62 protein-coding genes (1 of these 62 running past the window's edge) are annotated in these 54251 nt (G+C 69.8%); 31 read left to right on the top strand and 31 right to left on the bottom strand.

The genetic code is table 11. From position 1 onward, the window contains the following. Positions 1 to 143: 143 nt before the first annotated feature. Positions 144 to 1301 carry a DUF5925 domain-containing protein gene (locus ACZ60M_RS16550; RefSeq protein WP_465418920.1) on the bottom strand — a complete coding sequence of 386 codons (1158 nt, stop codon included), beginning with the start codon at positions 1299 to 1301 and terminating at the stop codon, positions 144 to 146. A gap of 228 nt (positions 1302 to 1529) precedes the next feature. On the opposite strand from ACZ60M_RS16550, the gene ACZ60M_RS16555 reads away from it, so the two are divergent. Beyond that, a complete protein-coding gene (locus ACZ60M_RS16555; RefSeq protein WP_465418922.1) occupies positions 1530 to 3581 on the top strand; it encodes a bifunctional copper resistance protein CopD/cytochrome c oxidase assembly protein in 2052 nt (683 codons plus the stop codon). Between the two features lie 77 nt (positions 3582 to 3658). Beyond that, on the top strand, positions 3659 to 4819 hold the full coding sequence (locus ACZ60M_RS16560; protein ID WP_465418924.1) for a trans-sulfuration enzyme family protein: 1161 nt from the start codon (positions 3659 to 3661) through the stop codon (positions 4817 to 4819). A gap of 412 nt (positions 4820 to 5231) precedes the next feature. On the opposite strand, the gene ACZ60M_RS16565 is transcribed toward ACZ60M_RS16560, so the two are convergent. Genes ACZ60M_RS16565 through ACZ60M_RS16575 form a run of 3 tightly spaced genes read right to left on the bottom strand, consistent with a single transcriptional unit; the run spans position 5232 to position 7503 of the window. Then, entirely contained in the window at positions 5232 to 6119 is an 888-nt protein-coding gene (locus ACZ60M_RS16565; RefSeq protein ID WP_465418926.1) for a 5-oxoprolinase subunit C family protein, read from the bottom strand. After that, complete coding sequence (locus tag ACZ60M_RS16570) at positions 6116 to 6763, bottom strand: 5-oxoprolinase subunit B family protein (RefSeq protein WP_465418928.1); 648 nt, start codon at positions 6761 to 6763, stop codon at positions 6116 to 6118. The genes ACZ60M_RS16565 and ACZ60M_RS16570 overlap by 4 nt, the downstream gene beginning before the upstream one ends. Then, positions 6760 to 7503, bottom strand: a complete 744-nt coding sequence (locus ACZ60M_RS16575) for a LamB/YcsF family protein (protein ID WP_465418929.1) — start codon at positions 7501 to 7503, stop codon at positions 6760 to 6762. Before ACZ60M_RS16575 ends, ACZ60M_RS16570 begins: the two co-directional genes overlap by 4 nt. Before the next feature lie 186 nt (positions 7504 to 7689). Here ACZ60M_RS16575 and ACZ60M_RS16580 point away from each other — a divergent pair, with 186 nt between their 5' ends. The 8 genes from ACZ60M_RS16580 to ACZ60M_RS16615 all read left to right on the top strand — a co-directional run bounded on the left by ACZ60M_RS16580 (position 7690) and on the right by ACZ60M_RS16615 (position 12840). Next, complete coding sequence (locus ACZ60M_RS16580) at positions 7690 to 8640, top strand: glycosyl hydrolase (protein ID WP_465418931.1); 951 nt, start codon at positions 7690 to 7692, stop codon at positions 8638 to 8640. A 226-nt stretch (positions 8641 to 8866) separates the two neighbouring features. Further along, positions 8867 to 9271 carry a YbaB/EbfC family nucleoid-associated protein gene (locus tag ACZ60M_RS16585; protein WP_465418933.1) on the top strand — a complete coding sequence of 135 codons (405 nt, stop codon included), beginning with the start codon at positions 8867 to 8869 and terminating at the stop codon, positions 9269 to 9271. Between the two features lie 2 nt (positions 9272 to 9273). Then, the gene (locus tag ACZ60M_RS16590) at positions 9274 to 9597 is read left to right on the top strand and encodes a WXG100 family type VII secretion target (protein WP_465418935.1); all 324 of its coding nucleotides are present in this window, start codon (positions 9274 to 9276) and stop codon (positions 9595 to 9597) included. Between the two features lie 86 nt (positions 9598 to 9683). Further along, positions 9684 to 10172, top strand: a complete 489-nt coding sequence (locus ACZ60M_RS16595) for a WXG100-like domain-containing protein (protein WP_465418937.1) — start codon at positions 9684 to 9686, stop codon at positions 10170 to 10172. Further along, complete coding sequence (locus ACZ60M_RS16600) at positions 10165 to 10710, top strand: hypothetical protein (RefSeq protein WP_465418938.1); 546 nt, start codon at positions 10165 to 10167, stop codon at positions 10708 to 10710. Before ACZ60M_RS16595 ends, ACZ60M_RS16600 begins: the two co-directional genes overlap by 8 nt. A 14-nt stretch (positions 10711 to 10724) precedes the next feature. Continuing rightward, positions 10725 to 11252: a hypothetical protein gene (locus ACZ60M_RS16605; protein ID WP_465418940.1), complete on the top strand. Its 528-nt coding sequence runs from the start codon at positions 10725 to 10727 to the stop codon at positions 11250 to 11252. Between the two features lie 62 nt (positions 11253 to 11314). After that, positions 11315 to 11836 carry an SUKH-4 family immunity protein gene (locus ACZ60M_RS16610; protein ID WP_465418942.1) on the top strand — a complete coding sequence of 174 codons (522 nt, stop codon included), beginning with the start codon at positions 11315 to 11317 and terminating at the stop codon, positions 11834 to 11836. A gap of 125 nt (positions 11837 to 11961) precedes the next feature. Beyond that, a complete protein-coding gene (locus ACZ60M_RS16615; protein WP_465418943.1) occupies positions 11962 to 12840 on the top strand; it encodes a hypothetical protein in 879 nt (292 codons plus the stop codon). Positions 12841 to 12873: 33 nt separating this feature from the next. Here ACZ60M_RS16615 and ACZ60M_RS16620 read toward each other — a convergent pair whose 3' ends face one another. The 4 genes from ACZ60M_RS16620 to ACZ60M_RS16635 form a co-directional block, all read right to left on the bottom strand. Beyond that, complete coding sequence (locus ACZ60M_RS16620) at positions 12874 to 13236, bottom strand: hypothetical protein (RefSeq protein WP_465418945.1); 363 nt, start codon at positions 13234 to 13236, stop codon at positions 12874 to 12876. A 120-nt stretch (positions 13237 to 13356) separates the two neighbouring features. Next, positions 13357 to 13890, bottom strand: a complete 534-nt coding sequence (locus ACZ60M_RS16625; RefSeq protein ID WP_465418947.1) for an SUKH-4 family immunity protein — start codon at positions 13888 to 13890, stop codon at positions 13357 to 13359. Between the two features lie 9 nt (positions 13891 to 13899). Beyond that, positions 13900 to 14481 carry a hypothetical protein gene (locus ACZ60M_RS16630; RefSeq protein WP_465418949.1) on the bottom strand — a complete coding sequence of 194 codons (582 nt, stop codon included), beginning with the start codon at positions 14479 to 14481 and terminating at the stop codon, positions 13900 to 13902. Further along, positions 14482 to 14922, bottom strand: a complete 441-nt coding sequence (locus ACZ60M_RS16635; RefSeq protein WP_465418951.1) for a DUF1707 SHOCT-like domain-containing protein — start codon at positions 14920 to 14922, stop codon at positions 14482 to 14484. Between the two features lie 189 nt (positions 14923 to 15111). Here ACZ60M_RS16635 and ACZ60M_RS16640 point away from each other — a divergent pair, with 189 nt between their 5' ends. Further along, positions 15112 to 16197: an NADH-quinone oxidoreductase subunit D gene (locus tag ACZ60M_RS16640; protein WP_465419077.1), complete on the top strand. Its 1086-nt coding sequence runs from the start codon at positions 15112 to 15114 to the stop codon at positions 16195 to 16197. A 7-nt stretch (positions 16198 to 16204) separates the two neighbouring features. On the opposite strand, the gene ACZ60M_RS16645 is transcribed toward ACZ60M_RS16640, so the two are convergent. After that, positions 16205 to 16501, bottom strand: a complete 297-nt coding sequence (locus ACZ60M_RS16645; protein ID WP_465418953.1) for a hypothetical protein — start codon at positions 16499 to 16501, stop codon at positions 16205 to 16207. 66 nt (positions 16502 to 16567) lie between these two features. Then, positions 16568 to 17215, bottom strand: coding sequence for a hypothetical protein (locus tag ACZ60M_RS16650; RefSeq protein WP_465418955.1), 648 nt, complete (start codon positions 17213 to 17215; stop codon positions 16568 to 16570). 90 nt (positions 17216 to 17305) lie between these two features. Between ACZ60M_RS16650 and sigJ the strand changes: the two genes are divergently transcribed. Together sigJ and ACZ60M_RS16660 are read left to right on the top strand one after the other, a co-directional pair. Then, on the top strand, positions 17306 to 18229 hold the full coding sequence (gene sigJ / locus ACZ60M_RS16655; protein WP_465418956.1) for an RNA polymerase sigma factor SigJ: 924 nt from the start codon (positions 17306 to 17308) through the stop codon (positions 18227 to 18229). 69 nt (positions 18230 to 18298) lie between these two features. After that, complete coding sequence (locus ACZ60M_RS16660) at positions 18299 to 18742, top strand: carboxymuconolactone decarboxylase family protein (RefSeq protein WP_465419078.1); 444 nt, start codon at positions 18299 to 18301, stop codon at positions 18740 to 18742. 21 nt (positions 18743 to 18763) lie between these two features. Here ACZ60M_RS16660 and ACZ60M_RS16665 read toward each other — a convergent pair whose 3' ends face one another. Continuing rightward, entirely contained in the window at positions 18764 to 19513 is a 750-nt protein-coding gene (locus ACZ60M_RS16665; protein ID WP_465418958.1) for an AfsR/SARP family transcriptional regulator, read from the bottom strand. Positions 19514 to 19638: 125 nt separating this feature from the next. On the opposite strand from ACZ60M_RS16665, the gene ACZ60M_RS16670 reads away from it, so the two are divergent. Beyond that, complete coding sequence (locus ACZ60M_RS16670; protein WP_465418960.1) at positions 19639 to 20178, top strand: hypothetical protein; 540 nt, start codon at positions 19639 to 19641, stop codon at positions 20176 to 20178. Positions 20179 to 20333: 155 nt separating this feature from the next. Here the strand turns inward: ACZ60M_RS16670 and ACZ60M_RS16675 are convergent, their stop codons facing one another. The 4 genes from ACZ60M_RS16675 to ACZ60M_RS16690 all read right to left on the bottom strand — a co-directional run bounded on the left by ACZ60M_RS16675 (position 20334) and on the right by ACZ60M_RS16690 (position 23870). Continuing rightward, entirely contained in the window at positions 20334 to 20645 is a 312-nt protein-coding gene (locus tag ACZ60M_RS16675) for a DUF1416 domain-containing protein (protein WP_465418962.1), read from the bottom strand. Between the two features lie 29 nt (positions 20646 to 20674). After that, complete coding sequence (locus tag ACZ60M_RS16680; RefSeq protein ID WP_465418964.1) at positions 20675 to 21526, bottom strand: sulfurtransferase; 852 nt, start codon at positions 21524 to 21526, stop codon at positions 20675 to 20677. 508 nt (positions 21527 to 22034) lie between these two features. After that, positions 22035 to 22757, bottom strand: coding sequence for an LmeA family phospholipid-binding protein (locus ACZ60M_RS16685; RefSeq protein ID WP_465418966.1), 723 nt, complete (start codon positions 22755 to 22757; stop codon positions 22035 to 22037). A 57-nt stretch (positions 22758 to 22814) separates the two neighbouring features. Further along, positions 22815 to 23870: a hypothetical protein gene (locus ACZ60M_RS16690; protein WP_465418968.1), complete on the bottom strand. Its 1056-nt coding sequence runs from the start codon at positions 23868 to 23870 to the stop codon at positions 22815 to 22817. A gap of 452 nt (positions 23871 to 24322) precedes the next feature. Between ACZ60M_RS16690 and ACZ60M_RS16695 the strand changes: the two genes are divergently transcribed. The 3 genes from ACZ60M_RS16695 (at position 24323) to ACZ60M_RS16705 (ending at position 27537) form a co-directional block, all read left to right on the top strand. After that, positions 24323 to 25045, top strand: a complete 723-nt coding sequence (locus ACZ60M_RS16695) for a winged helix-turn-helix transcriptional regulator (protein WP_392969143.1) — start codon at positions 24323 to 24325, stop codon at positions 25043 to 25045. 297 nt (positions 25046 to 25342) lie between these two features. Continuing rightward, positions 25343 to 25660, top strand: coding sequence for a hypothetical protein (locus ACZ60M_RS16700; protein WP_465418969.1), 318 nt, complete (start codon positions 25343 to 25345; stop codon positions 25658 to 25660). Between the two features lie 5 nt (positions 25661 to 25665). After that, on the top strand, positions 25666 to 27537 hold the full coding sequence (locus ACZ60M_RS16705; RefSeq protein WP_465418971.1) for a hypothetical protein: 1872 nt from the start codon (positions 25666 to 25668) through the stop codon (positions 27535 to 27537). A gap of 287 nt (positions 27538 to 27824) precedes the next feature. Here the strand turns inward: ACZ60M_RS16705 and ACZ60M_RS16710 are convergent, their stop codons facing one another. From ACZ60M_RS16710 to ACZ60M_RS16735, 6 genes are all read right to left on the bottom strand, one after another. Continuing rightward, a complete protein-coding gene (locus tag ACZ60M_RS16710) occupies positions 27825 to 28895 on the bottom strand; it encodes an arabinan endo-1,5-alpha-L-arabinosidase (protein ID WP_465418973.1) in 1071 nt (356 codons plus the stop codon). 284 nt (positions 28896 to 29179) lie between these two features. Next, a complete protein-coding gene (locus ACZ60M_RS16715; protein WP_465418975.1) occupies positions 29180 to 32224 on the bottom strand; it encodes a S8 family serine peptidase in 3045 nt (1014 codons plus the stop codon). Between the two features lie 229 nt (positions 32225 to 32453). Further along, positions 32454 to 33044, bottom strand: coding sequence for a DUF1707 SHOCT-like domain-containing protein (locus tag ACZ60M_RS16720; protein WP_465418977.1), 591 nt, complete (start codon positions 33042 to 33044; stop codon positions 32454 to 32456). 33 nt (positions 33045 to 33077) lie between these two features. Beyond that, a complete protein-coding gene (locus ACZ60M_RS16725) occupies positions 33078 to 33515 on the bottom strand; it encodes a hypothetical protein (RefSeq protein ID WP_465418979.1) in 438 nt (145 codons plus the stop codon). A 265-nt stretch (positions 33516 to 33780) separates the two neighbouring features. Next, positions 33781 to 34647: a hypothetical protein gene (locus ACZ60M_RS16730; protein WP_465418981.1), complete on the bottom strand. Its 867-nt coding sequence runs from the start codon at positions 34645 to 34647 to the stop codon at positions 33781 to 33783. A gap of 212 nt (positions 34648 to 34859) precedes the next feature. Beyond that, positions 34860 to 35717 carry a hypothetical protein gene (locus ACZ60M_RS16735; RefSeq protein ID WP_465418983.1) on the bottom strand — a complete coding sequence of 286 codons (858 nt, stop codon included), beginning with the start codon at positions 35715 to 35717 and terminating at the stop codon, positions 34860 to 34862. A 377-nt stretch (positions 35718 to 36094) separates the two neighbouring features. Here ACZ60M_RS16735 and ACZ60M_RS16740 point away from each other — a divergent pair, with 377 nt between their 5' ends. Next, positions 36095 to 37324: a HEAT repeat domain-containing protein gene (locus tag ACZ60M_RS16740; RefSeq protein WP_465418984.1), complete on the top strand. Its 1230-nt coding sequence runs from the start codon at positions 36095 to 36097 to the stop codon at positions 37322 to 37324. Between the two features lie 22 nt (positions 37325 to 37346). On the opposite strand, the gene ACZ60M_RS16745 is transcribed toward ACZ60M_RS16740, so the two are convergent. After that, complete coding sequence (locus ACZ60M_RS16745) at positions 37347 to 38219, bottom strand: class I SAM-dependent methyltransferase (protein ID WP_465418986.1); 873 nt, start codon at positions 38217 to 38219, stop codon at positions 37347 to 37349. Positions 38220 to 38305: 86 nt separating this feature from the next. Beyond that, positions 38306 to 39013, bottom strand: a complete 708-nt coding sequence (locus tag ACZ60M_RS16750; RefSeq protein WP_465418988.1) for a sensor domain-containing protein — start codon at positions 39011 to 39013, stop codon at positions 38306 to 38308. Between the two features lie 161 nt (positions 39014 to 39174). Here ACZ60M_RS16750 and ACZ60M_RS16755 point away from each other — a divergent pair, with 161 nt between their 5' ends. Beyond that, positions 39175 to 39669, top strand: coding sequence for a hypothetical protein (locus ACZ60M_RS16755; protein ID WP_465418990.1), 495 nt, complete (start codon positions 39175 to 39177; stop codon positions 39667 to 39669). 112 nt (positions 39670 to 39781) lie between these two features. Here ACZ60M_RS16755 and ACZ60M_RS16760 read toward each other — a convergent pair whose 3' ends face one another. The 3 genes from ACZ60M_RS16760 to ACZ60M_RS16770 form a co-directional block, all read right to left on the bottom strand. Beyond that, entirely contained in the window at positions 39782 to 40192 is a 411-nt protein-coding gene (locus ACZ60M_RS16760) for a hypothetical protein (protein WP_465418991.1), read from the bottom strand. A 450-nt stretch (positions 40193 to 40642) separates the two neighbouring features. Then, entirely contained in the window at positions 40643 to 41377 is a 735-nt protein-coding gene (locus ACZ60M_RS16765; RefSeq protein ID WP_465418993.1) for a DUF7873 family protein, read from the bottom strand. 103 nt (positions 41378 to 41480) lie between these two features. Further along, complete coding sequence (locus ACZ60M_RS16770) at positions 41481 to 41993, bottom strand: hypothetical protein (RefSeq protein ID WP_465418995.1); 513 nt, start codon at positions 41991 to 41993, stop codon at positions 41481 to 41483. 286 nt (positions 41994 to 42279) lie between these two features. On the opposite strand from ACZ60M_RS16770, the gene ACZ60M_RS16775 reads away from it, so the two are divergent. Next, positions 42280 to 43017 (top strand): hypothetical protein, encoded by a 738-nt coding sequence (locus ACZ60M_RS16775; RefSeq protein ID WP_465418997.1) that lies wholly within the window; start codon positions 42280 to 42282, stop codon positions 43015 to 43017. Between the two features lie 7 nt (positions 43018 to 43024). Here the strand turns inward: ACZ60M_RS16775 and ACZ60M_RS16780 are convergent, their stop codons facing one another. Together ACZ60M_RS16780 and ACZ60M_RS16785 are read right to left on the bottom strand one after the other, a co-directional pair. Beyond that, positions 43025 to 43579 (bottom strand): hypothetical protein, encoded by a 555-nt coding sequence (locus tag ACZ60M_RS16780; protein WP_465418999.1) that lies wholly within the window; start codon positions 43577 to 43579, stop codon positions 43025 to 43027. A 187-nt stretch (positions 43580 to 43766) separates the two neighbouring features. Beyond that, complete coding sequence (locus ACZ60M_RS16785) at positions 43767 to 44462, bottom strand: GNAT family N-acetyltransferase (protein WP_465419001.1); 696 nt, start codon at positions 44460 to 44462, stop codon at positions 43767 to 43769. Between the two features lie 227 nt (positions 44463 to 44689). On the opposite strand from ACZ60M_RS16785, the gene ACZ60M_RS16790 reads away from it, so the two are divergent. The 6 genes from ACZ60M_RS16790 to ACZ60M_RS16815 are packed head-to-tail and all read left to right on the top strand — an operon-like array spanning position 44690 to position 47080. After that, complete coding sequence (locus tag ACZ60M_RS16790; RefSeq protein WP_465419003.1) at positions 44690 to 45022, top strand: hypothetical protein; 333 nt, start codon at positions 44690 to 44692, stop codon at positions 45020 to 45022. Then, positions 45015 to 45947 carry a hypothetical protein gene (locus tag ACZ60M_RS16795; RefSeq protein ID WP_465419005.1) on the top strand — a complete coding sequence of 311 codons (933 nt, stop codon included), beginning with the start codon at positions 45015 to 45017 and terminating at the stop codon, positions 45945 to 45947. Before ACZ60M_RS16790 ends, ACZ60M_RS16795 begins: the two co-directional genes overlap by 8 nt. A gap of 8 nt (positions 45948 to 45955) precedes the next feature. After that, positions 45956 to 46246 (top strand): YbaB/EbfC family nucleoid-associated protein, encoded by a 291-nt coding sequence (locus ACZ60M_RS16800; RefSeq protein WP_465419007.1) that lies wholly within the window; start codon positions 45956 to 45958, stop codon positions 46244 to 46246. Continuing rightward, positions 46243 to 46572 (top strand): YbaB/EbfC family nucleoid-associated protein, encoded by a 330-nt coding sequence (locus tag ACZ60M_RS16805; RefSeq protein ID WP_465419009.1) that lies wholly within the window; start codon positions 46243 to 46245, stop codon positions 46570 to 46572. The genes ACZ60M_RS16800 and ACZ60M_RS16805 overlap by 4 nt, the downstream gene beginning before the upstream one ends. 8 nt (positions 46573 to 46580) lie before the next feature. Further along, positions 46581 to 46760, top strand: coding sequence for a hypothetical protein (locus ACZ60M_RS16810; protein WP_465419011.1), 180 nt, complete (start codon positions 46581 to 46583; stop codon positions 46758 to 46760). Beyond that, on the top strand, positions 46757 to 47080 hold the full coding sequence (locus tag ACZ60M_RS16815; protein WP_465419013.1) for a hypothetical protein: 324 nt from the start codon (positions 46757 to 46759) through the stop codon (positions 47078 to 47080). The genes ACZ60M_RS16810 and ACZ60M_RS16815 overlap by 4 nt, the downstream gene beginning before the upstream one ends. A gap of 3 nt (positions 47081 to 47083) precedes the next feature. On the opposite strand, the gene ACZ60M_RS16820 is transcribed toward ACZ60M_RS16815, so the two are convergent. Further along, a complete protein-coding gene (locus ACZ60M_RS16820) occupies positions 47084 to 49393 on the bottom strand; it encodes a hypothetical protein (RefSeq protein WP_465419015.1) in 2310 nt (769 codons plus the stop codon). 187 nt (positions 49394 to 49580) lie between these two features. Between ACZ60M_RS16820 and ACZ60M_RS16825 the strand changes: the two genes are divergently transcribed. From ACZ60M_RS16825 to ACZ60M_RS16845, 5 genes are all read left to right on the top strand, one after another. Beyond that, complete coding sequence (locus tag ACZ60M_RS16825) at positions 49581 to 49961, top strand: hypothetical protein (protein ID WP_465419017.1); 381 nt, start codon at positions 49581 to 49583, stop codon at positions 49959 to 49961. A 200-nt stretch (positions 49962 to 50161) separates the two neighbouring features. Further along, on the top strand, positions 50162 to 50614 hold the full coding sequence (locus ACZ60M_RS16830) for a hypothetical protein (protein ID WP_465419019.1): 453 nt from the start codon (positions 50162 to 50164) through the stop codon (positions 50612 to 50614). A 97-nt stretch (positions 50615 to 50711) separates the two neighbouring features. After that, positions 50712 to 51683, top strand: a complete 972-nt coding sequence (locus tag ACZ60M_RS16835) for a hypothetical protein (RefSeq protein WP_465419020.1) — start codon at positions 50712 to 50714, stop codon at positions 51681 to 51683. A gap of 334 nt (positions 51684 to 52017) precedes the next feature. After that, positions 52018 to 52821 (top strand): hypothetical protein, encoded by an 804-nt coding sequence (locus ACZ60M_RS16840; RefSeq protein WP_465419022.1) that lies wholly within the window; start codon positions 52018 to 52020, stop codon positions 52819 to 52821. Next, positions 52818 to 53138 carry a hypothetical protein gene (locus ACZ60M_RS16845; RefSeq protein ID WP_465419023.1) on the top strand — a complete coding sequence of 107 codons (321 nt, stop codon included), beginning with the start codon at positions 52818 to 52820 and terminating at the stop codon, positions 53136 to 53138. The genes ACZ60M_RS16840 and ACZ60M_RS16845 overlap by 4 nt, the downstream gene beginning before the upstream one ends. A gap of 120 nt (positions 53139 to 53258) precedes the next feature. Here ACZ60M_RS16845 and ACZ60M_RS16850 read toward each other — a convergent pair whose 3' ends face one another. Further along, complete coding sequence (locus ACZ60M_RS16850; protein ID WP_465419025.1) at positions 53259 to 53870, bottom strand: hypothetical protein; 612 nt, start codon at positions 53868 to 53870, stop codon at positions 53259 to 53261. Further along, positions 53867 to 54251 carry the 3' portion of an RNA polymerase sigma factor gene (locus tag ACZ60M_RS16855; RefSeq protein WP_465419026.1) on the bottom strand. Its footprint extends 149 nt past the window's final position, so only the last 385 of its 534 coding nucleotides appear in the window; the start codon falls outside the window, past its right edge; the stop codon is at positions 53867 to 53869. Before ACZ60M_RS16855 ends, ACZ60M_RS16850 begins: the two co-directional genes overlap by 4 nt.

Below are 54251 nucleotides of genomic sequence, written 5' to 3' on the forward strand. Positions count from 1 at the left end.
GGAGGGAGTTGGCCGTAGATACGACAGAACGGGTGGAGACCTATACACACGCCCCCCCCCCCCCCCCCCCCCCCCCCACCCCCCACCCCCCCCCCCCCCCCCCCCCCCCCCCCCCCCCCCCCCCCCCCCACCGGCATGATGCCCTACAGGTACTGCCCGATCTGCTGCTGCGGGATCGCCGGCTCCGTCGTCGTCGGGTCCGTGCCGCTGCGCCGCGCGTACAGCTCGGCGAGGGTCATCGGCTCGCGCACCGAGCCGCCGCCGAGCCAGTCGCCCGACTCCAGCGCCGAGAGCGCCCCGACCTCGATCTGCGCCAGGCACCGCCCGGGCCGGACGACGGCCGGGTGCAGCCGGTCGAGCCGTTCGTTCGTGGTGATCGCGACCATGATCTCGCGGCCCTGCCCGAGCAGGCCGTCCGTCAGGTTCAGCAGCCGCGCCAGCGACTGGCCCGACGCCTCCTTCGCCTCGCCGCGGATGAGCTCGTCGCAGTCCTCCAGGACCATGAGCCGCCAGTGGCCGCGCCGCGGCTCGTCCGGGTTGAGGTCGGCGTCGAGCACCAGGTCCATCTCCGACCCGATGATGACCTCCATGAGATAGGAGGGGTCCGCGAAGAACGCCTCCGGGTCGAGCACCGTGTCGACCTGGCACCACGGCGCCCATTCGCGCGCGAGCGCCCGCAGCGCCGTCGTCTTGCCCGTCCCCGGCGGGCCGTGGAACAGCACGAGCCGCCCGGTCACGTCGGAGGCCTGCGTCGCCATGAGCTTGCCCAGCGCCGACCCGGCGTTCGAGGAGTAGTTCCGCTCGATCTCGGGCCAGCGCGGCGCGCTGATCGACCGGGTCGACCGGAAGGGCCCGCGCGCCGACCGGTACCAGAACCCCATGTCGACCTTGTCCTCGCCGACTTCCTCGACCGAGCCGGTGCGGTCGGTGAGGTACGCGGCGATCTCCTCGGCGCGCTCGCGGGTCTCGGCGGTCACGACTGCCTGCCCGGAGCCGTCGCGCCAGCGCTGCGTCCGCAGCGTCCAGCCGTCGCCGGTCACCAGTTGCAGAAAAGAGGCCCCGGAAATCGACCGGACGAGTGAACCGCCCTCGGGTATGAGGTCCACGTCGTCGGCGACCATGTCGAGCGCCCGCACCACCGCGTGGGGCTGCGCGCCGGAGACGTAGGCGTCCAGGGCCATCAGGTTGAGCACGTTCGACGGGTCGTCCGAGCCGTCGAGCGTGAAGTGCATGTTGCCGAGCACACCACCGCTGCCGTGAAGCAGGTTCATGATCTCACCGCGTCTTTCGATGATTCCCATCGCGATCCACCATAGAAAACTACGGCGACGCTGCCGCCGCCGTGACTGGCATCGCACGGCTCCGCGAACCGCGCCCTGTGACTATGTCCTGTGACCGTGCCTTATGACTGTGCCTTACACCCCCGACACGGCTGACACGCGCCCGCAGGATTCACCCTGGAGTTGCCGGAGATAACTGGACCCCACCCGGTGGGGCGTGAGCTGGAACAATCAGCCATGCTGGGTTACGTGACCGCATCGACCGAGACCAGCCAAAACACCGCCGCTACCATACCTGGCGGCGGTGCGGGGTCCCGAAGCGGGCCGCACGCGCCCCGGCGCGGTCTGCGTGCTCTGGCCGTCGCTGCCGCGGTGCTCGCGGGGCTCGCGGTCGCGGTGATCGCGCTCGACCTCGGCGGGGCCGTCGACGTCGCGGAACTGCCGGGGCTGTCGACCGCCGACCCCGCCGTCACGTGGGCCGCGGGTCTCCTCAAATACGGGTACGACCTGGCGATGCTCGCCGCCATCGGCTGCACGATCGCGGCCGCGTGCTTCCTCCCCGGACGCCAGGGCGATCGGGCCCGGCTCACCGGCCAGTCGTGGCGGTGGCTGCGCGTCGGCGCGGCCGCCTCCGGGATCTGGGCTCTCATCGCGCTCGTCAGCCTCCCGGTCGATTTCGCGAACACGTTCGCGCGCCCGCTCGGCGGCGTGACCGCCCTCGGCCTGTGGTCCTATGTGGGCCAGTACGAGCAGGGGCAGGCGCTCGGCCTGACCGCGCTGCTCGCGGCCGCCGCCGCCGTGGTCGCGGCGCGGGCGTTCACGATCCCCGGCGCGGTGTGCGCGGCCGCGCTCGCCGTCGCGGCGGCCGTCCCGCCGGTGTTCACCGGGCACTCGGCGTCGAACGGGAACCACCAGATCGCCGTCGACGGCCTCCTCATCCACGTCATCGCCGCCGCGTTCTGGGCGGGCGGCCTGTTCGCGCTGTTCATCGCCCGCCGCGACCCGCTCGTCGCGGCCCGCCGCTACTCGGACACCGCAGTGTTCGCGTACGCCGCGATCGGGGCTTCGGGCCTGATCGTGTTCTGCGCCAACGTGAACTTCACCGATCTGTGGACGTCCTCATACGGCCTCATCGCCCTCGCGAAGCTCGCGGTGCTGGCGCTCGGCGGCGTCTTCGGCTGGGCCCACCGCCGCGCCACCCTGCCTCGCGTCGCCGAAGGGGACCGGGGCGCGTTCACGCGGCTCGCCGCGGTCGAGCTGGGGCTCATGGCGATCGCGTTCGGCCTCGCCTCGTCCCTGTCGGTGACGCCCCCGCCGTCCGAGGAGCTGCCCGACCCGAACACGGCCCTCCTCGGCTTCCCCACGCCCGGCCCGATGACGTTCTCCTCGATCGCCCTCGACTGGTACCCCTCAGTCCTGTTCTGCACGGCCGCAATCGCACTCGTCGGCGCGTACGTCGCGGGCGTGGTGCGCCTGCGCCGCCGCGGCGACGCCTGGCCCTGGTACCGGACGGCCCTGTGGATCGCCGGATGGGCCGTCGTCGTCATCACCACGTCCTCCGGGCTCAGCAAGTACGGGATGGTCCTGTTCAGCGCGCACATGGTGCAGCACATGGCGTTGAACATGCTCGCGCCGATCCTCCTCGTCCTCGCCGCGCCGGTCACGCTCGCGCTGCGCGCCCTCAAGCCCGACCGCGCGGGCGGCCCGCGCGAATGGCTGCTCGCGGCGATCCACAGCCGCTGGTCGCAGCTCGTCTCGCGCCCGCTCGTCGCGCTGTTCATCTACCTCACGAGCCTGTACCTCATGTACTTCACGGGCATGTTCGAGTGGGCGATGCGCTCGCACTTCGGGCACCTGTTCATGACCGCGCACTTCCTCGCCGCCGGGAGCCTCTTCTTCTGGGTCGTGATCGGCCCCGACCCGAAGCCGCGCCCGCTCTCCTACCCGGCGAAGGTCCTCTTGTACTTCGTGTCGATCGTCTTCCACGCGATCTTCGGGCTCACGCTCATGATGGGCACCAACATCATCGCCGCCGACTTCTACACCCAGATCGCCGTTCCCTGGGCGGGCGACCTCCTCGCCGACCAGCGCGCGGGGGGCGGCATCGCGTGGGCGTTCGGCGAGATCCCGAGCCTCATCATCATCGTCGTCCTCATCGCCCAGTGGACGCGCTCGGAGGAGCGCGAGGGCCGCCGCCTCGACCGCATGGCCGAGCGCGCCGCCGCCTCGGGCCGCCCCGAGGACGACCCGCACGAGGTCTACAACGCCTACCTCGCCAGCCTCGACCAGGAGCGCCGCTGAACCCCTGACTTTCGTCAGGGGTCAAACCGGTCGTTCGACAGATGCGGGCCCTACCCGCCCGGCCGTACCGTAGTGCCATGAGCGAACGTTTCGAGACACTCGCAGTCCACGCCGGAGAACCCCGGCCCGCCCGCGACCGGTCCGTCGTCTTCCCGATCTACCAGGGCACGGTCTACGAGATCGAACCCGGCGGCGGCGTCGACTACATCCGGTACTCCAACACGCCGACCCAGACCTACCTGCAGGACAAGCTCGCCGCCCTCGAAGGCGCCGAGGCCGCGGTCGTCACCGCTTCGGGCATGGCCGCGATCAGCACCGCGCTCACCAGCGTCCTCGCCGCGGGCGACCGCATCATCGTCGCCGGGAACATCTACGGCGGCACCCACGCGCTCCTCGCCGAGGAGGCCCGCCGCATCGGCTGGGGCGTCGACATCGTCGACGCGGACGACCCCGCCGCCTGGGCCGCCGCGCTCACCCCCGCGACCAAAGCGGTCTACGTCGAGTCGATCACCAACCCGCTCACCAGGGTCGGCGACCTCGCCGGGCTCGCACGCTTCAGTCGCGAGCACGGCCTCACCTCGATCATCGACAACACCTTCCCCACCCCGATGCTGTTCCGGCCGCACAGCCTCGGCTACGACCTGGTGTGCCACTCGGCGACCAAGGGCCTCAACGGCCACTCGGACCTCGTCGCCGGGGTCGTCACCGGCTCGGTCGAACGCGTCGAGCGGGTCCGCCACCACCTGATGCTCTCGGGCGGCGTCCTCGACCCGCACACCGCGTTCCTGCTCTCGCGGGGCCTCAAGACCCTCGCGATCCGCGTGAAGGCCCAGGGGGAGAACGCGCTCGCGCTCGCCCGGTTCCTCGAAACGCACGAGGCGATCGCCGAGGTGCACTACCCGGGCCTGGAGTCGCACCCTGACCACGCGAGGGCGGCGGCGCTGTTCAACGGGTTCGGCTCGATGCTGGCGTTCCGCCCCACCGGCGGCCTGGACGCGGCCGAGCGGCTGCTGAAGGCGCTCCAGATCCCTTACGCGGCAGCCAGTCTCGGCGGCGTGGAGTCGCTGGTGACACGCCCGGCAATCAGCAGCCACGCCAAGATGACCGCCGAGGAGCGGGCTGCCGCGGGCATCGGCGACGACCTGATCAGGTTCTCCACCGGCATCGAGGCGGCGGAAGACCTCATCGCCGACTTCGCCCAGGCCCTCGCGGGCGAGGAGGCGCCTATGCAGCGATAACGGAGGCGAAGAGGCCGAAGCCGACGGCCCGCGCCGCGAGGGTTCGCCCGCCGCAGCGGCGAACCGGCGGCCGCGAGGCGGACGCGCGGCGCGGCGGCGAACCGGCGGCCGCGAGGCGGACGCGCGGCGCGGCGACCGACGGTCGCGTGTTGCCGCAGCCTTGGGAGGCCTTGCCGCGCACGGCATAGACGAGCGGCCGCAACGTGGCCGCGAGGTGGTCGCTCAGGTGGCCTGCTCCGACCGGCGCTCGCGGGGATGCCGCACTCGACGGCCCGCCCCCGCGCTGGCGGCGACGAGCTGGCCGCCGCAGGCGGTCCGCGCCGCGCGGGTTTGTCTGCCGCAGCGGCGAACCGGCTGCCGACGGAAGGAGATCCGCCGCGAACCGGCTCGCTCGACCGTGCTCGGTGCTTTCCTAGGCTCGTCTGCTCCAGTGGGGCATGGGGATCGGGGCGAACCTGATCTTGGTGCCGGGCCTGGCTTGGGCGGCGGCGGCCTGGGCTTCGGGGCCGACGACGCCGATGACGGGGTAGCCGCCGGTGGTGGGGTGGTCGGCGCCGAAGAGGATCGGCTGCCCGTTCGGCGGCACCTGGAGGGCGCCCGCGACGATGCCCTCGCTCGGGAGCTCGGCGGTGTCGATGCGGCGCAACGCGGGTCCGTCGAGGCGCAGCCCGATCCGGTTGGAGTGCTCCGAGACCGTCCATACGCCGCGCGCGAGCTCGGCGACCGCCTCGGGCCGGAACCACTCCAGGCGCGGCCCCAGGTGGAGCTTCATGACGAGCTCCTCGCTGACACCGGCCCACGGTGCGGGCCACTGCGTCGGCAGCGGCGGGTGCGCGGGGCTGGGCCCCAGCGGGATCGTGTCGCCGACGGTGAGCGGGGCCGGGCCGAGCCCGGAGAGCAGGCACGTCGAGTGCGAGCCGAGGCTCGATTTCGGGTGCAGCCCACCGGAGAACGCCAGGTACGAGCGCACGCCGACCTCGGCGGGCCCGGCGTCGAGCACCGACCCGGCCTTGAGCTTCACCGGCTGGCCCCACGCCTCCGGGCGCCCGTCGACGGTGACCGGGCAGGGCGCCCCGCCCACGACCACGGTGACGTTCCGGTGCGCCTTCACGGTGGCGCCGTTCAGGGTCGTCTCGAGTGCGCAGGCCCCGGTCGGGTTGCCCGCCAGCTGGTTCGCGAGCTTCCACGAGGGCCGGTCGGCCGCGCCCGAGGGCGGGACCGCGAGGTGGCCCCAACCGGGCCGCCCGGCGTCCTGGCAGGTGGTGAGGACGCCCGCGCGCAGGATCTCGATGTGGCTCATACCCGCACCGCCGCGAACCGGACCTTCGTGCCGGGCACCAGGAGCGCCGCGGGTTCGCGGTGCTCGTTCCACAGCCTGCCCGGGTTCGTCATCGTCGCGATGAGCTGCCACCCGCCGGGGCTCGAACGCGGGTACACGCCCGTGTAGGGCCCGGCGATCGCCACCGACCCGGCCGGGACCGAGGTCCGGGGGCTTTCGCGGCGCCCCACGTGGTACTCCTCGGGCAGCCCTTCGAGGTACGCGAACCCGGGGGAGAACCCGCAGAACGCCGCCTCGTACTCGAATCCGGAGTGGATGTCGGCTACCGCGTCGGTGCTCACACCCCACTGCTGCGCAACGGCTTCCAGGTCCGGCCCGTCGTAGCAGACGGGGATCTCGACGGCTTCGCCGACCGTTTCGGGTTCCTCGGTGAGCGGCCAGCCGGGGAGTTCGGCGGCGAGCAGCTCGGGTTCGTCGATGCCGTCGACGAGCACCGTGGTGGCGCCGGGGACCAGGTCGGAGGCTTCCAGGAGCCCGGACATGCGCCGGGCCTGGAGCGAGCGGTAGCAGGCGCGCGCGAGCGCGGTCGTGCCGCAGTCGATCAGGATGCCGCGCGGCCCGGCCGGGAGCGGCCGCAGTCGCTTTGCGGTGGGTAGGGTGCTCACGAGAAAGCCTCCACGTCGATGCCTCGTTCGTCCAGTGCGGACCTGATTGACGCGGCGACCGCCACCGCGTCGGGACCGTCGCCGTGCACGCAGATCGATTCGGCCGCAACATGAGTGATCGTGCCGTCGATGGCGGTCACGACCCCGTCGGCGGCGAGCGACACGGCCTGCGCGACCGCTTCGGCGGGGCCGAGGAGCGCCCCGGGGAGCCCGCGGGGCACGAGGTGCCCGTCGGGCAGGTACCCGCGGTCGGCGAAGGCCTCGCCTACGACCCTGAGCCCGGCCTCGGTCGCGTGCAGGTCGAGCGCGCTGCCGCGCTGGGTGAGCACCGCGTCCACGCCCGCGAGCCTGGCGCCCTCGACGACGGCCGCGGCCTGCACCGGGTCGCGCCCGGCCCGGTGGTACAGCGCCCCATGGGGTTTCACGTACACCACGTCGGCGCCAGCGGCCTGGGCGAAGACGCGGAGCGCGCCGATCTGGTAGGCCACCTCGGCGGCCAGTTCCTCCGGGGGGACGTCGATCTCGCGCCTGCCGAACCCGGCGAGGTCGCGGTAGGAGACCTGGGCGCCGATGCGCACGCCGCCCGCGGCGGCGAGGGCGGTGACGCGGCGCAGCGTCGGGGGGTCCCCGGCGTGGAAACCGCACGCGACATTCGCGCTCGTGACGATGCGCAGCAGCGCGTCATCGTCCGTGAGCTCCCAGCGACCGAAACCCTCCCCCAGGTCCGCGTTGAGGTCCATACATAAACGGTACCGGAGCGCGAGGGATTCGGGCGCTTCGGGAACAGGGGGAGAAACCCTACCCCGGGCGCACGGGCTGTGCTATCCGGTACGCCCGGGTCCGAACTTGCGGCAAGCGCTTTCTTCCGCTAGGTTTCTTACACACCTCGGGGCCGCCTCCCGGCCACCGGAAATCAAGGAGGAACCATGACGACCGGTCCTACCCCGCCTCCGCACGCCGCCCCCGCCCCGCTGTTCGCCGACCCGGTCTTCGAAGGCCCCACCGACCCCACCGTCGTCCACGACCCCGGCTCCGGCCTGTGGCACCTGCTCTACACCCAGCGCCGCGCCAACGCCGCCGACGCGGGCGTCGCCTGGGTGCACGGCACCGAGATCGGCCGCGCCACCAGCCCCGACGGTCGCGAATGGACGTACGCGGGCACCGCCGCGCTCCCCGGCGCCCAGCCCGGCGACACCTGGTGGGCCCCCGAGCTCCTGCGCGACGCCGATCAGTGGCACATGTACGTCACCTACCTCGAAGGCGTGCGCGAGGACTGGACCGGCCCCGCCGAGATCCGCCACTACACCTCCGCCGACCTCCAGGACTGGACCTACCGCTCCACCCTCGGCCTCGACTCGGAGCGCGCCATCGACGCCACCGTCCTCCAGCTCCCGGACGGCAAGTGGCGCATGTGGTTCAAGGACGAGACCCGCGAGAGCCGCATCTACACCGCCGACTCCGACGACCTCTTCAGCTGGACCCCGGCCGGTCCCGCCGTCACCGACCAGGCCCAGGAGGGCCCCACGGTCTTCTCCCTCGGCGGCGTCTACTGGATGGTCACCGACGGCTGGTCCGGCCTGCTCGTCCACCGCTCCACCGACCTCGAGCACTGGCACCGCCAGCCCGTGCCGCTCCTGGCCGGGCCCGGCCGCCGCGCGTTCGACGAGGCCCTCGGCCACCACGCCATGGCCCTCACCCAGGGCCCCGACGAGGGCTTCCTCTACTACTTCACCCACCCCGGCGGCGGGCGCCGCTCCACCGTCCAGGTCGCGCGCCTGTACGTCAAGGACGGCTGGCTGCGCTGCGACCGCGACGAGCCCTTCGACTACCGCCCCGACCCCGCCAAGGCCCCGGCCCTGCGCGGCGGCGCCTCCTGAGTCCGCCGCCCCGCGCAAGCCGGGGCGGCCCTTGTGCCTGGAGCGCGCTAGTGAGACCCGAGTGCATCGTCGAATGCGTACCAATATGGACAGAGTCGACATCGTGACGCACGGTAAACAGACTTGCCAAAACCCCTGGTAGACAGGGGAAAACGGGGGACCCGAAATTTGCACCCCGGGTCTATGCTGAGACTCACATTGAGTCCATTGAGCCCCCGGAGGCGGCATGTTCGGTGAGGACGCCATCGCCCAGCAGCTGGCGGAAGCCCGCTCGCAACTGGACGTCGTGAGGCAAACCCAGCAGGACCACCAGGTCCCGCCCGTCACCGCCGAAGCGGCCGACGGGCGCATCAAGATCACCCTCGGCGCGGACGGCCGCGTCGAGCGCTTCGAGTTCCTGGAGGTCCGAGTCCTCAAGGAGGGCACCGAGTTCCTCGAAGAGGAGCTCCGCAAGGTCGTCAACGCCGCCCTCGACGCCCGCGCCGAGACCCTGAACGCCGACATGGCCGCCCCCGACCTGGAGGCCATCGGCGAGGCCGTCGCCAAGATCCAGGACCAGGGCCTCGCCCAGATGCGCGCCATGACCACGCAGATCAGCGCGGTCATGAAGAAGCTCCAAGGAGGGTCCTGACCATGGTGGTGCAGCTCGACCTCGACTCCATCCGCGAAGGCGCCGACGCGCTCGACGCCGCCACGGACATGGTCCAGGGCATCTTCGACGAGTTCAAGTCAGCCGTCGAAGGCCTCTCGGACTCCTTCGGCGGCGACATGATCGGCTCCCTCCTCGACCTCGCGCACCAGGTGGTCATGGAGGCCCTCATGGAGTGCATCGAGTCGAACATCGAAGACCTCCTCGACTACTCGGTCAACCTCCGCGAGATGGCCGACAACCACGAGAACGCCGACGCCGAGGCCGCCCGCATCTTCCGCGAACTCCTCGCCGAACTCGGCCTCTAGACCCGCTCCCCGCCGCAGGCGCCCGCCCGCGCCCGCACCCGTCACCCTCCGCGTCCCTCCCCTTACGAAGGAGACTCCCAGTGGGTATGTCACTGCCCTCCGAGCTCACGAGCCTGCTCTCCATGCTCGGCTACGACTGGCCCGAATCGGACGAGACCAAACTCTTCGACCTCGGCAACAACTGGACGAACCTGTCCGACAAGATCTCCGGCGCGATCGACCAGCTCGAGGACGCCGCCCGCGGCGTCATCGACGGCAACGTCAGCAAGGACATCGACGCGTTCCGCTCCGAATGGGAGGACGGCGAGTCCGCGGTGCGCAACATCGCCGACATCAACGAGCCCTCCAATATCATCAGCATCGGCCTCATGATCGCCTCCGGCGTCGTGCTCGCCCTCAAGATGCAGATGATCGTCCAGCTCATCACCCTCGCCATCCAGATCGCGCAGGCCATCGCCACCGCCGTGGCCACGTTCGGCGCCTCGCTCCTGGAGATCCCCATCTTCAAGATGATCACCTCCATGCTCATCGAGCAGCTGCTCAACATGGCGATCGAGGCGGTGCTCAATGGCTAGGGCACGCACGCGGGCCGCCCGGTCGACCGTGGCCAAGGGCGCCAAGATCATCGCGGGCCTCATCGACAACCCGCGCTTCTTCCGCGCCGGCAAGGGCGCGCTGAAGGTCAAACCCAAGGTCGTCACCATCAAGTTCGACCCCAAGATGAGCAAGAAGGACTTCCGCACCAAAGCGGACTCCCTCGTGCGCCTCTCCCGCGAGGGCAAGCTCCGCAAGACACCCGTCAAACGCGACCCGCAGATCACCCGCAACTACCGCGGCGCGACCATCCGCAAACTCACCGGACGCCACCGCGGCAACCGGGCCGAGCAGCGGCGCATCGCCCAGAAGTTCTCGGGCCGCACCTCCGCCAACCGCGCCGGTGACGGACTCGACCCCGACCACGTGCACGAATTGCAGCTGGGCGGGCGCGACCACGCTGATAACCTCCGCTGGATGGACGCCTACACCAACCGCACCATCGGCTCGCAGATCGCGGGCCAGCTCAGAGGCGTCCCCGACGGCACGCCCGTCATCATCAGAGTCGTCGGATACTGAAAGGGCACACCGGGATGGAACTCGCCGCGAAGGTCGCACTCGTCCGCCCCCGCATGGGGGAGCTCGTACGCTACGGCTGGGACTACGACCTCGGCGAACCCGCCGAGACCGAGGGCCTGCCGCCCGCGCTCGCGGACCTGTACCGGATCTTCGACGGCCTGGCCACCCGCATGGGATTCGTCGACATCCTCGATGCCGAAGGCGCCCTTGCGGAACTGGCCAAGAAGGGCGCGGGGGACCTGCACGACCCCGTCCCGCACCTGCTCCAGTTCGGCACCGTCGGCTACGGCGACGCGGTGTGCACCGACACCGAATCCGGTGCGGTGCACCTGCTCAACGCCGACCTCTACATCGACGCCGTCAAGGCGGGCGGGGCGCTGGAGACCAAGGTCCTCGCGCCCAGCCCGACCGCGTTCGCCGACGAGTACCTGTTCGGCCCCCGCTACCGCGAGCTCATCGACCTCGTCGGCGGCTACCCGACCCCCGAGGACGAGGAGGAGGACGAATGGCGTCTCCTCCTCGACGACCTCGGCCTCTCCTGACCCCGTCTCCCGCAACCCGACAGCGCCTTTAAAACAGCACCCCCTGATCCGAGGAGGACCGCATGCCCGCCGCGGCGAAGTACCAAGCACTGTGGACCGAAGACGAACTGCTCCCGTACCCCCGCGAGGACTGGCTCGCCGAAGGCTTCCCGGCCGCCGCCCTCCCCGAGGGCGACGAGGTCCCCCTCGACGTCGAGGTCGTCTACACCGCCTACCTCCCTGGCAGCCCCGGCATCTACGACACGATCAGCCTCGGCACCGAGGACGGCAAGGTCGACCTGCGCCTCATCGTGGTCGGCGCGGTCGAGGACGACAAGAACCTCCTGTACGTGCTCGACCCCGACACCGGCGAGATCCTCCAGCTCGACCAGGCGAACCCGCGCGACGTCCAGGCCGTGAACTCCAACTACCGGCTCTTCATCGAGTTCCTCTACCACTTCGCGCAGTTCGTCAACGCCGACGAGGGCAAACAGGGCCGCGCCGCCCGCGCGACCTCCCTCCGCGAGATCCTGCTCCGCCTGGACCCCAACGCCTTCGCGTCCGGAGCCTGGTGGCCTCTGGTCTTCGACCAGCTCACCTCCTGACCGCGGGTGGCACCCGAAAGCTGTGATCGGTAGGGCATCGCGGCGCGCGACGCTTGCGATGCCCCGCGCACCACGGCCGGGGCCCCGAGCGCGCGCTGCGCTGACCGACTGTCAGGAGGCCGACAATGAGCACAATGGACCCCGAATCGGCAAGGCGGGCGAAGCGGCGGCAGCGCACGGGGGACGGGCGGTTCCTCGCCTGGGCGATCGTCGTCACGGCAGTCGTAGTCGCCTGCTCGGCCATGGGCGGCCTGGCCGTCGCGACGACCGCTGACATGCTGCGGCACTCCGTGATCGACAGCGTCTTCGACGATCGGGAGTCGATCCCGACGTTCTGGGGTGTCGGCACGATCGGCTTCCTCTGGAGCCTCGGCATGGTCGGGACGCTGATCGGGTCCATTGTGGCGTCGTGGCTGCTCGACTCGTATCTGGGCGGTGGTCCGCAGCCTCGGATTCTGGCATCCCTCGGGGCCTGCGCGGCAGCCGTCGCCATCGTGGCGGACGCGCCGACATGGCTCGACCCGCTCGCGGTCGGGATCCGACTGGATCCGGTATTCCACGAGGACACCTCCTGGAGCGTCTTCGGTTGGATCGCCTACTACGCCGACATCTGGCTGCCCGCCATCAGCGTTGCCATCGCCGGACTCGTTGTCGCCCACTCGATCCGCCACTACCGCCGTCTGCGACGCCAGCTCGCCGACCGGGACCGCATGCTCGCGGAGGGCCGCCGCACCAGGGGTGCGGTCACCGCCGTGACGCTGCGCATCACCACGAACGACCAGGGACAGCGCTCAATCGCCGGTTCCGAAGTCACGGTGAGGTTCACCGACGCCCAGGGCGTCGAACGGTGGGTGACCCGCTTCAGCCGAGGCCGGACCGCGATCCCGGCCGCGGGCACCGCCGAGGTCCTGTTCGATCCGCTGCGGCCGGACGACGAGGACCTGGTCTTCGTCGCCTTCCACTCCGACCCGACCCCGCCGGAGTGGATCGGGACCGAGCTCTGAACCCCTGCTCCCTCCGGCACGTAGGCGCTCGGTTCAGGAACGGGTACGGGCCAGGAGCATGGTCTCGGGCGGCGAACCGTGCCGCTCCCGGTAAGCCGAGACGATCTCTTTCGTCACGTCCTCCCCGGCCTGCAAGCGGACCAGGAACGGCACCAGCCAGTCCAGCTCCGCCGCATCGAACTCGGCCTTGTAGACCGGGTTCAGCTCGCCCCGCGTCTGATCGATCAACGCCGACAAGTGGACCAGCCCACCGGTATTCACCACATGCGGGCCGACCGAGAACAAGGCGATCGAGTTCGCCCCGTCCGGATACAACCCCACCTCGGCCCCGCCCTCCGTGCGCGCCAACACGAGGAAGCTCATGGTGTCGGGTCCGCGTTTCTTCTTCTTCGCCATCCACCCATCCAATCACGCACGGCCAAGGGCCGCCCCCGAACGGAGAGCGGCGGGCGCGGAGCTGCAATCGGAGCCAAGGGGAGGCATCCGTTTTGGCACGAGTTCAGGAACTCGGTGCGGCTAACCCTTCGAGCCCAGTTGGATGAGGGCGACGTTCCACCACGACTCGCGGTCCGCCAGCGCCTCCGGGTCGATCGCCTTCAGCTTGGCGCGCAACGCCTTGGCGCGCGCAGCCCGCCCGGCACCACCGGTGTCCGCGTCGATGAAGAGCGCGAAGTGGAACAGGAACTCGGTGAGCGCCTTGAACGTCGAGTTCACCAGCTCCAGCGTCCCGTCGCCCACGCCGAGCAGCAGCACCTGGCCGCTGTCGAGGTCGAGGCAGAACAGCATGTCGTCCTTGTCCTCGGGCACCGCGCCGACGACCGCCAGCCGCAGCTTCCCGTCCCGGCCCATGTCCAGGTCGATCCGCGAGTACAGGTCGAACCGGGCGTCCTCCAGGTAAGCGGTGAACACCACCGACATGTCGATGGGCAGGAAGTCGAACGCCGGGAACGCCGCAGCGGGCGCCTTGAAATCGGCGAGCCACTCGGCGCGCGGGTACGGGATCGTGTTGTCGGGTTCCCAGGCCTTGAGGTAGGCGTCGCTGTCGGTCACGGTGCTTCCTTACTGGGAGTCGGGGTGCTCGCCGGGGATGAGGCCGATTTCGCGCAGGTAAGCGTACCAAGGATCGCCCGCCCACCAGGGGTTGTCGCCCGTGGGACCGAGCAGCTCGCGGTGCCCCTCGCCGAGCGCGACCGTGTCGATGAACGCCGGGACGTCCGGCCTGCGCAGCATCACCGGAGACGCCCAGCGGTACTTGAAATACCGGTCGAAGTAGACGACGACCTCACCGGAATCGGCGTCCATGAGGACCGCGTCCTCAGCGCCGACATCGCCGATGCGCAGCCACGTCCGGTCGTCGATCGGCTCGCCGAGCGAGTCGACCGCCGACTGCGGCCGCACCTGCTCCTCCCGGCGCATCGCCACGAGCCCGAAACTCCCGGACGCGGCCGTACGGAACCAGTCGCCGAGGCCGCCCGGCCAGTCCCGTTCAGGCTCAGTGCCCGCGTCGAGCTCCACGACCTCGTAAGTGGCGTAAGGCGGGTCCTCGTCCGCGTCCTCCCACCGGCGCCGATGCTCCGCGACCGCGTCGAGCTCGCGCAGCAGCGCGACCTTGCGCCGCATCCCGGCGAGGTGGTCGGCCATCTAGAAGAGACCGGCGACGGCCGCGACCACGAACAGCACCAGGATCACCAGCACCCCGATCGCGATGTACAGGAAGATCTCCGGCGCGATCGCGAACATGACCAGCGCCAGCACGGCCGCGATCCCCACCGCGACACCCGCGATCTTCCACTTCCGCGAACCCTCGTTCGCGTTGTCGCGCAACTGCTGGTTCGCCTTCGACAACGACGCCGCCGGCATCACCGCCGTCGGCTCCACCGCCGCATCGAAACCGGGAGGCGGCAGCTGCTGGAGATCCGCGAGCAGGACGTCAAGTTCCGAGTACACCTTCGCCTGCATGGCCGCGTCGATGCGCTCCTGGTACTCGGGCACGTCCAGGCGCCCTTCCTCGACCGCCTGCCGCAGCCGCTCCATCACGACCTGGCGGTCGGACTCTGACGCACGCATCTGATCGCGGTCCATTCGGCGACACCTCCATCGTCGGGCCTCTCAAGGATGCCAGCACCCCGCCACCGACGCCATAGAAACCTACGGCCAGCGATCTTCGCCGTGGCGACCCTTCCCCGGACGCCCCGAAGCTGCGACGATGGGACCGTGAGCGAGCGGGAGCAAGTGATCGTCGGCGTCGGAGCGGGCACCGAAGCCGCCGACATGGTCCTCAACATCGGCCCGCAGCACCCGTCCACGCACGGCGTGCTGCGCCTCAGGCTGCGCGTCGACGGCGAACGCGTCACCGAATGCGAGCCGATCATCGGCTACATGCACCGCGGCGCCGAGAAACTCTACGAAGTGCGCGACTTCCGCCAGATCATGCTCCTGGCCAACCGCCACGACTGGCTCTCGGCGTTCTCCTCCGAACTCGGCGTCGCCCTCGCCGCCGAACGACTCGCGGGCGTCGAGGTGCCCGAGCGCGCCGTGTGGCTGCGCATGGCGCTGGCCGAGATGAACCGGGTGCTCAACCACCTCATGTTCCTCGGCTCGTACCCGCTCGAGATCGGCGCGATCACCCCGATGTTCTACGCGTTCACCGAACGCGAACGGCTGCAGCACGTCTTCGAGGAGGCCAGCGGGGGCCGCATCCACTACATGTACAACTGCGTGGGCGGCCTGAAAGCCGACGTGCCCTCCGGATGGGAGGGCCGGGCGCACCGGGCGCTCGACGAGGTCGAGACCGGCATGGTCCGGCTCGACAAACTGCTGCGGCACAACGAGATCTTCGCGGCCCGCACCAAGGGCGTCGGGGTGCTCGACGCCGCGACGGCGGCCGCGTACGGCGTCACGGGCCCGGTCGCGCGCGCCAGCGGCCTCGACTTCGACCTGCGCCGGGACGAGCCGTACCTCGCGTACGACCAGCTGGACGTCCCGGTCGTGCTCCGCTCCGAAGGCGACTGCTACGCCCGGTTCATCTGCATGCTCGACCAGGTGCAGGTCTCGATCGACCTGGCGCGGCAGTGCCTGGAGCAGGCGTCGCTGACCCCCGGGCCGGTGAACACCAAGCAGCCGAAGATCTTCAAGCCGCCCGCGGGCGAGACGTACGTGTGGACCGAGAACCCGTTGGGCGCCAACGGCTACTACCTGGTGAGCCGGGGCGAGAAGACGCCGTGGCGGCTGAAGCTGCGCACCGCGTCCTACGCGAACGTGCAGGCCCTCGCCACGCTCATGACCGGGTGCCTGATCCCGGACATGATCGCGATCCTCGGCTCGATGTTCTTCGTGGTCGGCGACATCGACAAGTGAGCGGGCGTCACCACTCGCCGGTGGCGAGGTTGTAGACGACCGCGATGACGCCGATGACGGCGAGGAAGCCCAGGCCGAGCAGCCACTGCATGCCGTAGTTCTTCCACGCCTGCGCCTTCGGGTCGCCGCCGGGCAGCGGTCCGGTGTAGACCTGCGGCTGCTGGGGGTGGTGCGGCGCGGGATGCTGCTGATACGCCTGGGGCGCATACTGAGGCGGGGCCTGCGGCGGCGGCTGCTGCGGGTACGGGGCCCGCTGCTGGAACTGCTGCTGACCGGGCTGCCATTGCGGCTGCTGATAACTCACGGGGGGTCTCCTTCGAGGGATGGCGTGAAGGCCCGCTCACTCTAACGCAGCGCACCGTCAACGGCGTCAGGCGCAGCCGCCGGTGGTCTCGTGGACCCGCATCGGCTGCGCCTCCACGGGCTCCGTCCAGCTCGACAGGGTCTCCCCGCCGGGGCAGCCGACCGAGCCGTACGCCCAGTCCGCGGTCGCCTCGGCCGGGGGCTCGGGCGCGAACGCGCCCACCGGGCCCTCAGACGGCCTGCAGCCGCTGACCGCCTGCACCGCAACGGGCTCCGACCAGCGCCCGCCCGGCGGGTCGGCCGCCGGGGCGGCGACGCGCACCCCGATGAAGTCCGCGGTCTCGCCCGACCACGACACCCCGTCGGGCTCGTCCGTCAAGACCTGCAACGCGAACCGCTCGGCCAGCGCCTCCACGTCCGCCTCGGTCGCGCCCGAGACCTGCAGGGTCCGCTCCAGCGACAGGCCCGGCCGCACCGGCGTCACGTCGCACGCCTCCCAGGTCAACGGCCCCACCGCGAGCACCGCCGCACCCGTGAACACCGCCGCGGCCTCGCCGATCACGCCGTCGAGCACCTCGCGGGCCTCTGCCGCGTCGACCTGCTCGCGCACCGTCGCCCGCGACCCCGCAAACGCGACCGCGACCAGCAGCACCGCCCACACGACCACCGCGACACGCAGGCGGCGGCGCCACCGCGCCGAGAGGTTCGAGAACACGACCCCAGTCTGCCCTACGCCTTCAGTGAGATCGCCATCACAATCTGCGATCTGATGTCACACTCTTGAACCATGCCCCGTCCTCCTCACATGAACCGACAGGAAGCGCACCACACCGAGGCACCCGCCAAGGCGCCTCCCGCGAGCACCGCGCCCGCGCAGTTCGAAGCACTCCGCCCCCGCCTCTTCGGCGTCGCCTACGGCCTCCTCGGCTCGGTCGCCGAAGCCGAAGACGTCGTCCAAGACGCGTGGATACGCCTGCAGCGCACCGATCCCGACCAGATCGAGGACCTCACCGGATGGCTCGTCACCACCACCTCCCGCCTCGCCCTCGACGTCCTCCGCGCCGCCCGCACCCGCCGCGAGGCCTACGTCGGCCCGTGGCTCCCCGAACCGGTCGAGACCGCGCCGGACCCGGCCGACTCCGTGAGCCTCGCCGACTCCATGTCCTGGGCGATGCTCGTGGTCCTCGAGACCCTGAGCCCGGCCGAACGCGCCGCGTTCGTCCTCCACGACGTCTTCGGCCTCACCTTCGATGCAGTCGGCGCCGCCCTCGGCCGCACCCCCGCCGCCTGCCGCAAACTCGCCAGCCGCGCCCGCGAGCACGTCGAGCAGCGCAAACCCCGCTTCGACGTCGACCCCGAGGCGCACCGCGCCGTCGTCCAGGCCTTCTCCCGGGCCACGCGCTCGGGCGACCTCGACGGCCTCCTCGGGCTCCTCGATCCCGAAGCGGTCCTCACCTCGGACGGCGGCGGCCTCGTCAGGGCCGCCCGCAACCCGATCCGCGGCGCCGACAAGGTCGCGCGCTTCCTCATCGGCGTCTCCCACAAGTACGCCGACCGCGACCACCGGCCCATCGTCATCAACGGCAGCCCCGCCCTCATCACCGTGGGCGGCGGCATCGTCGACGGCGTCATCGCCCTCGGCATCGAAGACGGCCGCATCACCACCGTCGACTACCTCCGCAACCCGCAGAAATTCGCCGGCCTGCGCACGACCCAGGCCGAACAGTAGGAAGGAACCGCCATGGAACCCCGACTCGCCTTCACCGAGACCGAGTTCGCCAAGCACTACTACAAGAACATGCTCGCCAACGAGAAGCTCTTCCACACCGGCCCGGTCCCGCACGCCACCATGGAACTGCTGAAGCTGCGCGTCAGCCAGGTCAACGGCTGCGGCTACTGCGTCGACATGCACTACAAGGACGCCGTCCACGCCGGAGAGGACCCCGAGCGCCTCAACCTGGTCACCGTCTGGCGCGAAGCCCCGGCCTTCACTGAACCCGAACGCGCCGCGCTCGCGCTGGCGGAGGAGTCGGCCCGCATCGCGGACAATCCGCACGGTGTCACCGAGGAGACGTGGCAGCTGGTGCGCAAGCACTACGACGACGAGCAGATCGCCGCCCTGGTCGCGATGTGCGCCCAGATCAACGCCTGGAACCGCATCAACGTCGCCCTCCGCACCCCGGCGGGCTTCTACGACCCGGCCACCAAGACGGCGAGGTACCGAACCCCGGCCGACCAGTAGCGAACCACCGGAAGGCCCCGGTCAGAGCGCGAGGTCGTCCTCGAGGATTCGCCGGTGGGTGCGTTGGAGATCCGGCCCCGGTTCCATGCCGAGCGAGTCGACCATGCGGTCGCGCGTCTCCGCGAAGACCTGGAGCGCTTCCCAGCGCCGGTGGTCCTTGTAGAGCGCGAGCATCAGCAGCTCGGTGAGCCGTTCGCGGAACGGGTTCGCGACCAGTGCCGCGCGCAGTTCGCCGATGGCCGCGCGGAAGTCGCCGGTTTCGACCAGCAGCGCCCACCGCTGCGACTCGACCGAGTACCGCCGCTCGGTGAGCTCCACAGTGGTGGCGTACAGCGGATTGTCGATGTCGAGGCCCTCCAGGGGATTGCCGCGCCACAGCCGCAGCGCCCGGTCGTACAGGCCCGCGGCGGCGGCCGCGTCGCCCGCCTTGCGCGCTCTATCCGCCTCGCGGCACCAGCTGTCGAACACGTCCCGGTCGACCTCGCCCGGTTCGGTCCGGAGTGTCACCTGGCGCCGGTCGGCGACCAGCCGCGACTCCAGTGAAAGCGGGTCGGTGAGCGCGTTCTTCAAGCGGCGCAGGTAGGTACGCAGGTTCGGCCCGGCCGAGGGCGGGGGGTCGTTCCAGACCAGGCTCCCCAGCCGCGGGCGCGGCAGCGGCCGGCCCGCATTGGCGAGCAGCACCCCCAGTACGGTCTGCTGGCGGCTGCCTCCGAGATAGACGGGAACCCCGTCGATGAGCACTTCAAGCGGTCCTAGCATCCGGAACTCCATAGGGGACTCCTTCGGCCGACGGGATACGTCTGCAAGCGTTTGCGACGAGGCGTCGCTCCATCGTATACGCCGCGTATGCGACCTGAGGTTGCTTTCATATCCCATGTGCCACATAGGGTTCGGACATGGGCAAACTCAACTGGAAACACCTCGGCTCCTTCGACCGCAAGCGCGCCGCGTACGCGGTGGCGGCCTCCTTCGCCGCCGCCGTCGGCGTCATGACGCTCGCACCCGCCTCCGCTCAGGCGGCGGAGACCGGCGACCACTGCGTCTACAACGTCACCCGCGACGAACTCACCTGCTCGGACACCCCCGAGGCGGCCCTCGCCGCGGACTCGGTCGGCATCCAGGCCACCAGCACCCTGGTGCGCCTGTACGACGACGCCAACTACGGGACCGGCAACGGCACCTTCACCTTCACCGTGGACGGCAGCTACACCTGCAGCGCCGCGTACACACCGATCGAGTTCAGCGTCGTCAACCTCGCCGCGGCGGGCTGGAGCAACCGCGCCAGCTCCGCGCACACCTACAACTCGTGCGACGTGAAGCTCTTCGACGGGGCCGAAGTGAATGGCTCCTCGTCGACGTGGATCGACAACCTCGCCAACCTCAACACCGCCGCGGGTGGCTGGGCCAACCGCGCCAGCTCCTTCCAGGTCAGCTAGCACCCGACGACCGACAGGGCCCGGCCGCGAACGCGGCCGGGCCCTCGGCGTCGGTCCCGTTCTGCGGGTACGCAAAAGGCGGGGCCACCGAAGTGGCCCCGCCTCTCAGACTGGGATACGAGCTGAATCGCCCCGGTCGGTCTCGGGGTGAGCGTCTAGCGGCTCACGGCGAGCTTGGTCTCGTTGAGACCGCGCGCGGCCTCGACCTCGCCGGTGGCGTCGCCGTAGCGCGAGAGCGCGCGGAGCGTCCACTTGCCGGGGGCGGCGAAGAAGCGGAACTGCCCGCCCTCACCGGTCACGACCTCGGCGGTGAACTCGCCGGAGCCGTCGAGCAGGCGCACGTACGCGCCCTGCACGAGTTCGCCCTCGTCGTTCACGACGGTGCCCGTGAGCACGGTCTCCTTCTCGATGTCGACCGACGCCGGCAGGGCCGCGTCCTGGTCGGGTGCAGCGCAGCTGTCAGACATGGTGTTTCCTCTCAGTACCGTCGCCGGTGTTACTTGGTGCCGGGCTCGTCGCCGAGGGCGATCGGCACGCCGACCAGCGAGCCGTACTCGGTCCAGGAGCCGTCGTAGTTCTTGACATCGGTGTAGCCGAGGAGCTCGCGGAGCGCGAACCAGGTGTGGCTGGAGCGCTCGCCGATGCGGCAGTACGCGATCGTCGACTTGCCCTCGTCCAGGCCGGCCTCGCCGACGTAGAGCTCGCGCAGCTCGGCCTCGGACTTGAAGGTCCCGTCCTCGTTGGCGGCCTTGCTCCACGGCACGCTGAGCGCGGTCGGGATGTGGCCGGCGCGCTGTGACTGCTCCTGCGGGAGGTGGGCCGGGGCCAGGAGGCGGCCGGCGTACTCGTCGGGGGAGCGCACGTCGATGAGGTTCTTGACGCCGATGGCGGCCTCGACCTCGTCGCGCTTGGCGCGCAGGTCCCAGTCGAGCGGCTTGGCGACGTAGGCGGTGGCCTCGCGCTTGACGACCTCGGCGGTCACGTCGCGGGCGTCGAGCTCCCACTTCTTGCGGCCGCCGTCGAGGAGCTTGACGTCCTCGTGGCCGTACAGCTTGAAGTACCAGTACGCGTAGGCCGCGAACCAGTTGTTGTTGCCGCCGTAGAGGACGACGGTGTCGTCGTTCGAGATCCCGCGCTCGGAAAGGAGCTGCGAGAACTGCTCCTGGTTGACGAAGTCGCGGCGGATCGGGTCCTGGAGGTCGTCCTTCCAGTCGATCTTCACCGCGCCCTTGATGTGGCCGTAGTCGTAGGCGGAGGCGTCTTCGTCGACCTCGACGAACACGACTCCGGGGGTGTCGAGGTTCTCTTCCGCCCATTCGGCGGTGACCAGCACGTCTTCACGAGCCATGGCTTGTTCTCTCCTGAACGTAAATGAAATGACCTGAGTTCTTGTCCGAGAGCGTGCCCAGTACGTGGAGCGAGCGGGGCGGAATGCTGCGATTCGCAGCTGAGCAGGGTGTTTCCGGGACGCGATGTTGTCCGGGATTCAAGCCGATTCGATACCACGCCCGGGGAGGTCCGCTGTTCGCAAGCGGGGTTCGGGTCTATGTGGTTCGCAAGCCTTGCTCTGTAGTTCGCGCACGCTGGGCCGCAATGCGGCGACTGCCTCCGGGCCTCGGGGGCCGGGCGAGTCGCCTAAGGCATTCGACAGAGCGTGGCCGCGATCGTGCAGTAGTCGATCGCGCGCCGCTTGGTGAGCATCGGCTTGCGCATGGCAGGAACGCTAGCAGACTTCCCGGGCCGGGGCCATACCCGTTCTCGCGATGCGGACTGTGACGAAGACCCAGAGCTACGACGCGGTGCCGCCGGGTGCCCGCCCGCGCACGCGGCGGACGGGCCCCGAAAGCGCAGGTGGATCAGGTGAGGACGACGTCTTTCGCGGTGCCGGAGACGGTGACGACGTCGCCGTCGAACTCGATCTCGGAGAGCTCGATCCCATAGGGCAGTTCGGGCAGGGCGACGGTGGAGGCGAAATCGGAGGCGGCCTGGTCGACCATCGGCTGCACCTGCGGCGGCAGGCCCTCGGTGAGGGCTTCGACGGCGTCGGGAGTGAACGTGAGCGTGTTCTCGCCGAACTCGAACTGGCCGGTGGCCTCGATCTCGACCTCGACGCCCATGAGCTCCTGCGAGCCGATGAGCGACGCGGAGCCGTCCTCGTCGATCTGCAGGTCGTAGCCGGTCTGCTCGGCCATGATCGCCTCGATCGAGTCGACCGAGACCGAGCCGCTGACGTCGAGGGTGCTCGCGACGGCGTCGCCGCCGTCGCTGAGCTCGCGCCAGTCGGCGTGGACGTCGTGCGCGACGAGTTCGAGCGTGGGGAAGGTGAGCCCGTTGGAGCCGACGTCTTCGAGGGTGATGTCGATCTGCTCGAAGTCGCCGGTCCAGGCCTGGGTGAGGAACGGCCAGCCGTGGACCTTCACGTCGGGTTCCCGTTCGGAGTACGCGCCGTTCTCGGCGGCGGTGTTCGCGACCTCGGTAGCGATGCGCCGTTCGACCAGGGCGTTCGCGACCCGGTCGCCGAGGGCGACGAGTGCGGTGACGATGACGAGGGCGATGAGGAGGCGGCGGAGGATCTTCACCAGGGTGGCTCCTGTGCTTGACCTGGCGGAGGGTCGCCAGTCGGCGGACGGGGTGCGTCAGTCGATCATGTAATAGGCCGACAACAGGTACACGACGGGGCCGGTGACGGCGAACGCGAGGAGCGGCCCGGCGGCGCTGAGCACGGGGTTCGGGGCGGCGCCTGCGCCGTCGATGCGCCGCGAGGCGGCCATGTACCCGCACGCGAGGTCGGCGAGGACCGCGGTGAGTGCGATGAGGAGCCCGCCGATCGCGGCGTGGGACGGTTCGGGGCCTTCGATGACGAGCCCGGCGTACGCGGCGGACGCGGTGCCGCACATGGTGCCGATGACGATGCCGAACGCGCCGCGCGCCACCTGCCGGTTGATGCGCGGGTCGGGCATGACGAGGTCGACGGCGCGGGCGGCGAGGATCGCGGTCCCGGCCGCGACGACCGCGGAGTACATGGCGGGCGGCGCGGAGCCGAGCCGCGACAGCGCGATGTAGCAGGCGTACCCGCAGACGGCGACGCCGAGGAGCATCGTGAACCCGAGGTTCTCGGTGACGCCGACGTGGGTGCGGCGGATGAGCTGGGCGGCGACGGCGGCGCCGAAGGCCAGCGCGAGGAGCACGGTGACCGGCACGAGCGACACGGGCGTCCAGGCGACGGCGGCCGCGTCGGCGCCGATCGCGAGGGCCGAGGCGACGGCGAGGGGCACCCAGGCGCCGTCGATCTTGCGCACCCAGGTCACGAGGGCGACGGTGGCGAGCTGGAGGACGGCGATCCCGGCGGCGTAGACGGGGCGTTCCATCTGGGCGCCGAGGACGAGCCCGGCGCTGATGACGATGGTGACGGCGATGGCGGGGAGCCGGTGGAGGAGCGCGGGGCTGGGCGGCGGGAGGGTGTGGTCCTCCTTGCCGTCGGCGCCGGTGGTCCGGTAGGAGCCGGTGGGGTGCGCTCCGGTGTCGCCGGAGCGGGCGGCGGCGCGGCGGCGCTCGGTGCGGCTGGGGGGCGCGTCCGGGCGCCCGTCGGCGGCGTTTCCGGCGTAGGCGTCGCCCCAGGCGGGGCCCTCGCTGGCGCCGGTCGCCTCGGGGGGTTCGTAGCCCCAGGTCTCGTCGGGTCGGCTGTACGACACGTCCACAGCCTACGGCAGCAGGAAATCCCGGCTCGCGTCCTTCGCCATGAGTCACCCTTGCGGACGGTCGCCGGTTACGCGGGGTGCCGCCGCGTCCGGCCGTGCGGCGCCGGTGCCGCGAACCGCCGCATCGTCCCATCATGTGGACGCGGTGTGTGCTGCTGCTCGGGTCGGGTACGCGGAGGGGGTCCGGCCGGTCCCCGGATTCGGCTGCGGGCCAACAGTGCGGCACAAGATCGTGACCGGGCCGTGTCGGCGCGGTGAACGCGGCTTGGCGGAGTGCTCTCGGGGCGGCGTCCCGCATGGTGAGGTTTCACGGTGGTGACGCTGGTCTTTTGAGTGGTGACCGTTTACACTTGGCCAGGACTCCACCTACCGCATGTAAGCCCGCCCGCCGCCGAAGCCGGGAAGAGCGATAGTCGCGTGTGCTCACCAACCAGCGGAGGACTGCTGTGGAAATCCTTATCCTCACTTCCAACCCCGTTCCGGAGTCCCCTGAGTCGATCCTGCCCTCGCTGGAACTGCTGCCCCACCGCGCGCGCTACGCCGGCCGGGACGTGCGGGCGCTGCTGAGCGGACCGAGCCCGGACGCGGTCATGGTCGATGCGAGGTCGGACCTCGCCGACGCCCGCGCCACCTGCCGCGTCCTGCAGGCCACCGGTCTGACCGTGCCGCTGTACGCCATCGTCACCGAGGCGGGCCTGGCCGCGCTGCAGGCCGACTGGGGCGTGGACGACTTCCTGCTCGCCTCGTCCGGCCCGGCCGAGGTCGAGGCGCGGCTGCGTCTGGCCACGGGCAAGCCGAACGCGGCCACGGCCGCGGGCCCGGCCGTGATCCGCGCGGGGGACCTCACAGTGGACCCGGACACGTACGCCGCGAAGCTCAAGGGCACGCCGCTCGACCTCACGTACAAGGAGTTCGAGCTGCTGCGCTTCCTCGCCCAGCACCCGGGCCGGGTCTTCACCCGCGAGCAGCTGCTGCGGGAGGTGTGGGGCTACGACTACTTCGGCGGCACCCGAACCGTCGACGTCCACGTGCGTCGCCTGCGCGCGAAGCTCGGCAGCGAGTACGAGTCGATGATCGGCACGGTGCGGCAGGTCGGCTACAAGTTCGTGGCCCCGCCGCCGGAGAACCTGCGCGATTCGGAGCCGGTCCCCGAGCGGGTCGACGCCTGATCAAGGTGTAGCGCTTTTTCTAGTCGTTCAGGGCGGGTCCGCGGTGCGGGCCCGCCCTTTTTCCTGTGTCCGAAGTTGACAGAGTGTCGGATGCGCTTCCTGGTGAATCAGTGAATATCGCATCCGAAATGATCAACGAACAATGCGATCGAATAAGGAAAACTTACCATTCTTTGCGGGGTTCGAGAAAGGTCCTATCGGGACAAATGCCGCAACTCTTAGTACCCAGGGTATTGCTCTGGGTGGTTAGAATTGAGTTCGCTTTGGACCTAACCTTCCCTCTTGGAGTGTGACCCCGTGTCCGATCGCTCCGTCGATCCCGAAGCCCTCGCGGTGTTCCGCGAGCTCGCCCAGGGCCGCTTGGACTATCTCGAAACCCTCATCGATCAGCTGCGCAACGGCAGCGAACTGGGCGTCGAACCCGGATTCGGGCTGCTCGACAGCGCGCTGGCCGCGCGCGAGGCCTATAGCGAGTTCCACCGCCAGACCTGGACCAACCTCCAGGACCTGCGGGCGGACCTGAACGGCATCATCGCCACGCTCGACGGTGTCGCCGAGCGCGCCGTCACCGACGACGCGACCTCCGCCGTCGACGTGTCGCGGGCTCAGGACTGATCGCCATGTCCGATACGCAGCAGCAGCATCCGGACCAGACGCAGGACCCGGACCTCGGCGACTCGCCGAACTACGACGACGAGCTCGGCCCCGACGGCGGCCTCGAACCGGAGCCCGCCCAGGACGCGGCCGGCGGCCAGGAACCCGCCGACGCACCGGCCGAACCCCCGGCCGACGCCCCCGCCGACCCCGACGCGGGCGGCGAGCCCGCCGACGACGGCGACGGTGACGACCCCGACGCGGACGACGAGGACGCCGAAGACGACGGCTCCGACGAGGATGACGACGCCGACGAGGACTCTGACGAGGACGGCTCCGAACAGGACGACGACTCGGATGACGACGACGGGGACGAAGACGACGAGGAAGCGGAGGACGAGGAAGACGACGGCGGCAAGCACGACCAGGACGACGACGACAAGGGCGGCAAGCAGCCCTACGTTCGCGAGGAGTGGGACAGCGGTGCGGCGCCCGACAACTCCGTCGACTTCGAGTACCAGCGCCTGGACGCCGACGCCGTGTTCCTCTCCGGCGCACCGTGCCCGCACGCCACCTGCGAGAACCGCGACAACCCCGCCGAGCGCGCCTGGATCAAGCTGGTCTCGGCGATCCCCGAGGCCGGGCAGGTCAACAACCTCACGGTAGTCCCCACCGGCACGGCCGCGCCGAGCCAGGAGGCCATCCAGTACCTCGTGGACCAGGTGCGGCCCGACAACCCGGACAAGTACGCGCTCAGGGCGATCAGCACGGCCTGGCAGACGTTCAAGGACGGCTTCGACACCGACCCCACTACCGGGATCGCGCCGATGCTCAAGTCCGGACTGCGCACGCTCTCGGAGCACTGGCAGGGCAACGACTTCGACGCGTTCGCCGAGCAGGTCGAGGTCGTGATGGGCAACTGCGCGTCCGTCTGCGACGACATCGGCGACCTCACCACGGGCGCCGTGGGCCTGCTCGAGCAGAAGGCCGACGAGTTCTACGGCCTCCAGGGCGGCTCGTCCGGCGAGCTGCCGTACCCCGCGCCGCTGTACTGGATCTCCGACCACGCGGTGATGTACACCGATCCGTACGTGCATGTGCGGCCGCCGTTCCGCAACGGCCAGTGCGACGTGACCGACGGGTGCGGGCACTCGGGCGGCCTGATCGGCTCGCTGCTGGAGCTCGGCGGGTTCGACAGCGACTACCTGCGCGAGACGCGCAACTACGTCGAGAACCAGACCCAGTACTACATGGACAAGTTCAAGAACGAGAAGCCGCCGCCCACCAGGGAGCAGGCCGCGGCGTGGGCGCAGGCCGACGCGAACGACCAGATCGGCGGCGACATGGCCGACGGCATGGAGGACTACGACTCGCGGTCGCGGGTCGCCAACGAGGACGTCATCAACCGCTGGGAGAACGCCGAGGAGTCGGCGGCGACGTTCACGCCGGAGGCCCAGCCGTCGAGCACGTCGAGCTTCCGGGAGGCCTCGGACATGTACGGGGACTCGTACGGGGGCCTGGACGCGGGCACGGGCGGGTTCAAACCCGGCGACCCGCCGCCCTCGCCGGAAGGCGCTGGCGGCGGCGGTGGGGGCGGCGGCCTCGTGCCGCCTGGTGACGTGAGCGGTGGTCTCGCCAGCGGCGGGAGCACGCTCGGCAGCGGCGGTGCGTTCCCGGTCGGCCCGGCTTCTTCCACATTGGAGGGCGGCGGTTCCGGTGCGGCGGGCGGATCGGGCGGCGGCCGCGGCATGGGCGGCATGATGGGCGGCATGGGCGGTGGCGGCGGCGGCCGCGGCATGGGCGGCGACCAGCAGCCCGAGGGCGAGCACCGCGACTGGCTCGAAGAGGACGAGGAGATCTGGGGCATCCGCGCCATCGACGACGACCCTTACGCGTAGGGACGCAAGCGAAGACGGGGCCGCGATCCATTGGATCGCGGCCCCGCTTCACGGCTGCGGTCCGATCCGGGCGGGCCGCAGCGCTAGGGCCTGTCCTGCGAATCAGACCGGTCGTTATCCGGCCCGTTTGCCCGCTCGCTGCGTTGTCGGCCCTCCGAATACAACACCGGTATTCGAAGGGCCTTCCGCCTTGCGAGCGAACAAACGGACTCGGATACCGCCGCTCCCTGATTCGCAGGACAGGCCCTAGTCGCGCGTTACCGGCCGTCCGAACCGCACTTGCGGTCCTAGACGCCGTCCAAGACCGGCCATCCCTGGGCGTTCCATTCGATCTCCTCGACGCCGAGGTCGAAGTGGCCGTCCTCGTGGTAGGAGTGGTAGGCCATGAGGCCGTTCGAGATCGACTGGCCGCCGGTGGCCACGTAGCCGCCGTGGGCGCCGAGGACGAGGGTGCCGCCGCCGTCGGTGAGGGCGACCCCGTTCGCGTCCGTGAAGGGACCTGTCGGCGAGGTGGAGCGGCCGACGCGGATGTTGTACGTCGAGTTCGCGCCCGCGCAGCAGATGTCCCACGAGGTGAAGAGGTAGTAGTAGCCGCCGTGCTCGGTCAGCACCGGCGCCTCGATGCCCGCGCCGCCGCGACCGGCGACGTGGACGGCGGTCGCGCCGCTTTCCACTTTGCCTGAGGGCCAGTCGAGTTCGAGCATGTAGATGCCGTTCCACCAGGAGCCGTAGGCCATGTAGTGCCTGCCGTCGGCTTCGAGGATCGTCGGGTCGATCGCGTTGTACGGGTCGCCGGGGTTGGACTCCCAGACGAGGCCCTCGTCGACCCACTCGTAGTCGTCGTCGGCCGGGTCGAGGGTCTCGTTGGTGGCGAGGGCGATGACCGAGCGCTGCTTGCCGAAGGTCGAGGCCGAGTAGTACAGGTAGTACCGGTCCTGCGCTTCGTCGAAGTAGATCTCGGGCGCCCAGATGTTGTCGACGCCGGGGACGGCGTCCTTGAGCCACTGGGGCTTGGTGTCCCACACGGTGTCGACGTAGTTCCAGGTGGCGCCGTCGTCGTGGGAGGAGCGGATGGTGACGTTGCCGTCGCCGAGGGGGCCCCAGCCGGTCGCGAAGACGTACCAGGGGTCGCCTTCGGTGCAGGGCGCGAAGAGGCCCGGGTCGTGCGCGCCGAGGTCGCCGCCGATCGCGGCGGGCGCCTCGAGGTCGCAGTCCTGGCGCTCGTGGCCGTGGGCGTTGCCCTGCCCGTTCCCGCTGCCGGGGTCGGCGAGGGCCGCCGGGGCGAAGGCCGCGAGCGCGGCGGCGGCGAGGCCGATCGCGCCGGTCGCGGCCATGAGGGTGGTGCGCTTCCGCTGCATGGAAGACCGCCTTGTCCGTTAATCGATGGATTGAAACGACTCAATGTTAACGGGAACATGGCGGCGGGGTCAATCGTTCGGGTGAACTTCGAGCGCCCACCCCTGCTCGCGGCCCTTTTCTGTCGGACCCGGCTGCAACCATCGACCCCGGACCTCGGTCCCCTCGGGTGGGTGGGGGTTGTGGATGGTAGAACGCGAAACGCCCGCCGCAGCGAACCGGAGACCGAAGTCCCCGGCCGCCACGGCGGGCGCGATGATCAGCTCAAGCCCTGCGGCTCAAGGGATCAGGTGGTGATACTGACGATCGTCGAGTCGATCGCGGCACCGTCGGCGGCGTAGTCCACCGTCCCGAGGAACCGCTGCCCCTCGGCCAGACCCGACCACGTCAGGCCCACCGAGTACTCGTCGCCCATCGCGACCGACTGCTCGGCCGGATCGACCGCGAGGTTCCCCGCGTCCGAACCCGGCACGACCCACGCGTGCAGCTTCGCCTCGAGCGGCGAAGGCCCGGCCCACTCGTCCACGAACACCACGAACGTGTAGCCGCCAGGCAGCGACACCGTCTCGTTCGAACCGCCCGAAGCCGAACTGCCCACCAGGGTCAGCGCGCCCTCGGCGTCCTTCATGTACACGAACAAGTCCAGGTCCGTGCCCGCCGGGTGATCCGCGTCGAACGTGCCGAACCGCACCAGCGCCGCATCCTCAGGCGTCGTGAACTCGTACGACACCGCGTGCGAGTTCTCCGCCGGAGCGTCCGACGGGAACGAGGACGAATCCGGGTCCGTCAGCGTCGCCGTCTTCACCTCGGAAGCGACCAGGCCCGACACCGAAGCGCCCAGCGACCCGTCGAAGCCCGACGTGCCCGACAGCGTCGCCGAACCCGAAGCGCCCGTGTACGACGCCTCATCCGCGGCCGCCAGCTGCACCGGCTTCACCACGATCGGCGAACGCACCTCGTGGACGACCTTGGTGCCCTTCTTCTCCACCCACGTGACATCGCCGAACGCCCACTCGTCGAACGAAGCGTCCGTGCGCGTGATCGTGAGCGTGTACGACGCCGACTCGCCCGGCTTCAGCGTGAACTGCGTGACGTCCGAAGACACCTCGAAGCCCGCAGGAGCCGTGATGTCGGCCTTGTACGTGCTCTTCTTCTCCGACACGTTCGTGACCGTACGCGTCACCTGGTACGAACCCGTCAGCTCCGCCACCGTGATCGACGGGTAGTTCAGCTGCGACGGGTCGATCGAACCCAGTGCATCGCAGTACGACTGCACCTTCGACGCCTCAGGCGTCCCGCAGATGTACTGGATCCACTCCGTCGGATTCGACTCGTACACCAGGCCCGGGTCGAACATCGCCTGGCCGTCGACGTGACCGGCCCCGTAGTCGAACGGCGTCGCGTCCGCGCCGCCGCGCTGGATCGGGTCCCCGTTCTGGTCCGTCTGGTACGCCGTCGTCATGATCGCCGACTTGACCGCCATCGGCGACCAGTCCGGGTGCGCCGACTTCAGCAGCGCCGCCAGACCCGCGATGTGCGGGCTCGACATCGACGTGCCCTGCGCGTTCGCGAAATCATTGCCCGCGTGGTTGAACGGCGTGATACCCGCCAGGATCTCCACACCCGGAGCCGTGATGTCCGGCTTCAGCAGGTTCTGCTCCGACGCCAGCGCCGGACCGTTCGACGAGAACGCCGCCATCACCGGCGCGTTCACGTCCTCCAGCTCCGAGGTCTCGACCTCGATGCGCGGGTTCGACTTCGAGTCCACCCACGCCGACAGCGCCAGACCGTCCTCATAGCTCACGTGGACGACCGGCACCGCCTGCGACGTCACCGTCGTGGCCGCACCGCGCTCGTACTGGTCGCGCACGATCAGCGCCGTACCGCCGGCCGCAGCGACCTGCTCCGCATTGGCGCTGAACAGGTTCCCGCGCACGCAGATGATCGCGAAGCCCTCGGTCTTCGCCGGGTCCAGCGTGCCCGCGTCGCAGCGCGCCGCAGCCGTCGCGTCGGTCCCGTCGTACGCCGCGTCGACCGCGTTCTTCACGTACCACTTCGCCTCGCCGACCAGGGCGGCCGCCGGGATCTCCTCGCGGCCGAACTCGACCTCGGTGCGGAACGTCTGGTCGTGCGTGGACGCGCCCACCGTGGTCACCCACGGCTCCTGGTGGTCCACAGTAGAGGTCGGGCCGTCGTTGCCCGCGCTGGCGGCCACGAAGACGCCCGCGGCGGCCGCGTTGAAGAACGCGAGCGACACCGAGTCGACGAACTCCGGGGTGCCCGTGGAGCCGATCGAGAAGTTGATGACGTCGACGCCGTCGTTCACGGCGGCTTCGATACCGGCGACGAGGTCGGCGCCGGGGCAGCCGCCCCAGCAGACCTTGTACGCGGCGACGCGCGCGGCCGGGGCGAGGCCGGAGACCGTGCCGACCTTCTCGCCGTCGATCTCGACCTTGGTCTTGTAGTTGCCCGCGGCGGTCGTGGCGGTGTGGGTGCCGTGGCCGTCCTGGTCGCGGGGCGAGGCGAAGCCGTCCTCGGCGTAGCCCCAGGTGTCGAAGTAGCGGGCGCCGATGAGCTTGTTGTTGCACTCGACGTTGTTCGCCGGGTCCTCGTCGACGCCGGTGACGCACTCGCCGTTCCACTTGGCGTCGATGACCGCCTGGTCGGGGCGCGGCTCGGAGAGCGGGGCCAGGGCCGGGTTCTCGGGCCAGATGCCGGTGTCGAGCACGCCGACGATGACGCCTTCGCCGGCGTCCTTCGGGCCGCTGAACTCCTCGTCCCAGGCGCCGTCGCCCCCGGAGAGGCCGAGGAAGCCGGTGGTGTCCACCGCGCCCGTGGGCTGGTAGATCGTCTCGGGGACGACCGCGGCGACGTCGTCGCTGGCCGCTAGTTCCTCGGCTTCGGCGGCGGTGAGGTTCGCGGCGAAGCCGTTGAGGACCGTGTCGAACTGGGCGGTCGCGTCGACGTCGTACTCGGCGATGACCGCTTCGCGCTCCTCGGCGAGGGTGCTGCGGTACTCCTCGACCGCGGCGGCCTCGAAGTCGATCGTCTCGCCCTCGGCAGGCGCGGTGGCCTCGTAGGTGGCGATCGGGTCGGAGGCGAGCTGGACGATGTAGTTGCCGTCCTTGTAGTCGACCGGCAGCGCCGCAGCCTCTTTGAGGTATTCGGGTGAGACCTCAGGGAGCGTGGGGGGCTCGGCCTGGACCGGGGCGGCGCTGGTGGTCAGCGCGACGGCCACGAGCGGGACGGCCGCGGCCGCCAGTACGGCTCTGGTTCTGGCTCGGGCGCGCGTCGATGCGCGCCCTTGCCTGCGGGGGGACGGAGATCCCATGCGATGAGCTCCTCTCAAGGGGGACGTGCGCCGTGGGTGAGTGCTCCGGCGCGGACTGTGGAGATCGCCGCGCCGCGGCGCACGGAAACGAGCCTATTGCGAGGTTGGTTCGCTGTAAACCCTCATATGAGGAGAATGCCGGTATCAGGCGTGACTGTTATGCGTCCGTTACAAAGGACGTTCCGGCGAGTGGATATTCAGTGAATAGCGGGCGCTTGGGCGGGCCCGATCACCAGCGCCACCAGAGGAATCGGCGTTCGCGGCGGAACTGCACCGAACTCCCGGTCGCCTTCCCCGAAACGGAGAAGCGGATTGCCGTGCCTCCCTTGTAGGTGGCGCGGTTCTTCATGGAACTGCCGAACACTTCGGTGTTGTCGTCCACGGCGTAGGCGCCGTCGGGGAGGACGACGGTGAGCGAGGAGCCGAGGAGCTTCACGTCGAGCTCGACCGTGTCGGTCGGGATGAGCGCGTGGCGGCAGTCGAGCTTCACCGAGGAGCCGGTCGCGTTCACGATGATCTTCGGCGGGACCACCCAGTCGCCGTCGCGCTTCACGGAGGACCCGGTCGGTTTGAGGCGCAGCTCGGCGGGGCCTGCGGGGGCGGGCCGCTTGGCGGCGGGGACGGCGAGGGTGCCGCCGGTGTCGGGCAGGTCGGCGAGGAGGCGCTCGACCTCGCCGTAGGTGCGGGCCTCGTAGGCCTGGCGGGAGCGGTCGGCGAACTCGTCGAGGTCGAGCCGGCCTTCCTCGGTAGCGGCGTGGAGTTTGGCGATGATCGCCTCGCGCTCGGCGTTGGAGACGCGCATGTTCGGGTCGTGCGTCATCGGGGGCTCGCTGTCTCGGACGTCATCGGGCTCTTACCTTCTCGTCGGACCTGGGTTGAGCCGCCGGGGCCCGCGCACGAGCCCGCCGTTGCACCATTCGTGGTAGTCGAACAGGTCGGGCTGGCGGATGAGCGCTTTGGTGTTGGCGGCCCAGAGTTCAACGTACTGGTCGCGGGACGCGGCCGCCTTCTCGAGGAGGCGGTCGACGCGTTTGCGCGGGTGGACGCGGAAGTTGGTGCGCACGGCGTCGCCGGCGTAGATGTAGAGCACGTGGAGCGCGAAGGAGCGCTTGGGGCAGGTCGCGTCGGCGGCGAGGTCGAGCCAGGTGTCGACGAGTTCGTCGGTGGCGAGGGTGAGGTCCCACTGGCGGCCCTCGGGCGCGGTCGAGTAGGGGTCGAGCGCCCAGTCGCGGATCTCCTGCGGGGTGGGGACGGCGGGGCGCGCGAACCCGGTGAAGGACCCTTCCGCCACTGCCGCTCCTGCGCTCCTGCCGATTTGAACGATGCTCGCACCGATCCTAGCCCGACTCCGCCCCGCGCCCGGCCCGCGTTTGCAACCCGTGGGACCCCGACCCGGGGGGTGGGGGGCTCCCCTCCCCTCCCCTCCCCTCCCCCTCCCCTTCCCCACCCTCGCTCACCCCACCCTCGCTCACCCCGCCCGCCCAGCGACACCCGGGTTCGGTTCGCCGGACCGGTGGGTGGGAGGCGCCTTCCCTGCCCACCGGCCTGGCGGTCGGTCAGCCTCGGCTCACTGCCATGTTCACCGCCTCGATGCGCTCGTTGATGTCGCGGAGCTGGTTCGGGTCCGGGTCCCAGCCGCGGTCGAGGAGCATTTCGCGGAGCCGGACCAGCCAGGGCCGCGGGTGCTCCATGACGTCGGAGGCGGTGAGGACCAGCACCTCCCAGCCGAGGTTCTCGAGCAGCTGGTGGCGGCGGCGGTCGGCGGTCTCGGCCGCCGGGCCGAGGTGGGTGCCGAGACCGTCGTACTCCACACCGACCTGCCACTGCTCCCAGCCGAGGTCGAGGAACCTGCTGCGCCCGTTCGGAGTGCGGACCCGCAGTTGCGGGACCGCCGCCGGGAGGCCGGCGTCGCTGATGAGGCAGCGCGTCCAGGACTCCATCGGCGACTCCGACCGCGGATCGGCCGCCAGCAGGGTCGCGTTCGCCCGTCTGAGCCGGTCGCCGTGCAGCGGCTCGAGCGCGGCCGCGAGGCTCCCGGCGTCGATGCCCGCCCGCAGGATCTGGTCGGCGGCGGCCACGGCCTCCAGCCGCGGGAGGTCGGCCGCGCAGTCGACCAGGGTGCGCGGCAGGCGCGTCACCGGCAGGCCGTCGATCACCGTGATGTCCGCCAGCGGCGGATCAGGCGAGCACTCGATCGGCCACTCGCGCTGGTCGGCTCCCGGCGGCAGGACGTCGAAGCCGTGAATCCAGGCCGCCGTGCGGCCTGTGGCCACCAGGCTGAAGTCCGATTCGAAGGCGGACTCGAAGCGCATGAGGAGGTCTTCAGGCCCCTCGCCCGAATGCCCGAACGGATCATCGAGCGAGCTGTTGCGGGGGCGGTTCATCGTGGCTGTCGTGGTGCGGTACATCGGTAGTTGCGTCATATGTCAACTGTGGCTGACCGGCTGCGGAGCGTCAACAACTTCTTTTCTGCCTGTGGATAACTCGTTGCAGAAAGTTGGAAAGTGCTGGTCAACTGCCTGTGGATAACTTTTGCGGTGTGTTGGCCCACAAGCGAAGCGGCGGGGCCGCCTCCCCAAAAGGGAGGCGGCCCCGCCGCATTGCAGTCTTCAGCGGCCTCGGGCCGCAGGCATCGCTACCAGGTGACGTCGCACAGCTTCCAGGCGCCGTCTTCCTCGACCGCCGTGAAGGTGTAGCCGGAGCCCTCCTCCATCTCGGCGGTGTCGCTGGGCTCGCTGTCGTCCATGGTCCAACCGACCCAGACCTCAACGCCGCCATCAACCTCGCGCGACATGCTCCACAGCAGGAAACCCCAGTTGTAGCCGGTGTTCTCCAGCTCCCATTCGAGGTCGGTCTGCATCGCCGAGCTCGGCGACGCGCACACCTGCGCCTGCATCAGCTCGTTGTCGTCGGTGTCCGACCCGATCCGGTAGTTGATCGCCGCGGCCTCCGGCGTGCCCGCCGCGAACTCCTCGGAGTTCACGGGCGTGCCCCAGGTCGCGAAGTCGTCGTCCGCGGCCGCGTCGTCCGAGGGCTCCTCTTCCGCGCTCGGCTCGGCCGCCTCCTCGCTCGACTCCTCTTCCTGAGAGGGCTCGGCGCTCGTCTCCGACTCGCCGCCGCCCGCCTGCGGGTCGTCGTCCTTGACCATCCCCGGGATGATCAGCACTGCCGCGACACCGAGGACCACGACCAGCGCCACGACGACACCGAGGATCACCGGCAGGTTCCCGCCCTGCTTCGCGGGCGGGATCGGCGGAGGCAGCACCGAGCCGGGCGCCGACGGATACCCCGGCTGCACGCCGATCGGCGGCTGCGAGGCATGCATCTGCGGCGGCATCGAAGGCTGCGTGTACTGCTGCGGCGGGGGCTGCTGGTAGTAGTTCCCGGGAGGAGGCGTGCTGCCGTAGGGCTGCGCGTACGGGTCGCTGGGTTCCTGCGGCTCGGGCTGCAGCTGGTACTGCGGGTTCCCGCCGCCGGGGGGCGGATACGTCATCGCTTCAACACGCCTCGTCTGCTCGGGGGCAATCGGTCGCGGTGATTGGGCTTCACCGGGGTGATCTCGATCGTACAGGCCCGCGCCGACACCGTGGCCCCCGGAAATCCCCAGGTCGCATCGCCCGCGATAGGCGAAGCGGCCGTACTGGGACGAACCGTTCGCGCCGCCCCGCGCGAGCGAACCGTCGCACACCCTGTGCGACACCGAATCCCCCTGTGGGACTACGATTTATGCCCCGGCACCCCGCATGCGGCCTGTTGCAAGGCGCCGTCGATCCCACGTCGAGGCCGCGCGCGGCGCCCGGGGCAGCGCGCTGCCCCGCGGAGCCGTACCGAGAAGTCCCGCCAGCAACGCTTCTACACGAGGTTCGACGTATGGCGAACGCCAATGCAGTGCAGCTTTGGACCATCCGCTTCTCCGCCGCGCTCGCCCCCGTGCCGGTGGTCGAGCTCCTAGCCGTGAGCCGGATCTGGGGCTACGGCCTCCTCTACCCCGCGCTGGCCGCGACGTGGGCGACCGGCCTCTGGCAGCGCCGCCGCCAGCTCGCCCGCATGCGCGACGAGCCCGACCCCGCACCCGGCAAGGCGCGCTTCTGGGGTGACGCGGGGCCGGACGAGGACCGGTTCGAGCCCGCCATCGGGGACGCCTACCGCTCGCCGGTAGCAGTCGCCGAGCCTTCCGGCGCCGCCCGCTTCGGCGAAGCTCGCGAGCCGTCAATTGGCCCCTTCGGCGACGCTTGCGAGCCGTCAATTGGCATGGCCGTCGTGTCCGTGCCGCACCAGCGCCGCGACCGCGCCATGAGCAACCTCGTCGGCTCCATCAAGAACGAGTCGATCGACGCCGAGCTGCGCATCCAGCTCATCCAGGACCTCGTCGACCTCGGCGGCAGAGACATGGCCATGCGCCTCTCACCTGTGGCCCGATCGTCCAATGTGGATGTAGAGGTGCGGCTCGAAGTCGCCGAGCACATGGGGCGCTTCAGCATCGAGGACGCCGCCCGGGCGCTCGAAGCCATCGCGGCCGACGCCACTGTCGACGCCAAGTACCGCCTGGACGCCGCCAACGCCCTCGTCGACTGCGCCGCCGGACCCGCCGGGATCGCCCTCATGCAGCTCGTCACCGACGAGACCTTGAGTGAGTACGTGCGCCACAGCGCCGCCCACGCCCTGCGCGACGTCCACGCCTCCGCCGCCGCGATGGCCCTGCGCCACTTGGCGAACGCGCCGCACATCGCCGTGCGGCTGCGGATCATCTGCGCCGAGCAGCTCGCCGACGACAGCGTCATCGACGCCGAGAACGCGCTGTGGCGCATCGTCAAAGGCGTCGAGTCCGTTATGGACTTCCATCTCGGTATCGATGCGGCCGAAGCGATGTTCGGGATCAGCCCCGACGTCGGCATCGAGGCCTACTCGGTGCTCGCCTCCGACGACTGCTTCCACTGGTTCGGGCGCATCGAGGCCGCCTACCGGCTCGGCCGGATCGGCCTGCGTGACGGCTACGACCTGCTGAGCGACTTCGCGCGCGCCGACCACGTACCGGAGGTCTACGCGCGCGCCGCGCTCGAACGGCTCTTCCAGCTGGAAGTCGACTCCGGGAACGAGTAGATCGCTAAGGGCCGCAGGGCTTTTAGGGTTTGACGGCGACGAAGTACGTGTCGATCGCCAGATGGTGGAGGTCCCGGCGGCGGCCCAGCCAGTCCGGGCCGTCCTCGTCAAGCAGCCGCGCCCACACGGCGTTGTCCTCGTCGCTGAGGAAGTGCTCGAACCAGCCCACCCTGGTCCGCAGCGACTCCAACGCGTGATCGAGGTCCGCGCCCTCAAGCGGGGCCGGGGTCGCGTTGAGCTCATTGACCTCGCGCACCCCGGTCAAGCCCGCGCGTTCCAGCGCCAGGTTCCAGCCGTATTCCAGGGGCGTCGACCCGTGCTCGACGCCTTCGCCTTCGAGGCGGCGCGAACCGGCCTCGATGAGCCGCAGCTCCAGACCCGGCCGCCCCACGCCCACATGCCAGGGCAGGTACTGCGGGGCGGTGCCGCCCTCGCCGATCGCCAGCCGCCCGCCCGGCGCGAGCAGCCCCGCCAGGTTCCCAAGGGCCGCTTGCGGATCGGAAGCGTGGTGGATGACGTGCCCGGCCCACAGCAGGTCGGCCGGCGCCCCGACGGCCGCCGCGAGCGCGCCAGCGTCGTCGACCGACGCCTGCGCCGCCCGCACCCCCGCACCGGTCTCGGCCGCGCGTTCACGCACGAGGTCGAGCATCGCCGGTTCCGCGTCCACCGCCACGACCTGCGCTTCCGGCAGCGCCTCGGCGAGCGCGAACGCCATCGACGCCGCCCCGCACCCGATATCGGCGACGACCCGGTCCCCTGGGGTCGCGAGCTGCCCCGCGAGCCGCCGGTACTTCGCGGCCTCGGCCGCCGCACGCGCCTTGAACCGGGGCGCGGCCTCGGCGAAATCGAACGTCGCGGTCTGGTCGCCGTGGTGGTGCCCGTGGTGTGCTGCCATGCGCCCCAACCTATCACTGTTGAAAACCGTTCCCGACACGAAAAGACCGGGCGGCCGCGAGGCCGCCCGGTCTCCTGAAACTTGGTTTATGCGGCCAGGCGCTCCTGGACGCGGGTCACCTCGGCGTCGAGCGAAGCGGTGCGCACCGGGCCGTGGTGCGGCGCGTCCGACTCCGAGAGCGAAGCCAGCAGGCCCTTGCCGAGCGCGGCCTGCGTCAGCGCGAAACCGCGCACCACCAGTGGCAGCAGCAGGGCCATCACCAGGCCCCCGAGGACTGCCAGCACCGAACCGGCGAGGTACGAGTCGCCCCAGCCCAGCCAGCGAGTCGCGTACTCCAGGCCGTCGCTGCCGTCCACCGAACGCTCGATGATCCACGCGTACAGCGGGTAGAACAGCGTCGCCACGGTCGCGACCCACCAGCTCAGGGCCACGCAGAACCCGGCGACCGCGAGCGGGAAGTTCACCAGGCCCCACAGGAGGTTCAGCCACGACTGCCCGTCGGTCAGCGGCGTCAGGTAGCGGCGCAGCGCCGAAGCGCCCTCGGGCGCCCGCTTGTAGTGCGGCTTGCTGATCGGCTGCCGCAGGACGGCCCCGAGCTGGCTGCGCCCGGCGGCGGCGAGGCCGCGCATCGCGAACAGGGTCGCGGCCAGGAGCGGCACGCCGACCCAGACGACGGCGGTCCCGATCCCGGCGGCGAAACCGGTGACGGTGATGACGAACGCGGGAAGCGCGATCGGAAACGAGGAGAGCAGGTACGCGGAGTCGGCGCCGAGCTGCTTGAAGATCTTGTTCATGGAGTCAATTCTGGTCGCCGCAGGGCCTTGCAACGACCCTGCGAGCAGGCATTTCACCGGTAGGGACAGCCCTACCGGCGTACTCGGGCCTGCCCCGGCCCGAGCGATTGCCGAGCCCGTTTTGAGGTGTTTTCGAGGTTCGCGGGGGACGCTCGCTCGCTATGAGATCGATGCTTTCCCAATCGGCGCGGGTCGGCTGCGTCGCGGCCCTGGCCGCGCTCGCGCTGGCCGCCTGCGGCGAGGACACGGCGTCGAGCGAGGACACGGCGGCGACCGCCGAGGACCCGCTCGCCGCGTACACCGCCTGCCTCACCGAGCAGGGCATCGAGCTGCCCGAGGACTGGACGCCGTTCGGTCAGGGCGGCATGCTCGGCGAGATGCCTACGGGCGAGATGCCCGCTGACGGCGAGATGCCGACAGGGGAGATGCCTGCGGATGGTGAAATGCCGACCGGCGAGATGCCCACCGACATGCCTTCCGGCGCACCCGCCGGGCCGGGCGCGATGACCGCCCCCGACGGCGTCGACGAGGCCGACTGGACGGCGGCCACCGAGGCCTGCGCCGACCAGCTCCCGCAGGGCGGCGGCATGCCCGGCGGTACCCCGCCCGGCCAGCAGGAGGCCACCGAAGAGACCACGGAAGGCACTGACGCCTAGGACTTTGCCCTTCTCCTCCCCGGAGGAAGCGGCGCCGGCAGCGCCATTCCCAATGCCGGCGCCGCTTTTCACTGCCCTGGCGGTGATCGGGTGCGCTTGTGGCACTTCGGGTTCATTCCCGGAACCACCACCACGGGCCGACGGTCCGCTGCGGAACCGGGATCGTGCGCAGAAGGAACAGTTCATCGAGCGGTTCGACGAGCCGCCGCAGTTCCTGCGCCTGGCGTTTCGGGAGCCGCCGCAAGGCGTCTTCGAGTGTCTCCCGATCGGGGCGCCAGCAGCACGGGCACGCGTGGTCCCCGCTGAGCAGGAACTTCCGGGGTCCGCGGACGCGGCTGCGCCAGTTGCGCAGCGCTGTCGCGATGCTGCCTATCTCGAAGGACGTGTCGGCGTTCTCCAGCCGTACCACGGCGGCCTGCAAGGCGCCTGAGGCGCCGTTGATGCGGGGGATCGGGTAGCTGCGCCGCCAAGCGTGTCGGCGGGGCTGTTCTGCGCGTAGTCGCGCGGGCTGCCTACGCGGCATAGCCCTTTCTGTTGTCGCTCATCGCGACCATTATGCCGCGGGAATGCCACAGAGGGAATAGGTGCGGCCCGGGTCGTTGACCTCGACACCGGGCCGCTATGTGCCGCATAGTAACCGCTGCGATCCGTGGTAGACGTTGAGTCTGCTGCTAGCATCGCGCTCTGCCATTGAGCTACCGCCGCATGTGGTGCGGCGGGAAGGATTCGAACCTCCAACTTCGATGTCCCAGAGGGACTACTCGCGGATACGCGCGGCGCGGCGAATGCTGAAGCTGGAGCGAGAGTCTCAGTTTTGGCGGTGAACGTGTGCCGATCGGCTGCGGCGGCTAAAGCCGCAGGGGACTCGATCCCCAAGTGTTCCCGCGTTCTGCTGCTTCTGAACTTCAATTTCAGCGTGTTTCGGCGCTAGTGCGCGCCACCCCTGTCGCTCAAACAGGGGGGTCTATGGGGGCTATTCGCCCAGGAGGTAGCCGAAGACCTTCGCGCCGATCTGCTCGTCGACGACCTCGGTCCCGTTGGCCTCCTCCCGCGCGAACTTGACGGCGATCTGGAGCTTCTCGAGCCGCTCGGAGAGCTGCACGACCCGCTTGGCGGGCGCGGAACCGGAGAACTTCACCGTCGTCCAGTACCCGACCGGGATGTCCTCGTAGTACACCTCGACCTGCGCCGGGTGCTCCTCGGTGGCTTCGGCCTTGACGTGGTTGCGCGGGATCTTCTTGGTGCGCACCGTCTTCACCGGGTCGGTCGCGAAGGCGTCGGAGGCGTCGTTGTACGTCCACGACTCGCCGGCGTCGAGCACGGGCAGCGCCTTCACGAACGTCTGCAGTTCGGCGAGCTGCTTCTCCAGGAAGAGAAGATAGGTGACGGGGACGTCGGCCAACAACACTTCACCGTCCACAGTGATGTCTGCGGTGGCGAGGGCGTTGGTGCGGTCCTTCGTGGCCGTGACGTCGAACAGCCGGGTCATCGCCGTCGAGACCTCGCGCAGCTGCTCCTCGACCCGCCGCTGCACCTTCGTCGACTCGGGCGGCAGCTGCTCGCCCTCCTCGTCCTTCGGCTGGTAGGTCCGGGAGATACCCGACAGCAGCGGCGCCTTGGCGAGCTCGCGTCCGGCGTCGCCGAGCGCACGCGCGGCTTTCGCCTTGACGCTCTTCTCGATCGCGATGATCTGGTTCAACTTGGTCACGGGGCAACCCTCACTTTCACGGTTCACCATAGGACCCTCGCGCCACCCTGGACAACACGTTAACGGCCGCCGGGCCGAAACCCGGCGGCCGCAACAAGATCCACTACTGGTTGCACCAGCGCTTGGAGTCCGCAGTGGACAGGAGGCCGATCATGATGGCCGCGATGGCGAGCCCGATGACCGCACCGGTGATGCTGCCTGCGGTGTTGGCCGCTGTGCTCTGCCCCGTCACCTCGATCTCCGGGGTGAAGAAGTACGACCCGAGGCTGATGACGACACCCACGGCCTCGAGGATGATCGCGCCCATGCGGGCACTCGACTTGCGCTTGGCGATCTGCACGGCGAACACGCCGCGCAGGACCGTCCAGAGCAGGACCTGCACGATCGAGCCGATCAGGAACGCCATGTAGGAATCGGGGATCATCGCGTCGCCCTGCTCTTCGAGCGTCATGAGGACGGAGTAGCCGAAGACGGCCGCGCCGCCGCCGCAGATGCCGAGGCCGAACATGATCCACAGGAGGACCACGGCGCCCTTGGTGGTGCCGGGCATCTTCTCGGGCACGGCGCCCAGCGGCGGGCCGGGCGGGGGAGCGGGAGGAGGAGGGGGGTAGCTCACGGGGGTGCTCCTAACGTGGGGCGGGACAAGGGGGTTGGGCATAGAGGGTGGGCATTGAGGGATGGTGTCGCTCATTGTAGTTGCATCAGTGCGATCCGGGGTACCCCGAAAACGCGACCGCTATGCACGCGTGGGCGAACGCGCAGCTCACCGCGGCGATGTTCGGCCCTGCCATGGCGGGGTACTAGTCTGAGCGGACACCGGGCCGCCCGAAATGACGGGTTCGTCGCGGTAAGCGCGGCGAGTGCGAACGCCGCGGGCGGTCGGCGGTCGGACGGAGGAGCAGATGATCACGCGATTGGCCGAGTCCCTCGGGTACCGGGTGCTCGACGTGGAGGACGGGGACGGGACCCTCTCCGTCGGCGGCCACGACGGCGCGAGCGCGCTGCGCGTCGGCTGGAAGCCGCTCATTGTCGAGGGCTACACCGGTTCCGGCTCGATCGACCGCTTCGCGATCCGCACCCGCGACGGCGCCTTCCGCGCCTCCCTGCGCGAGCTGCGGGAGCGCCTGCGCCACCCCGCCCGGGACACCAACCCCGTCGAGCTCGCCCGCCCGATCCTGCGGCTCCTGCAGCCCGGCCAGTACGGGGTCCGGATCTGGCGCGACGCGAACGTCCACATCGAACCGTTCGGCGAGAACGGCACCGCCTGGTGGTACCCGTACGAGCCCATCGGCACCGAGGGCACCGCCGTCATCCCCACCGACGCCTGGCCGCCCGCCGACGAGGCCGCCCTCGCCGCCTACGCCGAGGCCATTGAGGACAACGACCGCCCGCTCGCGGTGATACTCCGCTCCGAGCCGCCCGGCGACGAGCAGGACTGCGCCGCGTTCCTCATCGACGGCCACCACAAGCTGGCCGCCTACCGCCGCACCGGCATCAGCCCCCACTTCCTCGACATCGCCCGCCTCGCCGAGCGCCGCCCCTGCAGGCCCGCCGACCTCCGGGACGTCATCGCGGGCGACGAGACGCTCGAGCGGTCCGCGTCGAACCTCATGCGCTACTTGGAAGACCGCCACCACTGAGGCGGCGTCACCCCAGGACCAGTTGCGGCGCATACGCGATCGCGATGAACCGGATCGACCGCCCGACGAGGCACGCGGCGACGAACAGCGGCAGGTTGATCCGCGTCCCGGCCGCGTAGATGCTCGTCGCCATCAGCGGCGGCAGACCCGTGATGGCACTGAGCAGCAGGATCGGAGCGGCCAGCGCCGGGCGGTCCAGAAGCGCAAGGAGTCGGCGCCCGAAGGCCCAGAGCGGTGCGAGCGGCGCGCGGAGCCGTTCGCGCACGGCCACAGCGGGGCCCCGAGCGTCCGGATCGCCTGCGGCGCAATCCCTTCGACGTTCGCGCCTCGCCTCGGCGGCGTCGACCCAGGCGCGCAGCCGGGCCGAGTGCAGCGCCCCGCGCACGCCCAGGAACAGGGTGGTCTTGCCGATCGTCTGGCCTACCGCGGCCGCGACGCCGAGCGCGATCGGGCTGTAGTCGGTGGCGGCGGCGAGCGCCAGCAGGTAGGGCTCGACGGGGGTGACGGGGAAGAACGCCGATACGAGCGCCGTGAGCGCGGCCGTCAGGCACGCGGCGATCAACGCGGCCCCCGCCGCGCACCATCGCGGGAGCCGTTGGGGGCCTTGGCGACTGGGGCGGGAGTGGGTTGCTCGATCATTCCAGGTTCGGGTTCGCTCGCGGGGGTGTGGCTTGGCGCACTGGGAGCGACTGTAGTGCACGAACGCGCCCGCCGGTACCCCCACCGGGGCGCGGCCGGGGGTCAGCGGCTCACCGGTTCGTGATGCTGCGCGCCATGGGGATGCCGCCGTCGCGGTCGATGGCTTTGAACAGGGCCTTGGCGTCCCAGTCGTTCGGGCGCGCGCCTTCGGAGGATTGGAGGTACGCCTCCATGAACGTGCGCAGCGGCTTGCCCGCCAAGCGGTCCGGGCGTTCGGGCGTGAACGCGGGGTCGGCGTGGAGGACGAGCAGGAGCATCCCGCGCACGCGCCGCGAGGCGCTGCCGATGCCCGGCTGGAAGTACGGGAGGTCGAGGGCGCGCGCGCCGTGCTGCTCGTAGAACGCGAGGCGGCGGCGCGGGTCGCCGTAGGCCTCGTGCATGGCCGGGGCGTCGGGGTTCTCGATCTCGGCGACGATGACGCACGGGTCGTACCGTTCGCGCCAGGCGTCCATCGCGTCGTGGAGGAGCCGCCCGCCGAGGCCGTGCCCGCGCGTGCCGGGGTCGACGGCCAGGTAGGTGAGGATCTGGACGCGGGAGGTCGCCGACCAGCGCCCGAAGGCCGCCCCGGCGGGTTTGCCGGCGTCGTCGACGGCCACGAGGAGGCTCCCGAGCCCGGCCTCCAGGGTCTCGGCGACGCTCGCCTCGCCCTCCAGTTCGGCGGGCGGGAACGCGGGTACCAGGACTTTCCGGTACACCTGGTCGAGCAGTCCGCCCGGCCGCGTCTGCTCCATGATCCGGTACTTCATCCCGAGCCCCTTCCCGTCGCCGGGCGGGCCCGGCGGGTCGAGTATCGCAACGCGCGCGCGTCCAGGTGGCCGGTTGCGAGTACTCGTCCTTCCCAAATACCGGGACGGTCTTGCATGGCCGCCCTACGGTGTGATGAACGACGCAAGAAGCTCGTCCGAACCCCCGACGGCCAGCCCTGCGACTCGAACCGGACCGCGACGGACGGCGTTACCCCACAAGGAGACGCATGACCTCAGTACCGACCAGCACCGACTGCAACCCCGGAGACATCAGGGCCGAGGGCGAACGGCTGAAGGAGCTCGCACCCCAGTACGGCACCGTCGCGGACTACGCCTCCGAAGCCGACCCCGAGTGGTACGTCTGGGGCACCTACGGCATCGCCCTCGCGCAGCTCTACTTCGCCAGCGCCGACCGCATCCAGGAGATCCTCAAGGAGTTCGCCCCGGCCGCCGAAGGCCTCGGGCAGCGCTTCATCGACTGCGCGAACGACTACGAGGACGCCGACGGCCAGTGCCGCGACGACCTCGACGGGATCGAAGGGGACATCCAGTATGTCTGACCCCGTGGTCGACTTCTCCGACGCGCCCACCAAGTCCGACTGGGGCGAGGCCCCTGACGGCGGCGTCTTCCAGGACCCCGGCGGCAACGCGAAGAAGCAGCTCGAGAACATCCCCGTGGGCGGCAACGTCTACAAGTTCGGCAAGGCCGCAGTGGACCTGGTCGACCCGCCGCAGGAGTACTTCGACGGCGAGTGGTGGGAGATCCTGCTCAACTCCATTCAGCAGATCGCGAAGATGGGCGAGCAGATCCTCGAAGTCGTCGGGGTCGTCAGAGGCGTCCTGTCGGCCAACCCCGGGGACATCATCGGCGTCCTCGCCGGCGCCCTCGCCAAGAGCGTCCTCAGCTTCCTCATCTCCACCATCCAGCCGATCCAGGACCTCGTCGGCATCCTCTACGGCAACCCCGCGCGCCTCGACGAGTCCGCGAACATGTGGAAGGCCGTCTCCGAGAACATGACGGCCCTCGCCGACGAGATCGGCCCCGACCTCGAGGCCGCCTGCAACGACTGGTGCAGCAAGGCCGGAGCGGGCGCGACCGTGCGCGGCTCCGACCTCATGCAGACCACCCAGTTCGCCGCGACCAGTTCGATGGGCCTGCACGACTTCCTCCTGTGCTACAAGGACCTCGCGCAAGGCGTGAACGACCTGGTCCTGCAGGTCGTCTCCGACGTCGTCGCGGTCGTCATCGCCGCCCTGGTCGAGGCCGGAACCAAGGGCCCCTTCGCGATCCCGTTCATCGCCGCGGACGTCGCGATCCTCATTGCCAGCTACGTCATGCGCCTCATCCAGCTCGCCACCCAGGTCGCATGGCTCATCATCGAAGGCGTCGGCCTCATGAACGCCATCAAAGAATGCTTCGAGAAGGCCATGGAGGTCCTCGAAAAGCTCGCGGGCTACAACCCGAGCCCCCCGATCGTCGTATAGGAGCACCCGTGCCGCCACTCGGACCGATCGACCCGGAGGCCATCGCGGCCTTGGCAAACGACGTCTCGTGCACCGCACAGGACACCGACGCCCTGGTCAAGGCGACCGCGGGCCCGCGCGGCCGGATCGATGAGATCACGGTCGCGCCCGAACTCCACGACGCGGGCGCCGAGACCGCCGCCCGCGAGATCCTCGCCGTCGTCACCGCCGCGCAGCGCCTCGCCGACGCCGAGTTCAACCAGCAGCTCCAGCAGCACATCGCGGCGTTCACGGCGAGCGCGGAAGGCGGCCCCTCATGAGCGACGGCAGACCCCTCGGCGGGCCCGCGGACCCGCACGCGCTCCTCCAGCGTCTGGAGGCGATGCGCGTCGAGACCGAGCAGAAGATCGCGCGGCTCGAGCAGACCAGGGCCGCCATCGCGACCGTGGAGGCGACCGCCGCCGACCCCGAAGGCACGGTCACCGTCACCGTTGGACACGACGGGTACATGAAGGCCCTGACCATCGGCCCGTCCGTCGGCCCGCAGGGCTACCGTCGACTCGGGCCCGCGATCATCGCCGCGCTCGCGGCGGCCCGCGAGCAGCTCACCGAGCAGATGAGCCCCTACCAGCCGCGCAACGGATAAGGACCCGCATGCACCCGTCGCAGATCCCGCCCGAACGGCTCGCCGAGCTCTACGGCAGGGTGGTCACCCCCGAAGAGGCCGGGCGGCACTACCGCCGCCACGGCTGGATCCTGGCCGCGGGCCTGTGGACGCTCGTCCTCATGAACCTCGCCGGGCTCATCCTGTTCCGCGCGTTCGGGTCCGCGTGAGCGCGCGGAGGGGGCTGTCCCCGCGGCAGGAGGCCTGGCTGCGCGACCCGCGCCACCCGGTCCACAACGGACTGAGGCTCCACCCGCTGCCGAACCTGATCGCCACACGGCAGGAGCACCCGGATCCGGGACGCCGCCAGCTGCGCATGTCGCTGTGGATGCTCAAGACCGTCATGTGGCCGCACCTCTCAGCGCTGCAGCGGTTCCTCATCTGGTCGGCGCTGGCGGCGCTGGTCCTGATCGTGGTCGCCGGGCCGTTCCTCATCGGCCCCATCGGGTGCGAGATCGAGGACGGCCGCAGGGTCTGCGGCCCCGAATAGCGCTCAGCGCCTGCCGCGCGCCCGCCGGAACAGCGCGGCCGGGGCCTTCACGATGCGCAGCACCGTCGACCAGACACCGTAGTACGAGACCCACCGGCGCATCACGTAGACGACCGCCCAGAGCGCGACGATCCCGGTGACCACGCTCCACCCCATCGGCGTCCACAGGCCGGCCGCCTGCCAGATGCTGATCGCGGCGCACACGCTCAACGCCGACACTGCCGCCGTCAGCGAGTCGCGGATGCGCTGCTGCCGGTCTGATTCCCACCGCTGCAGCGTCGCCTCCGACTGGTCGGCCATCACCTCGCCCAGCCCCGCCTCGAACGTCTCCAACTGCTCGTCCACGCCGCTCACCGACAAGAGGCGCCGCAGCGCGGCCGCGTTCGAAGGGGACCGCAGCAGCGACGGCGAGTGCAGCAGCGAGATCACCTGCCGCGTCTCGCTCTCGAACCCCAGCATCCGCGTCCGCGACGCCTTGATCGCCTCCAACTGCGCCGACCGGTCCGCGCCCGGCGTGTTGTACGCCGCGATGTACTCGGTGACGCTCGCCCGGTAGCTGTCCAGCTGGTGGTTCCACGCCGCGAGCGTCCCGCTCAGGCACGCCGTGAACTCCGCGACCGCCTCCAGGTCCCCCGAGATGAAGTTCGGGGCGTCGAGCGCGGCGATCACCGTAGTGTTCTCCGTGGAGATCAGCAGGTCGCCCTGGTTGCGCTGGTTCCAGATCTGACGGCTGTGGTCGTCAGCCAGCCGCACCCAGTCCCACAGGGACTCTTTGGCATCGGGCGCGGCGTGCAGCAGCACCGACGACCCCGTGAGGGCCAGCAGCCGGTGCCCGTCGCGCACCATCTCGCTGCCGCCGTTGCCCACGTGCGGCCCGAACTCGTGCTTCCGCACGCTCGCCCGCAGCACCCGAACGAGCACATGCGATCGTCCTCTATGGATCTCGATAGGCGCGGCGTGCTTGCGCCGCTTCCCTTCCGTCTCCGAGTCCGCTTCGAGCTGCACCGGCAGCTGCTTCAGCAGCAGGTCCCGGGCGAAGCGCGACAACCGGTCCCAGGTCCGGCTCGAATCCCCGCACGTCACCTCGATCTGCCCGTGCTCGCGCGCGGCCCGGAACATCGCGGCGTGCAGCTCACCCGGGTACACGTCAGTGAGCGTCCGCTCCAGCCGCAGGCAGTGCACGCCCATGGGGGAGAACCGGACCGAAGCCGACAGCTCCTCCACGGTCTCCTCATCGACCCGCAGCCGCACCTTCGGCAGCGCCATCTCCATCCCGTCGAACCGTTTGTCCGTCTCCAGGCGCGGCTCCCAGATGTCCGCGTGGTACGTGAAGTGGTCGAGGATCGCTGTGGGCCGCACCAGATCCGGCAACCCGCCCACCTCGAACGAATGCCGCAGCCGCGACGTGACCGCCTCGTAGTCCAGCCCGGTCACCCCGAACGGGAACAGGTACACGATCCGGCCCTCGTCCACCCGCATCCACCGGTTGTCCGCCTTCTGCAGCCGCTCCAGCGCCTGCCGGTGCGCGTTCAGCTTGCTCAGCTCGACCGAGGAGAACGGCCACGAGTTCGCAAGGCGCTGCAGCTCCTTGCCCATCGCGTACTTCCCCGAAGCTCCATTAGAGACCGACACGAGCGCCCGGTAGGCCCGCCGCAGCACCAGGTGGTACTCGTGCCTGACCCCGACCTCCTCCCGCACGTACCCCGCGACAGGATCGGCAAGGCCCTCGGTCTCGTCGAGCACCGCCGCGAAACCGTCCACGACCTCGTCCAGCGCCCGCTCGTACCGCAGCCGCGACCCGGTCTTCAACCGGTCCTCCAGCAGGATCTCGGCCCGCACCAGGTCGCACAGCCGCAGCGCCAGCGCCACCGACTCGTCCGGCGCGTCCTCCAGGCCCCACAGCTCCCGCACGACCGCCGCGAACCGGATCATGCACTTGGTCAAGAGGTCCACCCGGTACGTGTGGTTCCACGCCCGCACCGAACCGTGGTGCACCCAAAGGCACAGCAGCGCCCGGTCCAGACCGCTCCTGGTCCTCGCCGCCTGCGCCGCGAACTCCGCCCCCGCCAGCGCCAGGAACGTCTCCTCGAACTCCGTCCCGCCCTCGGCCCCGATCTCCGATTGCAACCCGTTCCACACGAAGCAGTCCCGCAGCGCCCGCGTGTCCACCCCGCGCTCCCGCAGCCGCGCCTCGATCCGCAGGTGCACGCCCTCGTCCCTCGCCCCCAGCGACACGTCGAACACGTCATCGTCCGGTCCGCTGCGCGCCAAGGGAACCGCCGCAGCGGCCGGGGACTCCGAGGGGGTGCTCATACCGTCACAGCCTAGGGCGGCGCCGCTAACGCACTAGCGCGCGACAGTCGTACGCAGCGGTGACGCTTCGGAGGCGAACGGTTGCCCGCCAACGGAAGAATCACAAGATTCTGCCGATTGTGGACTATTCAAGTATGCCTATTTAGATTGGGACGGAACGTCATCAGACGACTCCGAAGGAGAGATCATGCGCAAAACCTGGCTTACCCGCCTCGCGGTTTCCGGCGCGGCCGTGGCTTCGGTCGTGGGCCTGTACGCGGCTCCCGCCTCTGCGGCCACCAACAAGGTGCTCACCGACTCCCATGGCACGTTCACGTTCATCGACGACGGCGACGTGTTCAAGATCTGCGACGACAAGGCCGACGGCCACGGCGTCACCGGTCAGCTCATCCTCCGCTCGGGTGTCGACGGCAGCCGGGAAACGGTCCTCACCGTCACTGACGGCGGCGACGACGGCTGCGACAGCGCCGGATTCAACATCGGCAACTGGCACACCTACCGCATGGTCTACTGGTGGGACGGCGACAAGACCGGCACCATCCAGACCAACGAGTGGTTCAACGAGTAGACGGAACGCGAAGTCAGCCGCACCTGGCGTCGGCTGAACCGATCCCCAAGGCCCTGGCCGCTGCGCGGTCGGGGCCTTTCGTGCTCCCGAAGCCCTCAAGCATGGAATTGAACTTGTTCAAGAAGATGCTAGGCTCGGTGCAGTGAACTGAACATGTTCAGTTCACTGCGCACCCAACCCGACGAGGAATCGACTGCACCATGACAGCAGCGCCCCACCACCCCGGCCAGCCCCCCATGGACTTCCACCCCGCCGCCTACCTCTCGCAGCCGCCCCGGCGTCGCGGACCGAGCCTCGCCACCTGGCGCCTCATCGCCATGTGCTTCTTCATCTGGCCCGCAATCTTCGCCACGGCCGTCATCGGCACGTTCCTCGTGGCCGCGATCCTCTACAACGACCCGGGCGGGCCGCTCTTCTGGCCGCTCGGCTGGATCGCGTCGGGAGTCCTGTATTCGCTCGTGGTCGGCATCCCACTGGCGATCTGCGCGCACCGTCGGCACTTGGCGGTCCGGCTCATCCCGGCCGTCGCTCCGGTGGTCGGGCTCATCTCGCTCAGCACTCTCCTGGGCGCCTGGGTCATCCCGGCTGCGGCGGCCGTCGCCCTCTCTATCTTTATCGAGACGGCAGCCCGGCCCCGAACGCGCCGCAACTAGCGATGGCCGACCCGGCCGCGGAGGACGCTCGATCTTTGTTCCGCGAGCCGACCGCTTCTGGTTGAGGTCGGTGGGTCCGGTCCAATAGGGTGAGGGCATGGGTAGGTTGTTCCGGCGTGTCGTTCGCACCGCTCGTCGCTCGCGCCGTGGTACGGGCGCGTCGACCGTCCGCAGCGCGGACGGCAAGCAGTATCGAGTAGTCGCGGTCGACGACCACAAGGACACCGAGTTCGCCGACCCCCCAAGGAAATGGGGCAGGGTCGGCGTCATGGCCGCGGCCTGGGTCGTCGCTCTGTCCCTGGGAGCCTGGGTGGCCCCGGGCTTCGCAGCGAGCGGCAACCCGGAGAACGTCGACCCGCGAGACGAAGCCGCCACCGATGCGAACGGGGCCGCGCTGCGCTATCTTCGCTACGGCTCTAATGAAGATCCTGATCGAGCCAGTGCGGCGCTGTGCGAGGACGCTTCCCCTGAGCTTGCGCCCTCGGATCTCGACGCGATTCGCGACTCCTACTCCGATGACCTCGGCGGGATCACGGATATCGACCTCGACATAGGCGACCCGGTCCCGAGTTCGGACGGCATCGCGCTCGCGAGCACGGTCTTCTATATCTACAAGGGCAACCAGCGCAGCGAAGACTTCATTGTCACCGTCCAGGAAACGGATGGAACCTACTGCGTTTCGAACGCGGTTCAGGTCGAGGACGAGGAACCCAGTCCGGGGGAGAGCACGGGTGAGGCCGTTGACCCCAAGACTCTTGCCACCGAATTCATGCGGTCGATGGTCGTCGATCGCGAGCCGCAGGTCGCCAGCGGCTTTCAATGCGACTCTTATACGGGCACAACGCCTGTGGAGCTGGATGCGGCGATCACCGAGTGGTCGACGACGAACGGCGAAGCCACCGCTTTCCTCAACGGGCTCGAGCAGAATGAGTCCTCAGAGACCTCGATCACGACCTTCGACGTCGAAGTGAAGCTGAAGAGCGGCGCGATCGAGGAAGACTTCGCATTTACTGTTGGGGTTCAAGGAGATTGCGTTGCCTCGCTCGCGGGAGGAGATGGACTCCTCTGAATGTCTCAGAAGGTAGGTCCACTTGAGACTTCGCGACACGCCGGAAGTGGCGGTTGACAAACGGGGGAAGTTCGCTCACCATTTGGTCAGCGCGTCCCCGCACTTCCGGTTGATCCGCGTGTGCGAGGTCTAGCTACTAACTGAACATGGCAGTGATTCGACTGCCGCCCGGTGGCCCACTAGTCGCCAAACAAGTACCACCGGGCGGCCCCTTAAACCAGAGGAGCAAGCTCCCTTGGCAACTACGACCATACTCGATTTCGGGCTGCCCGCAAACAGCCATTCCGGGGCGAACCAGAACCGTCGACCGGGCGTTCCCGCATACCTTGAGCAGGTGGTTTACGCCGCCGCAGTCGACCCGAACTCACCCGGCGCGTACCGCTACGACCCCGATTCCTCCGACCCGACCATCCCCGAATCGGACCCGCGATCCCCGCGCTACGAGCCCCCGCATCTGCGGCACCGGCCCGGCGACACGTGGATCATCGACCGCGACCGCCCGCACGATCCGCTCGACCCCGGCCCGTTCGGGTCGCCGGAGTGGTGTCCCGACAACAGAACCGGCCGCCACCGCCGAGGCGAACTGCCCGACGCATCCCCTGAACCCGAACCCGTGCAACCCCGATCCGAGCGCGCGAACCGACCGTCACCCGGCCCCACCCCCGAAGGGGCCGAAGGGCGTCGCCCGACTCCCGGGCGCAGCGGCAACGAGCCGCCCGAGCCGCCGGTGCGTCACCGCCGCCGGTTCTGGGAGGACGACAACGAAGACCGCTACGACTTCGGCAAGCTCCGCGAGGATGCCTGGACCCGCTTCCTGGTCGGCTCGCAGGAGCTGTACCACGCACACTTCATCGCTACGACCACCTTCGGTGACCGCTGGTTCCAATTCTGGGTTGCCCTGCGGGCCTTCCTCTTCCGAGTGCTCGGGATCGACAGGGCGGAGGAGTTCACGGTCATCGAAAGCCCGACCGTGCCGCTCCGAACTGTGGCCGCTCCGGCCAAGGCGTCAACGCGCCCGCTGCTGGCTGGAGTGCCCTTCCAAGGGCCGCAACGAACCAACCCCATCAGCCCTTACCTGGGCAACTGGGAGCGACATTTCGATGAGCGCCAAGCGTTCCGCGAGGCGGTGGTGCTGTGAGCTACGAGTTCGTTGAACCGCGACACGCGGGCGCGGTCGAAGAGGATCTGGACGGCCTGCATTTCGCGGCCGTCATCGGCGGGCGGAGACTCTACTTCGCGGCATTCCCTTCCCAAGCGCGCTTTCGCATCACAATGGCGCGGGCATGGGAGCTGAAGACCGAACCGCTCGGATCGGTGATCCGGCTCGACACCGACGAGCCGGGCCTGAGGGTCTGCGCCCCAATGGAAGTGGAGTGGGCCAACAAGCACGCGGAGAAAATTATCGCCGAAGCCGTGTCGGTCTGGAAATCCATCGCGAGCGGCTGCGAAGCTTGAGCGGGGAATTAGAGGCAGGTCGGCGCACCGCGGTGGGGCAGTGCGCCGACCTTTTCATTATCCAAGTCTTCAAAGTCCGAGTTGCACCGGTCCTTGCCGCCCAACGGCTCTAGGGCTTCGTCATCCCGCGTCGCCCGGATGCTCCTCCACCTCGACGGTGCTGCCGCCCTCCTGGAACTGGGGCGGGCATTCGGTCGTGGCGGCGGCATCGAGGTACTGCTGAATCTCCGCGACTCGCGAGTCAAGGTAAGTGCCCCGGTAGACGGCCGGTGAAAGGTCTTCTCGCCGTGGAACTTCCAGTAGCACGCGATCGTCGGCTTGGAGGGCGCTCGCAGGATCGGACACCCCCGGGTCAGGCATCTCCAACTCCACGAGGCCCAGGGCATCACCCGGTTTGAGCGGCTGTTCCACCTCGAACTTCACGATGACGCGGTCATCGGCATCGGCCGGCTCGACCGAGACGATCGTGCCGACCGCAATGAACTGCGAGCAGGCGATGTTCTCAGCTTCGTTGAGGCTGTGGACAAACGGCTGCTCGCTGTCGTCACCCCCGTTGAAGTCGACCGTGAAGAGGATGAACCCGCCGAAGGCCATGAAGACGGCCGCGAGCGCCAGTCCGGCGATCAATCCGCCGGATGGTCGCTTTCGAGTGCCTGCACCGGCTTCGTTTCCGATCAAGTTGACCGCTCGACGCAGATCCGACTCGGTCGGTTCCGACTTCTTGTCCGTCATCGGATCTCCTCCGTGTTGAAGCCATTCCGAAGTGCGGTGACGGCCGAGTTCAATCGGCTTTTCACCGTACCTTCAGGGATCTCAAGCAGCGTCGCGATGTCCCGGACCGGCAGATCGACATAAAACCGCAAGGCCACCACCTGCCGTTGGAGGTCCGTCAGGAGGTCCAGGCGGGCAGCGACCGCCAGAGCGAGATCGCGCTCCTCCTGCGGGTGGGCCGGTGGTCGCTCGGCCCATCGGGCGGCCAGCCGATCCCGGAGTCCGTTGTCTCGGTTCCGGGAGCGATGCCAGTCAGCCGCTACTCGGGAGGCGACGACCGAACTCCAGGCACCGTGGTTTCTGATTGATTCGGCTGCTTGCCCCGAACTGGCTTGCAGGAGT

The organism is Glycomyces sp. NPDC050141, assembly GCF_055586545.1.

Bases quoted from the DNA above. Each gene is read 5' to 3' on its own strand.
- ACZ60M_RS16550 (WP_465418920.1), bottom strand. From the start codon at position 1,301: ATGGGAATCATCGAAAGACGCGGTGAGATCATGAACCTGCTTCACGGC.
- ACZ60M_RS16560 (WP_465418924.1), top strand. From the start codon at position 3,659: ATGAGCGAACGTTTCGAGACACTCGCAGTCCACGCCGGAGAACCCCGG.
- ACZ60M_RS16565 (WP_465418926.1), bottom strand. From the start codon at position 6,119: ATGAGCCACATCGAGATCCTGCGCGCGGGCGTCCTCACCACCTGCCAG.
- ACZ60M_RS16575 (WP_465418929.1), bottom strand. From the start codon at position 7,503: ATGGACCTCAACGCGGACCTGGGGGAGGGTTTCGGTCGCTGGGAGCTC.
- ACZ60M_RS16580 (WP_465418931.1), top strand. From the start codon at position 7,690: ATGACGACCGGTCCTACCCCGCCTCCGCACGCCGCCCCCGCCCCGCTG.
- ACZ60M_RS16585 (WP_465418933.1), top strand. From the start codon at position 8,867: ATGTTCGGTGAGGACGCCATCGCCCAGCAGCTGGCGGAAGCCCGCTCG.
- ACZ60M_RS16590 (WP_465418935.1), top strand. From the start codon at position 9,274: ATGGTGGTGCAGCTCGACCTCGACTCCATCCGCGAAGGCGCCGACGCG.
- ACZ60M_RS16595 (WP_465418937.1), top strand. From the start codon at position 9,684: ATGTCACTGCCCTCCGAGCTCACGAGCCTGCTCTCCATGCTCGGCTAC.
- ACZ60M_RS16600 (WP_465418938.1), top strand. From the start codon at position 10,165: ATGGCTAGGGCACGCACGCGGGCCGCCCGGTCGACCGTGGCCAAGGGC.
- ACZ60M_RS16605 (WP_465418940.1), top strand. From the start codon at position 10,725: ATGGAACTCGCCGCGAAGGTCGCACTCGTCCGCCCCCGCATGGGGGAG.
- ACZ60M_RS16610 (WP_465418942.1), top strand. From the start codon at position 11,315: ATGCCCGCCGCGGCGAAGTACCAAGCACTGTGGACCGAAGACGAACTG.
- ACZ60M_RS16615 (WP_465418943.1), top strand. From the start codon at position 11,962: ATGAGCACAATGGACCCCGAATCGGCAAGGCGGGCGAAGCGGCGGCAG.
- ACZ60M_RS16620 (WP_465418945.1), bottom strand. From the start codon at position 13,236: ATGGCGAAGAAGAAGAAACGCGGACCCGACACCATGAGCTTCCTCGTG.
- ACZ60M_RS16630 (WP_465418949.1), bottom strand. From the start codon at position 14,481: ATGGCCGACCACCTCGCCGGGATGCGGCGCAAGGTCGCGCTGCTGCGC.
- ACZ60M_RS16635 (WP_465418951.1), bottom strand. From the start codon at position 14,922: ATGGACCGCGATCAGATGCGTGCGTCAGAGTCCGACCGCCAGGTCGTG.
- ACZ60M_RS16640 (WP_465419077.1), top strand. From the start codon at position 15,112: ATGGTCCTCAACATCGGCCCGCAGCACCCGTCCACGCACGGCGTGCTG.
- sigJ (WP_465418956.1), top strand. From the start codon at position 17,306: ATGAACCGACAGGAAGCGCACCACACCGAGGCACCCGCCAAGGCGCCT.
- ACZ60M_RS16660 (WP_465419078.1), top strand. From the start codon at position 18,299: ATGCTCGCCAACGAGAAGCTCTTCCACACCGGCCCGGTCCCGCACGCC.
- ACZ60M_RS16665 (WP_465418958.1), bottom strand. From the start codon at position 19,513: ATGGAGTTCCGGATGCTAGGACCGCTTGAAGTGCTCATCGACGGGGTT.
- ACZ60M_RS16670 (WP_465418960.1), top strand. From the start codon at position 19,639: ATGGGCAAACTCAACTGGAAACACCTCGGCTCCTTCGACCGCAAGCGC.
- ACZ60M_RS16675 (WP_465418962.1), bottom strand. From the start codon at position 20,645: ATGTCTGACAGCTGCGCTGCACCCGACCAGGACGCGGCCCTGCCGGCG.
- ACZ60M_RS16680 (WP_465418964.1), bottom strand. From the start codon at position 21,526: ATGGCTCGTGAAGACGTGCTGGTCACCGCCGAATGGGCGGAAGAGAAC.
- ACZ60M_RS16705 (WP_465418971.1), top strand. From the start codon at position 25,666: ATGTCCGATACGCAGCAGCAGCATCCGGACCAGACGCAGGACCCGGAC.
- ACZ60M_RS16710 (WP_465418973.1), bottom strand. From the start codon at position 28,895: ATGCAGCGGAAGCGCACCACCCTCATGGCCGCGACCGGCGCGATCGGC.
- ACZ60M_RS16715 (WP_465418975.1), bottom strand. From the start codon at position 32,224: ATGGGATCTCCGTCCCCCCGCAGGCAAGGGCGCGCATCGACGCGCGCC.
- ACZ60M_RS16720 (WP_465418977.1), bottom strand. From the start codon at position 33,044: ATGACGCACGACCCGAACATGCGCGTCTCCAACGCCGAGCGCGAGGCG.
- ACZ60M_RS16730 (WP_465418981.1), bottom strand. From the start codon at position 34,647: ATGACGCAACTACCGATGTACCGCACCACGACAGCCACGATGAACCGC.
- ACZ60M_RS16735 (WP_465418983.1), bottom strand. From the start codon at position 35,717: ATGACGTATCCGCCCCCCGGCGGCGGGAACCCGCAGTACCAGCTGCAG.
- ACZ60M_RS16740 (WP_465418984.1), top strand. From the start codon at position 36,095: ATGGCGAACGCCAATGCAGTGCAGCTTTGGACCATCCGCTTCTCCGCC.
- ACZ60M_RS16745 (WP_465418986.1), bottom strand. From the start codon at position 38,219: ATGGCAGCACACCACGGGCACCACCACGGCGACCAGACCGCGACGTTC.
- ACZ60M_RS16750 (WP_465418988.1), bottom strand. From the start codon at position 39,013: ATGAACAAGATCTTCAAGCAGCTCGGCGCCGACTCCGCGTACCTGCTC.
- ACZ60M_RS16755 (WP_465418990.1), top strand. From the start codon at position 39,175: ATGAGATCGATGCTTTCCCAATCGGCGCGGGTCGGCTGCGTCGCGGCC.
- ACZ60M_RS16760 (WP_465418991.1), bottom strand. From the start codon at position 40,192: ATGCCGCGTAGGCAGCCCGCGCGACTACGCGCAGAACAGCCCCGCCGA.
- ACZ60M_RS16775 (WP_465418997.1), top strand. From the start codon at position 42,280: ATGATCACGCGATTGGCCGAGTCCCTCGGGTACCGGGTGCTCGACGTG.
- ACZ60M_RS16785 (WP_465419001.1), bottom strand. From the start codon at position 44,462: ATGAAGTACCGGATCATGGAGCAGACGCGGCCGGGCGGACTGCTCGAC.
- ACZ60M_RS16790 (WP_465419003.1), top strand. From the start codon at position 44,690: ATGACCTCAGTACCGACCAGCACCGACTGCAACCCCGGAGACATCAGG.
- ACZ60M_RS16795 (WP_465419005.1), top strand. From the start codon at position 45,015: ATGTCTGACCCCGTGGTCGACTTCTCCGACGCGCCCACCAAGTCCGAC.
- ACZ60M_RS16805 (WP_465419009.1), top strand. From the start codon at position 46,243: ATGAGCGACGGCAGACCCCTCGGCGGGCCCGCGGACCCGCACGCGCTC.
- ACZ60M_RS16810 (WP_465419011.1), top strand. From the start codon at position 46,581: ATGCACCCGTCGCAGATCCCGCCCGAACGGCTCGCCGAGCTCTACGGC.
- ACZ60M_RS16820 (WP_465419015.1), bottom strand. From the start codon at position 49,393: ATGAGCACCCCCTCGGAGTCCCCGGCCGCTGCGGCGGTTCCCTTGGCG.
- ACZ60M_RS16825 (WP_465419017.1), top strand. From the start codon at position 49,581: ATGCGCAAAACCTGGCTTACCCGCCTCGCGGTTTCCGGCGCGGCCGTG.
- ACZ60M_RS16830 (WP_465419019.1), top strand. From the start codon at position 50,162: ATGACAGCAGCGCCCCACCACCCCGGCCAGCCCCCCATGGACTTCCAC.
- ACZ60M_RS16835 (WP_465419020.1), top strand. From the start codon at position 50,712: ATGGGTAGGTTGTTCCGGCGTGTCGTTCGCACCGCTCGTCGCTCGCGC.
- ACZ60M_RS16850 (WP_465419025.1), bottom strand. From the start codon at position 53,870: ATGACGGACAAGAAGTCGGAACCGACCGAGTCGGATCTGCGTCGAGCG.